At 42.7% G+C, this 57,671-nt stretch carries 56 protein-coding genes, 3 pseudogenes and 2 riboswitches (1 of these 61 running past the window's edge); of the genes and pseudogenes, 21 read left to right on the forward strand and 38 right to left on the reverse strand.

Going from position 1 to position 57,671, the window contains the following annotated elements; translation table 11 throughout:
- The first annotated feature begins 133 nt into the window (after nucleotides 1-133).
- Nucleotides 134-871, forward strand: coding sequence for an N-acetylmuramoyl-L-alanine amidase family protein (locus ACFQ4A_RS00005; protein WP_382396700.1), 738 nt, complete (start codon nucleotides 134-136; stop codon nucleotides 869-871).
- Between the two features lie 110 nt (nucleotides 872-981).
- Here ACFQ4A_RS00005 and ACFQ4A_RS00010 read toward each other — a convergent pair whose 3' ends face one another.
- From ACFQ4A_RS00010 to ACFQ4A_RS00040, 7 genes and pseudogenes are all read right to left on the reverse strand, one after another.
- Entirely contained in the window at nucleotides 982-1,233 is a 252-nt protein-coding gene (locus tag ACFQ4A_RS00010) for a hypothetical protein (RefSeq protein ID WP_382396702.1), read from the reverse strand.
- A gap of 129 nt (nucleotides 1,234-1,362) precedes the next feature.
- Nucleotides 1,363-1,701, reverse strand: a pseudogene (locus ACFQ4A_RS00015) (nuclease-related domain-containing protein); the annotation flags it as partial.
- Between the two features lie 321 nt (nucleotides 1,702-2,022).
- A complete protein-coding gene (gene darG / locus ACFQ4A_RS00020; RefSeq protein WP_382396704.1) occupies nucleotides 2,023-3,039 on the reverse strand; it encodes a type II toxin-antitoxin system antitoxin DNA ADP-ribosyl glycohydrolase DarG in 1,017 nt (338 codons plus the stop codon).
- A 12-nt stretch (nucleotides 3,040-3,051) separates the two neighbouring features.
- Complete coding sequence (locus ACFQ4A_RS00025) at nucleotides 3,052-3,378, reverse strand: DUF4433 domain-containing protein (RefSeq protein ID WP_382396911.1); 327 nt, start codon at nucleotides 3,376-3,378, stop codon at nucleotides 3,052-3,054.
- 136 nt (nucleotides 3,379-3,514) lie between these two features.
- Nucleotides 3,515-4,261, reverse strand: a complete 747-nt coding sequence (locus tag ACFQ4A_RS00030) for a GntR family transcriptional regulator (RefSeq protein ID WP_382396706.1) — start codon at nucleotides 4,259-4,261, stop codon at nucleotides 3,515-3,517.
- Between the two features lie 42 nt (nucleotides 4,262-4,303).
- On the reverse strand, nucleotides 4,304-5,077 hold the full coding sequence (locus tag ACFQ4A_RS00035; RefSeq protein WP_382396708.1) for a sulfite exporter TauE/SafE family protein: 774 nt from the start codon (nucleotides 5,075-5,077) through the stop codon (nucleotides 4,304-4,306).
- A gap of 60 nt (nucleotides 5,078-5,137) precedes the next feature.
- Complete coding sequence (locus ACFQ4A_RS00040; RefSeq protein ID WP_382396710.1) at nucleotides 5,138-6,487, reverse strand: amidohydrolase family protein; 1,350 nt, start codon at nucleotides 6,485-6,487, stop codon at nucleotides 5,138-5,140.
- Between the two features lie 322 nt (nucleotides 6,488-6,809).
- Here ACFQ4A_RS00040 and ACFQ4A_RS00045 point away from each other — a divergent pair, with 322 nt between their 5' ends.
- From ACFQ4A_RS00045 to ACFQ4A_RS00055, 3 genes and pseudogenes are all read left to right on the forward strand, one after another.
- Nucleotides 6,810-7,655 carry a DUF3100 domain-containing protein gene (locus ACFQ4A_RS00045; RefSeq protein ID WP_382396712.1) on the forward strand — a complete coding sequence of 282 codons (846 nt, stop codon included), beginning with the start codon at nucleotides 6,810-6,812 and terminating at the stop codon, nucleotides 7,653-7,655.
- Entirely contained in the window at nucleotides 7,652-8,098 is a 447-nt protein-coding gene (locus tag ACFQ4A_RS00050) for a hypothetical protein (protein ID WP_382396714.1), read from the forward strand. Before ACFQ4A_RS00045 ends, ACFQ4A_RS00050 begins: the two co-directional genes overlap by 4 nt.
- 137 nt (nucleotides 8,099-8,235) lie before the next feature.
- A pseudogene (locus tag ACFQ4A_RS00055) lies at nucleotides 8,236-8,688 on the forward strand (transposase); the annotation flags it as partial.
- Nucleotides 8,689-9,006: 318 nt separating this feature from the next.
- On the opposite strand, the gene ACFQ4A_RS00060 reads toward ACFQ4A_RS00055, so the two are convergent.
- Together ACFQ4A_RS00060 and ACFQ4A_RS00065 are read right to left on the reverse strand one after the other, a co-directional pair.
- Complete coding sequence (locus ACFQ4A_RS00060; RefSeq protein ID WP_382396912.1) at nucleotides 9,007-9,090, reverse strand: putative holin-like toxin; 84 nt, start codon at nucleotides 9,088-9,090, stop codon at nucleotides 9,007-9,009.
- A 151-nt stretch (nucleotides 9,091-9,241) separates the two neighbouring features.
- A complete protein-coding gene (locus tag ACFQ4A_RS00065; RefSeq protein WP_382396716.1) occupies nucleotides 9,242-9,733 on the reverse strand; it encodes a QueT transporter family protein in 492 nt (163 codons plus the stop codon).
- Nucleotides 9,734-9,738: 5 nt separating this feature from the next.
- A riboswitch (PreQ1 riboswitch) is annotated at nucleotides 9,739-9,783 on the reverse strand.
- Nucleotides 9,784-10,401: 618 nt separating this feature from the next.
- On the opposite strand from ACFQ4A_RS00065, the gene ACFQ4A_RS00070 reads away from it, so the two are divergent.
- Entirely contained in the window at nucleotides 10,402-10,608 is a 207-nt protein-coding gene (locus ACFQ4A_RS00070) for a hypothetical protein (protein WP_382396718.1), read from the forward strand.
- On the forward strand, nucleotides 10,608-10,931 hold the full coding sequence (locus ACFQ4A_RS00075) for a type II toxin-antitoxin system PemK/MazF family toxin (RefSeq protein ID WP_382396720.1): 324 nt from the start codon (nucleotides 10,608-10,610) through the stop codon (nucleotides 10,929-10,931). Before ACFQ4A_RS00070 ends, ACFQ4A_RS00075 begins: the two co-directional genes overlap by 1 nt.
- Before the next feature lie 115 nt (nucleotides 10,932-11,046).
- On the opposite strand, the gene ACFQ4A_RS00080 is transcribed toward ACFQ4A_RS00075, so the two are convergent.
- From ACFQ4A_RS00080 to ACFQ4A_RS00155, 16 genes are all read right to left on the reverse strand, one after another.
- Nucleotides 11,047-11,739 carry an OmpA family protein gene (locus ACFQ4A_RS00080; RefSeq protein WP_382396722.1) on the reverse strand — a complete coding sequence of 231 codons (693 nt, stop codon included), beginning with the start codon at nucleotides 11,737-11,739 and terminating at the stop codon, nucleotides 11,047-11,049.
- Complete coding sequence (locus tag ACFQ4A_RS00085) at nucleotides 11,729-13,552, reverse strand: MotA/TolQ/ExbB proton channel family protein (RefSeq protein ID WP_382396724.1); 1,824 nt, start codon at nucleotides 13,550-13,552, stop codon at nucleotides 11,729-11,731. Before ACFQ4A_RS00085 ends, ACFQ4A_RS00080 begins: the two co-directional genes overlap by 11 nt.
- Nucleotides 13,553-13,631: 79 nt before the next feature.
- Nucleotides 13,632-13,799, reverse strand: a complete 168-nt coding sequence (locus ACFQ4A_RS00090) for a hypothetical protein (protein ID WP_382396726.1) — start codon at nucleotides 13,797-13,799, stop codon at nucleotides 13,632-13,634.
- A 707-nt stretch (nucleotides 13,800-14,506) separates the two neighbouring features.
- Complete coding sequence (locus ACFQ4A_RS00095) at nucleotides 14,507-15,700, reverse strand: DUF4317 domain-containing protein (RefSeq protein ID WP_382396728.1); 1,194 nt, start codon at nucleotides 15,698-15,700, stop codon at nucleotides 14,507-14,509.
- 190 nt (nucleotides 15,701-15,890) lie between these two features.
- Entirely contained in the window at nucleotides 15,891-16,562 is a 672-nt protein-coding gene (locus ACFQ4A_RS00100; protein WP_382396730.1) for a uracil-DNA glycosylase, read from the reverse strand.
- 291 nt (nucleotides 16,563-16,853) lie between these two features.
- Nucleotides 16,854-17,105, reverse strand: a complete 252-nt coding sequence (locus ACFQ4A_RS00105; RefSeq protein ID WP_382396732.1) for a hypothetical protein — start codon at nucleotides 17,103-17,105, stop codon at nucleotides 16,854-16,856.
- A 115-nt stretch (nucleotides 17,106-17,220) separates the two neighbouring features.
- A complete protein-coding gene (locus ACFQ4A_RS00110; RefSeq protein ID WP_382396734.1) occupies nucleotides 17,221-17,934 on the reverse strand; it encodes a hypothetical protein in 714 nt (237 codons plus the stop codon).
- A gap of 16 nt (nucleotides 17,935-17,950) precedes the next feature.
- Nucleotides 17,951-18,535 (reverse strand): cob(I)yrinic acid a,c-diamide adenosyltransferase, encoded by a 585-nt coding sequence (locus ACFQ4A_RS00115; protein ID WP_382396736.1) that lies wholly within the window; start codon nucleotides 18,533-18,535, stop codon nucleotides 17,951-17,953.
- A 325-nt stretch (nucleotides 18,536-18,860) separates the two neighbouring features.
- Nucleotides 18,861-19,295: a bifunctional adenosylcobinamide kinase/adenosylcobinamide-phosphate guanylyltransferase gene (locus ACFQ4A_RS00120; protein ID WP_382396738.1), complete on the reverse strand. Its 435-nt coding sequence runs from the start codon at nucleotides 19,293-19,295 to the stop codon at nucleotides 18,861-18,863.
- The gene (locus tag ACFQ4A_RS00125) at nucleotides 19,247-19,873 is read right to left on the reverse strand and encodes a histidine phosphatase family protein (RefSeq protein WP_382396740.1); all 627 of its coding nucleotides are present in this window, start codon (nucleotides 19,871-19,873) and stop codon (nucleotides 19,247-19,249) included. The genes ACFQ4A_RS00120 and ACFQ4A_RS00125 overlap by 49 nt, the downstream gene beginning before the upstream one ends.
- Nucleotides 19,831-20,637, reverse strand: coding sequence for an adenosylcobinamide-GDP ribazoletransferase (cobS, locus tag ACFQ4A_RS00130; protein ID WP_382396742.1), 807 nt, complete (start codon nucleotides 20,635-20,637; stop codon nucleotides 19,831-19,833). Before cobS ends, ACFQ4A_RS00125 begins: the two co-directional genes overlap by 43 nt.
- Complete coding sequence (locus tag ACFQ4A_RS00135) at nucleotides 20,627-21,481, reverse strand: cobyric acid synthase (protein WP_382396744.1); 855 nt, start codon at nucleotides 21,479-21,481, stop codon at nucleotides 20,627-20,629. The genes cobS and ACFQ4A_RS00135 overlap by 11 nt, the downstream gene beginning before the upstream one ends.
- Nucleotides 21,478-22,038, reverse strand: coding sequence for a bifunctional adenosylcobinamide kinase/adenosylcobinamide-phosphate guanylyltransferase (locus tag ACFQ4A_RS00140; RefSeq protein ID WP_382396746.1), 561 nt, complete (start codon nucleotides 22,036-22,038; stop codon nucleotides 21,478-21,480). Before ACFQ4A_RS00140 ends, ACFQ4A_RS00135 begins: the two co-directional genes overlap by 4 nt.
- Nucleotides 22,020-23,096: a threonine-phosphate decarboxylase CobD gene (cobD, locus tag ACFQ4A_RS00145; RefSeq protein WP_382396748.1), complete on the reverse strand. Its 1,077-nt coding sequence runs from the start codon at nucleotides 23,094-23,096 to the stop codon at nucleotides 22,020-22,022. Before cobD ends, ACFQ4A_RS00140 begins: the two co-directional genes overlap by 19 nt.
- On the reverse strand, nucleotides 23,071-24,036 hold the full coding sequence (gene cbiB / locus ACFQ4A_RS00150; RefSeq protein WP_382396750.1) for an adenosylcobinamide-phosphate synthase CbiB: 966 nt from the start codon (nucleotides 24,034-24,036) through the stop codon (nucleotides 23,071-23,073). Before cbiB ends, cobD begins: the two co-directional genes overlap by 26 nt.
- A 250-nt stretch (nucleotides 24,037-24,286) precedes the next feature.
- Nucleotides 24,287-25,753 carry an adenosylcobinamide amidohydrolase gene (locus tag ACFQ4A_RS00155; RefSeq protein WP_382396752.1) on the reverse strand — a complete coding sequence of 489 codons (1,467 nt, stop codon included), beginning with the start codon at nucleotides 25,751-25,753 and terminating at the stop codon, nucleotides 24,287-24,289.
- A gap of 33 nt (nucleotides 25,754-25,786) precedes the next feature.
- Here ACFQ4A_RS00155 and ACFQ4A_RS00160 point away from each other — a divergent pair, with 33 nt between their 5' ends.
- Nucleotides 25,787-26,101 carry a hypothetical protein gene (locus ACFQ4A_RS00160; RefSeq protein WP_382396754.1) on the forward strand — a complete coding sequence of 105 codons (315 nt, stop codon included), beginning with the start codon at nucleotides 25,787-25,789 and terminating at the stop codon, nucleotides 26,099-26,101.
- Here ACFQ4A_RS00160 and ACFQ4A_RS00165 read toward each other — a convergent pair.
- Together ACFQ4A_RS00165 and ACFQ4A_RS00170 are read right to left on the reverse strand one after the other, a co-directional pair.
- Nucleotides 26,078-27,121, reverse strand: a complete 1,044-nt coding sequence (locus ACFQ4A_RS00165) for a FecCD family ABC transporter permease (protein ID WP_382396756.1) — start codon at nucleotides 27,119-27,121, stop codon at nucleotides 26,078-26,080. The two genes, ACFQ4A_RS00160 and ACFQ4A_RS00165, sit on opposite strands and share 24 nt — an antisense overlap.
- Nucleotides 27,093-28,079, reverse strand: a complete 987-nt coding sequence (locus tag ACFQ4A_RS00170; protein ID WP_382396758.1) for an ABC transporter substrate-binding protein — start codon at nucleotides 28,077-28,079, stop codon at nucleotides 27,093-27,095. The genes ACFQ4A_RS00165 and ACFQ4A_RS00170 overlap by 29 nt, the downstream gene beginning before the upstream one ends.
- 126 nt (nucleotides 28,080-28,205) lie before the next feature.
- Nucleotides 28,206-28,397, reverse strand: a riboswitch (cobalamin riboswitch).
- Between the two features lie 292 nt (nucleotides 28,398-28,689).
- Between ACFQ4A_RS00170 and panB the strand changes: the two genes are divergently transcribed.
- Genes panB through panD form a run of 3 tightly spaced genes read left to right on the forward strand, consistent with a single transcriptional unit; the run spans nucleotide 28,690 to nucleotide 30,816 of the window.
- Entirely contained in the window at nucleotides 28,690-29,520 is an 831-nt protein-coding gene (gene panB / locus ACFQ4A_RS00175) for a 3-methyl-2-oxobutanoate hydroxymethyltransferase (RefSeq protein WP_382396760.1), read from the forward strand.
- Between the two features lie 13 nt (nucleotides 29,521-29,533).
- Entirely contained in the window at nucleotides 29,534-30,406 is an 873-nt protein-coding gene (gene panC / locus ACFQ4A_RS00180; RefSeq protein WP_382396762.1) for a pantoate--beta-alanine ligase, read from the forward strand.
- 11 nt (nucleotides 30,407-30,417) lie between these two features.
- Nucleotides 30,418-30,816 carry an aspartate 1-decarboxylase gene (panD, locus tag ACFQ4A_RS00185; RefSeq protein ID WP_382396764.1) on the forward strand — a complete coding sequence of 133 codons (399 nt, stop codon included), beginning with the start codon at nucleotides 30,418-30,420 and terminating at the stop codon, nucleotides 30,814-30,816.
- Between the two features lie 247 nt (nucleotides 30,817-31,063).
- On the opposite strand, the gene ACFQ4A_RS00190 is transcribed toward panD, so the two are convergent.
- Nucleotides 31,064-31,345, reverse strand: a complete 282-nt coding sequence (locus ACFQ4A_RS00190) for a 2TM domain-containing protein (protein ID WP_382396766.1) — start codon at nucleotides 31,343-31,345, stop codon at nucleotides 31,064-31,066.
- 567 nt (nucleotides 31,346-31,912) lie between these two features.
- Here ACFQ4A_RS00190 and ACFQ4A_RS00195 point away from each other — a divergent pair.
- The 4 genes and pseudogenes from ACFQ4A_RS00195 to tatA all read left to right on the forward strand — a co-directional run.
- Nucleotides 31,913-32,176, forward strand: a pseudogene (locus tag ACFQ4A_RS00195) (ABC transporter permease); the annotation flags it as partial.
- Between the two features lie 234 nt (nucleotides 32,177-32,410).
- Nucleotides 32,411-33,253, forward strand: coding sequence for a gluconate 2-dehydrogenase subunit 3 family protein (locus ACFQ4A_RS00200; RefSeq protein ID WP_382396768.1), 843 nt, complete (start codon nucleotides 32,411-32,413; stop codon nucleotides 33,251-33,253).
- A gap of 26 nt (nucleotides 33,254-33,279) precedes the next feature.
- Nucleotides 33,280-35,034, forward strand: coding sequence for a GMC family oxidoreductase (locus ACFQ4A_RS00205; RefSeq protein WP_382396770.1), 1,755 nt, complete (start codon nucleotides 33,280-33,282; stop codon nucleotides 35,032-35,034).
- A 47-nt stretch (nucleotides 35,035-35,081) separates the two neighbouring features.
- Complete coding sequence (gene tatA / locus ACFQ4A_RS00210; RefSeq protein WP_382396772.1) at nucleotides 35,082-35,294, forward strand: twin-arginine translocase TatA/TatE family subunit; 213 nt, start codon at nucleotides 35,082-35,084, stop codon at nucleotides 35,292-35,294.
- Nucleotides 35,295-35,615: 321 nt separating this feature from the next.
- Here tatA and ACFQ4A_RS00215 read toward each other — a convergent pair whose 3' ends face one another.
- The 3 genes from ACFQ4A_RS00215 to ACFQ4A_RS00225 all read right to left on the reverse strand — a co-directional run bounded on the left by ACFQ4A_RS00215 (nucleotide 35,616) and on the right by ACFQ4A_RS00225 (nucleotide 39,591).
- A complete protein-coding gene (locus tag ACFQ4A_RS00215) occupies nucleotides 35,616-36,827 on the reverse strand; it encodes a CynX/NimT family MFS transporter (RefSeq protein ID WP_382396774.1) in 1,212 nt (403 codons plus the stop codon).
- Nucleotides 36,828-36,967: 140 nt separating this feature from the next.
- A complete protein-coding gene (locus ACFQ4A_RS00220; protein WP_382396776.1) occupies nucleotides 36,968-38,692 on the reverse strand; it encodes a sulfate adenylyltransferase in 1,725 nt (574 codons plus the stop codon).
- 473 nt (nucleotides 38,693-39,165) lie between these two features.
- Nucleotides 39,166-39,591 carry a YugN family protein gene (locus ACFQ4A_RS00225; RefSeq protein ID WP_382396778.1) on the reverse strand — a complete coding sequence of 142 codons (426 nt, stop codon included), beginning with the start codon at nucleotides 39,589-39,591 and terminating at the stop codon, nucleotides 39,166-39,168.
- Nucleotides 39,592-39,824: 233 nt separating this feature from the next.
- Here ACFQ4A_RS00225 and ACFQ4A_RS00230 point away from each other — a divergent pair, with 233 nt between their 5' ends.
- The 6 genes from ACFQ4A_RS00230 to ACFQ4A_RS00255 all read left to right on the forward strand — a co-directional run bounded on the left by ACFQ4A_RS00230 (nucleotide 39,825) and on the right by ACFQ4A_RS00255 (nucleotide 46,745).
- Nucleotides 39,825-42,950: a S8 family serine peptidase gene (locus tag ACFQ4A_RS00230; RefSeq protein WP_382396780.1), complete on the forward strand. Its 3,126-nt coding sequence runs from the start codon at nucleotides 39,825-39,827 to the stop codon at nucleotides 42,948-42,950.
- A 291-nt stretch (nucleotides 42,951-43,241) separates the two neighbouring features.
- Entirely contained in the window at nucleotides 43,242-43,565 is a 324-nt protein-coding gene (locus ACFQ4A_RS00235) for a PadR family transcriptional regulator (RefSeq protein WP_382396782.1), read from the forward strand.
- A complete protein-coding gene (locus ACFQ4A_RS00240) occupies nucleotides 43,558-44,118 on the forward strand; it encodes an HAAS signaling domain-containing protein (RefSeq protein WP_382396784.1) in 561 nt (186 codons plus the stop codon). The genes ACFQ4A_RS00235 and ACFQ4A_RS00240 overlap by 8 nt, the downstream gene beginning before the upstream one ends.
- Nucleotides 44,111-44,914 carry a DUF4097 family beta strand repeat-containing protein gene (locus ACFQ4A_RS00245; RefSeq protein ID WP_382396786.1) on the forward strand — a complete coding sequence of 268 codons (804 nt, stop codon included), beginning with the start codon at nucleotides 44,111-44,113 and terminating at the stop codon, nucleotides 44,912-44,914. Before ACFQ4A_RS00240 ends, ACFQ4A_RS00245 begins: the two co-directional genes overlap by 8 nt.
- Nucleotides 44,915-45,186: 272 nt before the next feature.
- Nucleotides 45,187-45,447 carry a hypothetical protein gene (locus tag ACFQ4A_RS00250; protein WP_382396788.1) on the forward strand — a complete coding sequence of 87 codons (261 nt, stop codon included), beginning with the start codon at nucleotides 45,187-45,189 and terminating at the stop codon, nucleotides 45,445-45,447.
- A 551-nt stretch (nucleotides 45,448-45,998) separates the two neighbouring features.
- Nucleotides 45,999-46,745 carry an SDR family NAD(P)-dependent oxidoreductase gene (locus tag ACFQ4A_RS00255; protein WP_382396790.1) on the forward strand — a complete coding sequence of 249 codons (747 nt, stop codon included), beginning with the start codon at nucleotides 45,999-46,001 and terminating at the stop codon, nucleotides 46,743-46,745.
- Nucleotides 46,746-47,128: 383 nt separating this feature from the next.
- Here the strand turns inward: ACFQ4A_RS00255 and ACFQ4A_RS00260 are convergent, their stop codons facing one another.
- Together ACFQ4A_RS00260 and ACFQ4A_RS00265 are read right to left on the reverse strand one after the other, a co-directional pair.
- Nucleotides 47,129-47,287 (reverse strand): hypothetical protein, encoded by a 159-nt coding sequence (locus ACFQ4A_RS00260; protein ID WP_382396792.1) that lies wholly within the window; start codon nucleotides 47,285-47,287, stop codon nucleotides 47,129-47,131.
- A gap of 17 nt (nucleotides 47,288-47,304) precedes the next feature.
- Complete coding sequence (locus tag ACFQ4A_RS00265; protein WP_382396794.1) at nucleotides 47,305-48,066, reverse strand: MBL fold metallo-hydrolase; 762 nt, start codon at nucleotides 48,064-48,066, stop codon at nucleotides 47,305-47,307.
- Between the two features lie 127 nt (nucleotides 48,067-48,193).
- Between ACFQ4A_RS00265 and ACFQ4A_RS00270 the strand changes: the two genes are divergently transcribed.
- Complete coding sequence (locus ACFQ4A_RS00270) at nucleotides 48,194-48,604, forward strand: Lrp/AsnC family transcriptional regulator (protein ID WP_382396796.1); 411 nt, start codon at nucleotides 48,194-48,196, stop codon at nucleotides 48,602-48,604.
- 832 nt (nucleotides 48,605-49,436) lie between these two features.
- Here the strand turns inward: ACFQ4A_RS00270 and ACFQ4A_RS00275 are convergent.
- The 5 genes from ACFQ4A_RS00275 to ACFQ4A_RS00295 all read right to left on the reverse strand — a co-directional run.
- Entirely contained in the window at nucleotides 49,437-51,110 is a 1,674-nt protein-coding gene (locus ACFQ4A_RS00275) for an ABC1 kinase family protein (RefSeq protein ID WP_382396798.1), read from the reverse strand.
- A 419-nt stretch (nucleotides 51,111-51,529) separates the two neighbouring features.
- On the reverse strand, nucleotides 51,530-54,622 hold the full coding sequence (locus ACFQ4A_RS00280; RefSeq protein ID WP_382396800.1) for an AAA family ATPase: 3,093 nt from the start codon (nucleotides 54,620-54,622) through the stop codon (nucleotides 51,530-51,532).
- A gap of 32 nt (nucleotides 54,623-54,654) precedes the next feature.
- Complete coding sequence (locus ACFQ4A_RS00285; RefSeq protein ID WP_382396802.1) at nucleotides 54,655-55,848, reverse strand: exonuclease SbcCD subunit D; 1,194 nt, start codon at nucleotides 55,846-55,848, stop codon at nucleotides 54,655-54,657.
- 857 nt (nucleotides 55,849-56,705) lie between these two features.
- Nucleotides 56,706-57,086 carry an OsmC family protein gene (locus tag ACFQ4A_RS00290; protein WP_382396804.1) on the reverse strand — a complete coding sequence of 127 codons (381 nt, stop codon included), beginning with the start codon at nucleotides 57,084-57,086 and terminating at the stop codon, nucleotides 56,706-56,708.
- A gap of 43 nt (nucleotides 57,087-57,129) precedes the next feature.
- A protein-coding gene (locus ACFQ4A_RS00295; RefSeq protein ID WP_382396806.1) for an ABC transporter ATP-binding protein crosses the window boundary here: on the reverse strand, nucleotides 57,130-57,671 show its 3' portion. Its footprint extends 454 nt past the window's final position; the window shows 542 of its 996 coding nt (coding positions 455-996); the start codon falls outside the window, past its right edge; its stop codon occupies nucleotides 57,130-57,132.

The raw sequence follows: 57,671 nt of genomic DNA on the forward strand, positions 1-57,671 counted from the left end.
CAGGTGGTGAATGCAGAGCGAAGCAATCGAATCCATTCCCTTGTCCGGTTTTTGGTTTTAACCGGTAAATAATAGATTGGATGTAGCTCTATTATACTGTTTTTTCCATATTAAATAGCGGAGAGCCTGAAAGATGGTATTTCAACGGAAAAACGAGAGAAATCACAGGACACGGAATATGTCGGTTGTGACATTGCTCATAATTCCAATCCTGATTTTATCGGCTTGCTCCGGCAATTCCGACAACAACAATAATGCTAAGGACAATAGCAATAATAACAGTAAAAACAAAAACACAGCTTTTAAGGTGGTAATCGATCCGGGGCATGGCGGTAAAGATAACGGGGCAACAGGTGCCAGCGGCCAATATGAAAAGAGTTTTACGTTAAGGTTGTCAAAAGAAGTGAAAAAACTGTTGGAGCAGGAATCGGGGATGGAAGTTTTCATGACGAGAACAGATGACAGCTTTATTTCGCAGGAAAGCCGCTACAGACCTAAATATGCAAATAAACTGAATGCAGATGTATATGTATCTATTCACGGCAACACGTTTTCCAATCCGAGTGTTTCAGGCACCGAAACATTTTACTACCACAATAATTCCCGCCAGTTTGCTCGGATTTTACAGAAACATGTGGTTGAAGCTACCGGATTCAGGGATAGAGGGATAAAGAAGAAAGATCTGTTCGTTGTAAGGGATACGAATATGCCGGCAGCCTTGATAGAAGTAGGTTACCTGACGAATCCCGAGAACGAGTCCGTAATGCGTACGGACGATTTTCAATCACGTGTCGCCGCTTCAATTGTTGAAGGGATTAAAGCGTACAAAGAACGGTCGGATGAACAAGGTTTTTTAAATTGGGGATTTTAAGACCAGACCTAAAAATCAATACAGCAATATTAGAGCGCAGCGGGCCATCCAATTTTTGACGTTATAAGTCACTAAATTGGATGGCTTTTAAGTTGAAAAACTACCGCAGTTCAATAATTAACGACATCAATTTCATAATCTTCACTGCTGTCACCCTCGCCTGTGATACATGTAAAACAACCATTCCATCCAACAATTGCAGAGCCAATTGCCCAAATAGGTGCGTCGCAAGAAGTACAATCCGCTCCACCTTTTTTGTTTTCAACGGCTAATTGGAGTTTTTCCTTCGTATCTTGTAAGTTTTCCTCTTTATTCGTTTTGACAAAGCTTTTTGCAAATTCATTAATTGATATTGGTACCATCTAATACACTTCTCCTTTTTTATTTAAGATAATTACCTCACCGGCAGCTGTCAACCACGTCCCCCATGCATCTCCTGCAGCCTGGCCGTTTCCTTCCGCTTCTTTCTCACCTCATCAAGGTACTGCGTGAAGATTCGAGTCCTTTTTCAGACAATCATATATATGAAACATATAATCTCGTGCTTGCAGCAGCGGATTCTTAATCGTTGCTTGTTCGCCGGATGTCGTATGTAAAGTCCACTCGTCCTGATTAATCCGCATTAGAGAACTTTTTACATAATCTTTTAATTCCAGCACAATCAGCCATAGTTCGGGACCAATGATGACAAAATCGGGACGTTTCCCTTTAATATCAGGTTCATAATAGATGATATAGTCATCCGGTAGATATTCTTTTAACGTTCGAAACAAAAGACGTTCGCCAGCAGTAGCCGTTCTGCGAATTGTCTCTGGAACCGTGGTTGCCATGATGCTCACCTGCATGTCGCTTTTTAGTCCATTTTAGCATATTTACTGTTTGGTTGGGTTAAGAAATGCAAATACACTGCTGGGTAACACCTTTTATCGCCGCTATTCGATTATATATATAGAAGGGGTTCATCATTATAATCGAATGTGGCCGGAAAAAAGTGTCATGGGGATGGGTTACATCTAATCGCTACACACATTTTTGCACATCCAACCACTTGAAAATGGAGGAGATTTTATGATACTTATGAACACAAAACAAAAACATCCCTACTCTTTTGAAAAAAATAAGGATGCTTTCACATTACCTTGCCGTTTTCTTTATACAATACCCTTTAAGTGCTGGTATGCTTTTAAAATATGCTTGGAAGGAAATAGTTTCTTTTTACGTTCATTCCAATTCTGAACTTCTTGGATTAGTTGTTCATCTGATTTTAGGCGAACAGTTTTCATAATCCAATGTACCGTAGCAAGTAATTCCATCGCATAGGGTGTCTCAAAACCGTTAATAATCTCTTTTACTTTTGCTAACCGTTGTTTATTTACTTTGTCTTCTTCCAAGTGTTTGTATGCTTTCTCACCTGCAGAATTAATCAGATAGATTTCCGCATTTCGATTGCGGTCACCATACCCCCGAATGTAATGCCCTTCCAAACGCTGTAAAACAAAGTTTAAGTTTTCGGCATATGGCCCATATTTATACTTCTCAAAATGTAATTGTAAATTTTCCCCTGACTCTTGAAGGAAATAGGCAATTTTTTGTACTTCTAATAATGACAATCGATATCCCGGTTCTTTATAATTATCTAATGAAGCAAGGAGAAGTGCTCTTGAGGTAGTCATATTTGGCTTTTTCGTACGCACTTTCATTTGGTTTGGTTTTGGACTTCCCGCCGGCTCATATACGTGGACGTTTATGGGTTCATCCTGAAATGTTTTTTCAATAAGCGGTCTCACTTCTGACCAATCTAAACCACCATTTCCACAACCAAGTGGGGGAATCGCGATTGATTTAATGCCAAATTCACGAACTACCTTCACAAGGTCTTCTAGTCCTTCAACAACATAATTCAGTTTTGATTTTTGTTTCCAATGTTTCTTGGTTGGGAAGTTAATAATGTATTTGGGGCCTACTAAACAACTGGTTTCAACCACTTGCACCTTTCCCGTTACTACACGGTTGGCTCTACACGCTTTTTCATATTCACGAAACACATCAGGAAATGCTTGCTTAAATTGAAGGGCAATCCCTTTTCCCATAACACCGACTGTATTCACCGTATTAACGAGAGCTTCCGATTGACCCTCTAACAAATTCCCTGTCTTATAATGAATCAAAACCTTCACCCCCTAAAAATAAAAATTCCTTCTTACCAAAACATACATGTCTATATTATGCGTTAATAATATATCTTTTACTTGCCGTTTCATCCATTCATTATAAACACCAATTCCTAAAAATAAATCAAGTTCTACAGATTGATGGACTAAAAATTCAGCTTGCCTTCTTCTTTTCCGATCTGGATCTTCATTCGTATCATTCCAATATTGAGTGTTCATCACATTCCAATCCACTTGATTTAGATCCTTCAAATCATGATAAAAATCAGTTAACGCCATAATAGCATGACCGTCCGTAAACACAAACTTTTTTCCGGCGTCTGAAATTATTGATATTTATGACAGATCCATCATTGATTATCATGTTGGACTTGAATGCACGGCAGAAAAGATTGTGCAAGTCTTTAAACAGAGCATTGTAGAAACGACAACAGCAGGACTATTGTGGGGGGTTGCTCCAGCCTCTCATGATTTAAGAGTGTGATATCGTCCGGCTTGCCGTAAATTTAATTAAGTCATGGACATAATAATCCGTATTATACATGATCGCATCCCCTTGTATCGTATGTTTTGTAATATCAAAACGGAGTAATGGGGTATGATATTCCAGATCCAATACATCACTCAAGTTTTCGTCAGTAATACTTGGCACCACTTCCATGAAGTCATGGCTAAAATTTAAATCACACTGTTCTTCAATAAAGGTAAAAATGTGTTCAGCTAAATCTTGAACTGAAAATTCAACACCCTCTAAATAGCTTCTTGGTATTCGGTTTACACAATACGCGGCTGGCGTTGTGTCTGCGAGGAAACGCTTCTTCACGACTAATAATTCTTCTCCCTCGGAAATGTTCAAGGCTTCTGCCTGTTCTTTGGTAGATGTTTCCCATGACCAGGAAATGTTATCGACCTTTAATTTATGCCCTGTATCCGTGATCAAACTTCCGAGTTCCCCCGCTTTATCTATTTTACCTGTTAACTTCCTGGCAAATGTTGTGACAACCGTACTGCTCCCTTGCCTTCGTGTAATATACCCTTCATTTTCCAGTACAATGAGAGCTTCTCTCACTGTCAATCTGCTCATTCCGAGGTCCTCTGCTAACTTTGATTCGGAAGGAAACTTTTGAATGTCTCGTAATTTCCCTTCCAAAATAAATTCACGGATCGTCTCAATTGCTCTTTTTACCTCCGATTGTTTTTTGGACCTTGTACGAGCCATTTTTTATCCCCCTATTTATTACTTTACGAAATTGTTTTCTTCTCATGTTCCAAAAAATAACGTTACAAGCATATAAACAGCTGAAATAATGGTTATGATTGCAATAAAAATACGTAGATGATAAGTCGGAACTTTTTCAGCGAATTTAGCCCCTGTTATAATACCAATTGTGATTCCAATTAAGCTGCTGATGATCAGTACGCCTAAATGATCCATCGTTGCATAAGCAAAATAACCGAATACAGCTGGAAGTGCAATAATAACTGAATTTAATAGGCTCACTCCTACGACCACTCGTATATTTACCCCCAGGCTTGCAAGTAAAGGAACGAGTAAAATTGGTCCTCCTGCTCCTGTTAAAGAGCTGATTGCGGCTGTGAGTAAACCAATTAATATAAGCATAGAATTATTATGCAATATTTTCAAGCTACTGGCATCTACGTCCGTACGTTCCTTGTTTTGTCTAAATAAAGATAACCCTGCAATGAAAATGAATAAGTAAAGTAACAGCTTTGCTAGCGTATCCGAAATTAACACATTGATCTGAACGCCAAGAAATGCTCCAGGAATACTACCAATGCTTAGAAAGAGTGCTAGGCGTAGATCCATATTTTTTGATCTTAAGTAAGAAAAGGCACCAATGATACCAGAAACTGCAAAAGCTAAAAAACTAAGAGCCAATGAATCTTTCACTGGCATCCCTAAAAATCCAACATAAATTAATGGCAGTAAAAATCCCGAAATTCCAGAGATTCCAAGCAGTATTCCAATGATAAGATTGGAACATATAACAACTAATAATAAAGTTGCACTCATAAAGGAAACCTCGATTCTTTTTGTTTCTTTCACCATGGAACATTTTATTCTGTGTCTTTTTTAGAGGCTGGCTCGTACAGCGATTTCCTTCATCTGTTTTTTACTTTCATATTTTATTCTTTCCTCATCCATCGTTAGAACTTCTCTATTCTTCATCACGATTTTTCCATCGACAATCACGTCTTTCACATCTTGATGATTGCAGGAATCTATCAATGTATGAATGAGATTATGTGTCGGTTCGATGTGTGGCTGATCGATATTAACTAAAATCATATCTGCTTTTTTACCAACCTCTAATGTTCCTAAAATATCATCACGCATTAATGCCTTTGCTCCACCAAGCGTTGCCATTTCTAAAATCTTTGCAGATGGCAAAATTTTCGGATCAAAAATAGATACCCCCCAAAATGCGCGCATAAGTGACTTCAGTACTTTCATTTGGTCAAAAAGATTAAGTCCTGTATGTCCAGCGCCATCTGTACCAAGCGCAACACCCACTCCTTTATGTAGTAAGCTCGGTGTTTTCGTAAAGCCTTTTCCTGAATTACTAGTTGGACAATGAGCTATTTTAATATCATGATCTTTAATAATGTCCATTTCATTTTCGGATAGAAGAATTCCATGTGCGGCTAAAAAATTGACGTCTAAAATGTTTAAAGATGCAAGGAATTCGAATGGTCGCTTTTGATATTTTTCTAAGCAGTAACGAACTTCATTTGGATATTCGTTCATATGTGTCTGTACACCGGTACCAAGTTCATTCGCAACTTCAAAAGTGCTTTGTATCAAACTTGGGGAACAGGAAATGATCGAACGAAGCGAAAACCAGACATCAAGTCTTCCGTCACCAGCACCATGAAAATTTTGATACAATTCTTTATTTATCCGAATATTTTCTTCCGTACTTTTTTTCATACTTTCGGGGATCCCCTCGCCACTATCCATCGTAGAACAAGTTATTGCACCACGGATACCGGACTGGATCGCACTTTGTGCTACTTTATGCATATATGTTCCACCCGCATCTATGAAACCAGTCGTACCTGATTTGATCATTTCGAGAAAACTCAGTTCAGCACTGGTTTTTACGTCTTCTTCACGCAAATTACTCTCATAAGGCACCATGATTCGTGTCCAAATCATTGGATATTCGTCTGTAATTCTGCCTCTTATAAGCTGTTGACATGTATGCATATGAGCATCAATCATACCTGGCATCACCAGTTTACCCTCAGCATTTAGTGTTTCACGTGCTTCATACGATAGGGAGATTAGTTCATCATCACCAATTTCAAGTATATTGCTATGATCAATAACGACACACTGATTCACTTTTACGTTCATTTCCGGTGTTAAAACCGATGCATTTCGAATCATGAGGTCAACTTTCTTCCCATTAGCAACCATTCTATTCCTCCTTATGACAATACATAATTTATCTATATATTTCTTATTTTTCAAAAACCATTGTATCACCAACTTATCTGATAAGTAAATAGCAATATTGCGAATATTTTTAGAAATATTTTATAAAAACATGTTGCTTGTCTGATAAGTTGATGTTATGCTGATTTTGTGATTTCAAGAATTTAGACAATTGTGAATGTAATGTAAATTGGAATCGATTTCATAAAAGTGAGGTGAAGCTTGACGGCGCGGTAAGCAAGCAAAAGTAAATTCCAAAAAGAAGAACCGAAGCAAACCATTATTTTATATTGGAGGGAAGCAGATGGAAACAAGTACTACAATTACGGAACGGTTTAAAAAAAATTGGAAAGTTTATGTGGGTGCTTACGCGATACTGATTGTAGCTGACCTGATTGGTGAATTTCAGTTTTCCGTTGGCCCAGGACTGGTGCTAATATTCCCTATTTTTTACGGAATAATATTTGGCGTTTTACTTGGTCCTGATTTAGCAAAATTTTTCTCAAAACGTGAAGTAGAAGCAGCCTCTCCTCTTATTCTCGTAGCGATTGCTCCTTTTATCGTTAAACTAGGCGTTATTGCTGGTGGTAATGTACCGATGCTGATTGAGGTTGGTCCTGCTTTACTATTACAGGAATTTGGAAATATAGCCACTGTTTTAGTTGCTGTTCCGCTAGCACTGTTCCTTGGATTTAAACGAGAAGCTATTGGCGCAGGACATTCCATTAATAGAGAGACAAATTTGGCTTTGATTAGTGATATATACGGCCCTTCTTCACCGGAAATGAGAGGAACATTATCCGTATATATTATCGGTGGGCTCATTGGTACAATCTATTTTGGATTTTTAGCTACGCTAGTTGCATCCACAGGACTCTTTCATCCCTATGCACTTGGCATGAGTTCAGGTGTCGGGGCAGGTATCATGATGGCTGCAGCAACCTCCAGTTTGGCACATATGTATCCAGCATTTGAACAAGATATTTTAACGCTTGGAGGCGCGAGTGACACACTCACAGGGCTAACCGGTATTTATGCTGCCGTATTTATAGCTATACCGCTTGCAAGTAAAGTTTATAGCATCTTAGAACCGAAAATAAATAAGCGTCATAAAAATAATGAGGATAAGGAGGAGACAAAGATACTATGAAATATAGAGAGTGGATTGTCTTATTAATTTTCGTATCGATTGCTATTATGACGACAAACTTTATTGGCTTTAACATACCGTTTACAGAGTCCATCACTGGAGTGCTCGTCTTAAGTGGCATCACACTTATTGCGGTATTTCTATCCAAAATCATACCGCTAAAGCTTCCAATGATCCTTTTTTGTTCTCTTTTGGGTTTATTATTTGCTGTGCCCCTATCACCTGTTTCTGAATTTGTTACAGAAGCTACAGGTAAAATAGAATTTAAGGCACCGCTATCTATCGTTGGTGCATTAGCTGGGATCTCAATCGAAGCAAGCTTCCAACAATTTATACAACAAGGGTGGAGAATGCTATTAATTGCCTTCGTTGTCATGACATCCACGTTCGTCGGCTCCGTATTCATTGCACAGATTACCTTAATGCTTACAAATGCAATATAATTGATATAATGGTTTCGTAGCTTTGGACACTAAAAATGAAAAAATAAGATAAAACTAATACCATGAGTAAAAAACGAAGAAGGTACAGTTCAACAGAAAAAGCAAAGGTTGTTTTAGAAATATTGAGAGAAGAAAGTACGTATTGTGACACACCAACAGGCTTTATGTATTTGGTGGCTATCATCGATTGGTATTCAAGATTTGTCGTGGGATGGTCTTTAAGCAATATGATGCAGACAGATTTTATCATGCGTACCGTGGAGAAGGCTATTCAAGATCATGGAATGCCTGAAATCGTCAATAGTGATCAGGGAAGTCAATTCACCTCCAAAGTCTATATTGACTGCAACAAGAGCTATGAATCCATCAAGATTAGTATGGACGGGATAGGACGCGCAAAGGACAATGCCAGAACGGAACGTTTTTTCCGAAGCCATAAATGGGAAAGGCTCTACTTACGATACCCGGAAACAGTGTCAGAATTAAAACAAATGACGAAGGACTACATGTATCATTACAACTGGAAAAGACCTCACCAAGCCTTGGGAGAAAAGACACCGGCCAGTATATATTTGGGAAGGAGCACCTAACGACGGCGAAGCTCTTGCCCTTGACTGCCGTGCCACTCCTAAGTTCCACTGGCGGGGCCCCGCCAGCGGAACTTAGGAGTGATTGTCCATGGTACGCTGGGTGTGCGGATGGATCCCCATAGAACCTCTTGCCCTTTCATCAAAGCACCTCTAAATGCGCATAATAAATTTATGCTAATATAATATACAATTTAAACTATAAAAACAAGATATGGTTTATGAATTAAATATGTAACAAAAAAGAGGATATTAGTTCTTATATTGAACTAACTATCCTCTATGAATTATAGTATATTTAACGCTAGGCCTTCAGGGTGGTTACTTTTTTTCTGACAGAATTGCAACGACAAGCGTTGCGAACGCAATCATTACGATTAATGACTCGTAAACTGTCATAGGCATCACCCCCTTTCTATAAAAGGGAGTGAGCCACCACCCATGAAAGCCTTATTACACTCGGTCTATTATAACATAATTACGCTTAGGACAACGCCCCACTTTTATTTTTCTCATACAAACGTTTTAAAACACCTTATCATACTGTATAACACAATCAATTTCTTTCCATAAGATCATTGAAATTCAGTTTCTTGTTCAGCATATACATAATCGGAATCCCGACAGCCATGATGCCGAATTCACCTGCAGCTGTCGTCAGCCATGTCAACAAAAATGGCAAATCGAGGGCCAGATAAAGCTCGAACGCTATGATACACATCGTGAATGTAAATACGATTGTGTTGATGACGAGCAAGGTCAATTTGTGTTTAATAAACGTTGCTAGGAATATGACAATTCCAAGCGAAAGTGCCGTGTGGGCCACACCGAATGTCATGTCAAAAACGCCTGTTGGTGAAAATAAATTGGTCAAAAGGACGCCCAGTACAATCCCGAAAAAATATTTTTTGTTGAAGACAACAAGATGGTTAAAAATTTCCGGGATGCGAAACTGAATGTTCGAGAATGCAATCGGTGCGGCAACCAATGACACGGCGACATAAGCAGCCGCCACAAGCGCATTGGCGACAAGTATTTTGGTATTCATCATATCACTCCTTAGTTTTTTAACGTGGGATGGTTTCGAACCACGGTTTGGGTATAAGTCCCAAACGACCCTATTATATCCTGAAACCAGGAATTCGCAAAGCGATATTAGCAGATTTTTAAAAAACATTCAGGCATGATGGTCACTCATATTGGCTAATTTTGTCAGGGAACGGAGAATAAATACAGCACACGGCAGTTATCGGTATACAAAGGAAGGGATTTACTCCCTGAGCCAACCGTCATGAAAGCTGAATGAACCAAAGACCAAATCGATGAATGGATTGTGCAGGTCAAAGCGAAAAGAGGACGTAAAAAATATGAGGTAAGAATCTATTCCGCCCAAGGATTCTTACTACTTTTTGTCTTTATCTCATCTCAAAAAAGGACAAACATTTTTGTTTTATTATTCCAACGAATATTGTATAATTTGATTAGGTAGAATCGCAACGACAAGAGCTGCAGACGAGATTATGACGGTTAATGACCCGTAAACAGTGCTAATATTATATTAAATTGACACCTCATTTGTTTTTCGTTAATACGACAATATGAGGTAAATAATTTTAAGCTAACTTATCTTTTGTTAACTTTCAGCATATACTAATACCATAATCTTAGATGGAGGTGGTATGTGGTATGTGTCATAATAGTAAGGAGGATAAAAAGGTGCCTGTTACCCGAAATCATCAGCGTGAAAGTCATTCAAGTAAAACAAATGAAGAACGACAGCAACGTCAACTAAATGCCATTTCCTCATCTATTAATTCCCATAAATTAAAAAAACAGGATTCACTACACGTCGATCATAAAGGTCATGTCAATATAGATTCCAAACACCAAGATTATCAATATTGGGTGGAGGATGACGACTAATGAAGGCCGGCCATTTGTATGAATTGTCATTCCCTTATGAGGAAGGACAGGGCTCGAAAAGACGTCCTGTCCTTATTATTGTCGTCAATACGGATTATGATAAAGCTTTAGGATTAAAAGTGACTAAAACAGGACCAACCGATAGACATCCAAATCGAATAGAAATCCTGAATAGCCCTGAAGCTAATTTACAGCAGCGCTCTTTTGTTCAAATCGATCACTATAATTTTTTTGATAATGTTGACTTAAAATCCAGGGGTAGATTAAGTGTAGAGGACCTAAGTGAGATTGTTCAAGAATTCAGTCAATATCATGGGCTATAAACTTAATATGTTCTACCATATAGAAATCAAATCGTTATCATGAAATTTGTCGCGTTCGAAATAGCCATATATGACTTTTTCTCTACCGAACACAAATCCAGTAATAATCTTACACTCACTCATCCAAAATCTCCCGCGTTTTCTCCAAAATCTCTTCGTCCTTCAACCGGAATTTAAATTCCACTCGTCTGGAGTCCTCTGCACTGTAATTCCCTGAATCGTCGGTTCGGAAATCAGTATAAGACTTGCCGTTGACGGTTAATTTATCTTTCAGGTGCTGCCGGATATTTTTATATGGAAAGTCGTCGCTCAAAACGTATTCGGCGACACTGTAGGCTCGTTCTTGTGAGAGCTGCATGTTGTACAGATATCCACCGTCACGATCGGTATGGCCTTCGATGATGATTTCGGCGATATAGTCTTCGTAGCCGCTCTCCAGCAATATGTCCAGATATTTCGGCACAAATTCATCCAGAAACTGAAAGGATTCCGGCTTCAATTCGGACTCATCATATGGAAATAATATTTCTGTATTAAAAATAATCGCACCTGTCTCCTCATCCACTTCAATCCCCATTGGCGAATCGCTGAATTCCGTCTGTAAATCATTGACCAGCTGGGAACGTACGCCCATGATCTGATCGATCGTCTTTTTCATCTCTTCAATCTGCAGTGATTTAATAATCATCATCGCGATGAACATTAAAATGAAACATAATAGAATAATGGTCAAGAGATCCGTAAAAGATGGCCAAAAATGCCCGTCATCCTGCTCTTTTTTGAAAAGCCGCTGGTATTTAGTATTCATCGTATCTCAGCCTGTTCCCGTTAGGTTCTGCTTGCTGGCCCATACGATTCAACTGCCGGTTCAATCCTTGGATCTCACGGCTCAAGTCCTGGAGCATTTGCTGGATATGGCGGGAATTGCTTACTTGAATGTCTTCTGACAGACGCCGGATCTCCTGGAATTCTTTCTTGATACCATCATTCGTCATGTCTACCGAGTCATTGATGTTCCGGGCGACTTTATCAAGCTTGTCGCCCAGTATCCCTTCCAGATTGGCCACATAATTGGAAAGGGTATTTTTTAAGACGTCGACACTTACGTCGACTTGGTTTTCACGCTGATTGAACGATTGGTTTATCTGGGATATCGTCTTATTTATCTCTTGAATCAGCTGATTATTCTGCATGCCAAGTTTTTCATACGTTTGGGTTGCTTCCTGGATTTGCCGTTCAAATGCCTTTGATTCCTCAGAATGAGCTTTCAGATGACTGTTGAATGTCCGGTTAAATTCCTTCAGCTCCTCAAAGCGGTCGGATAGCAAATACTTGTGTTCCGCTTGTGTCTGATTGATTACCTCAAGCGCTTGCGGCAATTGACTAATCGAATCGCCCATTTTATCGAAGTCCTTGGATAGCTCACCGATATTTGTCATGATGCCGGTCAATTTCACGCTCAGATCGTTTCCAAATATGTGCTTAAATTCCTGATTATGTTCGTCCATTTTTTTCACTAGATCATGGCTTTTCTGTGTGAATTTCTCAAATTGATGGTGAATGGCTTCCTGTTCTTCCATGATAGACGACGTAAAGGTTTTCAATTCCCCAACAGATTCCTCAAAACGGTTCAAGGTGTCCATCTGGGCTTCCGATGTGTCTTTGACACGCTCGTACGTATTTTCGAATGCTTTGGCCATACGCTCATGTTTACTGTCCATCTTTTTAAAGTAGGAAAACAGCGAATCAAAGTTATTGTTCAGCTTTTTAGTCGATTCGCCAAATCCATCCGTCACGTCTTTCATATGGTCAAACAATTCCTGGAATTTTTCAAGATTGCTGGAAAGGCCGTCATTAAATGCTGCCAGATCTTTTGCCGATTGCTGCAGGCCGCTTGTATATTCCTGAAATCCCGCGAAGGCATTTTCAATCCCTGACAGTGACTGCTGATTCGTTTCCTGTAGATGCTGAATCGATTGATTAATCGCCTCTGACACGTCGATTAACCGGTTGAGTCCGTCCTGTTCATTTCCTTCTAAATGGGATTCAACTTTTAACATGATAGCCGTCAGCATATGTTCCGTATTAAACACTTTAATCAGGACGGACATAATCAAGGATAGCCCCATCCCAGCAATACTGGTATAAAACGCCACATCAATTCCCGAGAGTACAGCGGCCACATTTTCTACTAATTGACTACCTGTCGCATTGATACTTCCCAAAGATATCGTCAGACCAATAAATGTCCCTAGCACCCCGATCAATATAAACACGGAGACAGTCATCTGCACCATTTTAATCAGATTGACAACGGGCACGTTAAAGACACGCCATCCGGAAAATTTCTCTTGGACAAACGTTTCCGGCTTCACCGGTTCCTTTTGCTCGCGCGTGACAAATTGCTCTTTAAAATCATGCAGCGGCTGAATATCCATCCGGTTGGTTTCATTCAGATAATTTCTGATGCGTTTAAGCTTCATAAATAAAGTAAAATGAACCAGAATGGTAAGGAAAAAGCCGATGAACAAAATCATAAAAATCAATTCGATGGTTGGATTTGATAAAAGCGCCTCTGCTTTCTGCTCGCTTGCAAACAGTTCCAGAATGAATTGCAGCATTCCTGCTCCCCCTGTTAAGACCTATTTCTTTATAGGTATTCAGGGCTTGGACCAATCATGTGTGTTTAACCATAAGATTTTAATGCATCGCTAAACAGTTCCCAGAAGCCGTCACGATTAAGTGATGGATAAATTCCCCATTTGCTTTCTTTTCCGGGACTCCTGAAATATCTACAGAAGTCATACCATAGGTGAATTCGCCCTGTGTTTCAATATCAACAAAATTTTTCTTAGCAAGAAGATCCATGCTGATCAGTGCTAATCATACCCCTGGACCCCGGACCCAAGCAAATTCCTTCAGCCTTCATAACCCCCAACTCTATCAAAATCTACCGAAAACTTCCTCCGCACTGTTTTTTAGGGTCAACACCAAAATCAATGGTTGAAATATATGGATAAATAGGTTATTGACAACTAGCTAGCGGAGGGAAAACACGGAGACTGTGGGAAAGCGCAGAGTAGACCTGAGCAGAAAAAAGCGAACTTCTTTTTTCGAGGAGGCTGAGCTCGGGGCCCACGGAAAGCGTAGTGTTTTTCCGTAGCGGTTGCCTCTATCAATTTAAATCCAGTTTGTCAAACATAGATTTTGATGAAGAGCCGCCCCAATCAGGGCCATGGAAAATAGGCGTGAACCGGCGCATTTCTATTACACTCCTTACAAATTATATTTACAGCATACTACTTAATGGCCTATTGAATTGTTTCAAATATCAGTAATCAGATTCTGCTTTTTTTAATAAGAATTTTCCCTCTCCATGCCCCTTTTTGCCAAAAAGTTTCGATTGTAGTCATAGGAAGGGGGTCACGCCTATAATCGAATCCGGTAAGCGAAAAAGGGGCATCAAAACGAAAAAATTTCATATAGCTTCACCTTGTTCCCCTGGGAAGCTGTTATACCGACGTTCGCCCTTGTCACTGTTTTCAATCCACAATTTTCCAGACTGTTTTACCGTATCATGCTTCATCCTCCGGCGCTTTTTGAAACAGAGCTTCCGGGATCATTTCAAAGCCTTCGATCACCGTATTTTCTTCCACTTCCATCATTAAGAAACGCTTCCCGTTGAAATGGACTTGACGTACATGTCTTAAGTCTTGTGGACTGATGGCGATATTCGCGATTTTTGTCTCGATTTTAATCGACTTTGAATTATATTTCGGTACAATGTTGTTCGCTTTAAATTCATACGTTTCGTCATCAACGACCGTTTTAAAAGCGGATTCCACCTTTTCCGTATTGACATCTTCTATTCCACTGCTTGTTAAAACGTTTTCGACATCTTTGTAGTCCAATTTCGGTCTATCTTCCGCTTCATTTTCTTCCACGACCCGGTGAATCTCGTCATATACGTTCGAAAGTGTGGATGTATTGATTGCTTGATCACCCGCTACGTTTTTCACAATTTCTTCAAAAACTAATTTATCCTGTGCAGCCGTCATGATTTCTTCCGCGTTTAAAACATTTTCAATAAAATGGTAATCCGGTTCATTCTTCTTCCCTGCTGCATAAAGCACATGGTTGACGTCCGATGCATTATCCGTGATCGAAGGAAATAAAAATCCTGACATCGGTGCTTTCAGATTGATAATGGGATCGACGACAATATTATACTTAAATTCCTTTTCAACATAGTCAAACAGCAGTTCTTTTTTCGGGTCCTGCGTTTTATTCATACTGCATAAAATAAAAGGATGGGAATAAACGGTGTCGCGTTCACTTTCTTCTGCCTCTTCACTCATGTTCTTCATCGGTTTCATATACTCTCCGCGAATGAAGGTGACGACAATATCCATTTCATATTGTTTATTCGTCAGCATTTTTTCGACGAGCCCGAGCATATGCCCTTTCCATTCTTCGGTATCAGGACTCAATAGGCTTTGATGGAGAATGAGCTGACTACTATTTTCCACATCACGCTGAAACTTTAATTCAAAAAGCTTTTCATCCAATTGGCCGGATAGTACTTTTTTAAAATTCTCCATAAACAGTTCTTGCTGTTCCTGTTCCAGCATTTCAAATGGGACACTCTGGTGATGGTAAATATCACTTGATTCTTTCATGATGTACACGTTAAAAATGTCATGTATGGTCAATAAATCATTATCGACTTTGAATTGTTTACGGATGTTCGCGATGTCATTTTTGTCCAAAGTTATTCCACTCCTATGTTGATAGTCAGCGTGCATGTTTCGTACACACATTCTCTTATTCTATCATAGAGGGCGGCTGTTTTTCCTGTACTTTAGTGTAAATACTAGGTTTCCAATGAAGCTGAAGGAGGAGATCCGGGGAGTGAACGGTTTCCCGATATTCAAGAACTTTTCCAAAGACCGAATGCTTTCACGTCTGTAGACGCCAGTTGATTGGCGTGCGTCCTGCCGCTTCCAGAAACGCGTTGGCACGTGAAAACGGCCGGCTGCCAAAAAATCCTTTATGCGCAGAAAATGGGCTTGGGTGCGGTGATTTAATAATCAGGTGCTGCGGTTCCGTGATAAATGACTCTTTTGCCTGGGCATGTCGTCCCCAGAGTATGAACACGACCGGATCCTGTTTGGCATTCACATGCCGGATCACTTCATTTGTAAAATGCTCCCAGCCCTTGCCCCTGTGGGAAGCCGGCTTGCCTGCTCTGACGGTCAGAACCGTATTTAACAGAAGGACGCCTTGTTCAGCCCAGTCTGTCAAGCAGCCATGATTGGGGCTTTCAATACCGAGGTCATCATGCAGCTCTTTATAAATGTTTTTTAATGAAGGTGGTATCGTAACTTCCGGTTGAACGGAGAAGCTAAGTCCATGCGCCTGATTTGGGCCATGGTAAGGGTCCTGCCCGAGAATCACCACTTTGGTATTTTCATAACTTGTATAATGAAGGGCATTAAAAATATGATACATACCAGGATAAACCGTTGTGCTGCCATACTCCTGCTTCAGAAACGTTCGCAGCTCGCGATAATAGTCTTTTTCAAACTCATCCGCCATGACTGGCGCCCAATCATTCGTTAATATAGTCACACTCTCAGCTCCTAAAACGTTGATAGATTCATAAAGCGAAACTTCATTCAGCGGGACGTTCTTCCCCACTGAATGTTAGTTGAGCCGAATCGGACATTTACGGGCAGTTGGCTGCCGTTTTTTGGCAGGTTACTGACCGTTATATGCGGGATATAGATTATCATATCACGTAACGGAAAAACTGAAAAACTGTCAAATACACTATAACCACCTTGGAAACACTGGCGACTGTCTGTTGAGCAGCGGCATGATCCCTTATAAAAAAAGCAGCCGCTTAGACTGCAACTGGATTTACTCCAGACCCATTCTTCTTTTCATAATGTGGATGTCCTTTTCATTGTTCCATGTTCTCTTGGCAAGCAGGTCTACACCATCCTGCACACCATCAATTTTTGTATCCATTTGGTCAAGCCGTTTTTCGATCGCTTCAAACCGCTTGTCTACCTGTTCAAAACGGTTATTGACTTTTTCAAATCCAGCATTCATCTGATCTTGCAATTCTTTGATGGCCTGCAGTACTTGATTATTTGCCACATCACGCATAGCATCCTCCCCCCTTTCCTTCATTTTTAGTTAACGACATAAGGTGTGACTACTATTATAAAAGATTTATATGAAAACATCTATGGGAGATTTCTCGACTGTTTCTTAAAAACACTTATGATTCAACCACGTCTAAAGGCACCAGTCTATGAAAAAAAGAACCTGCTATATCCCTTATTTTCTCTTCATGTCTTCTATCAAAAGCAATCAGGAAACAGGTAGCTGGGCCGGCGGATTTTTCCAAATCGAGCGTACAATCCAGCTTATTCACCCGATTCGTCCAGGCCCTCCATGCCGCAGCGACTCCCTTTGAACCAACCGGGTGCAATGCTTTCACTGATTCCAGCCGACACAGACGTTGAAATAACCAAAGTGGTGCGACTTCATCAGGTTGTTCAAGTACTTCATTACCGACCAAAGGCTTCCCGATAACCGCAAATTCCCCCTCGCCCAAGAAGTCACTTGTTTTCGCGATTGATTTCGTTCCAATAACCGTTAGTCCAAGCCCCGACTGCAGACTGGCAAAATTACTCTCAGTACTGCCGGTTATGGGAAGCTCACCCAAGCCCAATTCGTCTAATATCTGTTCCACACCATGTTTATAATCCTGCCAGGCCTCATCACTGGTAAAGTTTTGCATGGTGACTGCTTGCACGTCACCTCTTGCAGCAAGGCATTCCATGACAGCAACACGGCAGGCAAAGCGGCCCACAACGGTATTCGATGTACTGACTGCATCATGCGGTTTTTCACCAATGGATCCACTATTATCTGATGCAATCACGAGCTCCTGTTCAGCCGTCAACGGCAGTATGACAACATTGTTCATCACAGACGGCTCCTTTTTAATCCCGTTTCTTCTTGTTGGATCCACGGAAAACCTTTGCGCTGCGGGCGTACTCGACATCCGGAACATTTAATCTGGCATTGATGACGCGTGCAGCTGCGAAAAAGTAATCCGATAAACGATTCACATATTTTAACGGGATAGGCGAAATCTCATCTTCTGCTTTCATGAGCGATACAATCATTCTTTCTGCCCTACGTGTAACCGTCCTGGCAATATGAATCGACGCTGAGGCATCTGAGCCGCCCGGCAATATAAATCGCTCCAGTTCCGGTGCCTCATCGATCAATTCATCCATTTTGCCTTCAAGGTAAGTGATCGGTTCTTCAGACAATTTATGTTCGCGTTTCTCTTTGATATTCGATAGTTCTGAGCCACAGTCAAACAACTCATGCTGAATCTTCTCAAGGTCTGCCACAATATCCGGGAAAATGGCTTTATCCAATTCCGAAATCGCCTTTCCGACAAACGAATTCACTTCATCGATCGTTCCGTATGCTTCAACGCGAATGTCGTCTTTGTCCAATCTACCACCAATGACACTTGTCTGCCCTTTGTCACCCGATTTTGTATAAAGTCTCATTGAAAATCCTCCTATGAATTTAATCGTACCTTATCTCGTATCTAATGGACAGTAACCCGCCAAAGGACGCCGTTGAACTGTCCCTAAATGCCCGATTCTGTTCGGGCCTGCAGGATGTAGGTCACAAAGGCGTTGCAACAGGACAAGGAAAGCTGCGACAGCGATACATCGCACGAAGAAAAAGTGCTTTTCTTTTTCGAGGACGTTGCGAACTTAGCCTTTGTTCGGGCCTGCAGGATGTAGGTCACAAAGGCGTTGCAACAGGACGTTGCGAACTTAGCCTTTGTTCCTTAATGCCAGCGGGAACCCCCCATTGAATGAAGCTTCACTTTAGCGTTTGTTCCATGCCATACCAGATTATATCAACCCGTTCGGCTCGTGCCACCAAATCTTGATAGACCCATCCGGTTATATCCCGCCATAGCCGCTCCCATTTTTCTGTCGGTACAATCCCTTTGGAAATGTCTGTACCGATCATAACAAGTTTTCGGTGGCTTTCTACTTTTTCCCACTCTAACCAAGGTTCGGTTTGGCTCATAACGTTTTGACGCTGTGTATCAGGTGAAAGCGTCGGATCTATTGTTGTATAGATCCATTTTTCAAGCCCTTCCAACACCACAACAGCCGGGAAATCCCTATGGGAAGGTTTCGTTAGCGTATCTGCTCCATAGGCGCTCAACCAGAGGGGATAATCCGCAGCATAGTGGTTTTTTACCCATTTTCGTTTCCCGTTGAAGGCACCACCCGTAATGAAGTGCATCGACTTCCCTCCTTCCAGTCACGATAAGTCCAGCAAAGTCTCATCCCGCTCCCATGCGGAATTTGCCATTGCCAGAAATTTTTCTCCTCATCAGCCAGCTTTGTTAATAGTAAACGGATGACCCCGCCATGTGTCACCAGTAACATTTCCTGATGAGCCTGATCATTGATTGTCTTCTTGAGTGACGTCCAACCGTTCATCACCCTATTTTCCATATCGGCAAACCATTCACCATCAGGTGGCCGATTGGAAAAAGGATCTGAAAGCCAGTTTTGGTATGCTTCGTCCTGACAAAGATCCGTATATGTTTTCAATTCCCACTGGCCAAAATTCATTTCGCGAAACGCTTCAGTTTCCATGTGCCGCACCCCCCGACCAAGGATAGCAGCTGTTTGCCTGCAGCGAGTTAAGTCACTTGATACGCAGAAATCAAAGCTAGGTATGTCGCTTTGCAGCACTTTTAATGTCCGCCTGGCCTCATAAGTAATCGGTGGATCGCTCCACCCCACATATTTCCTCTCCAGATTTGCCTTTGTTACACCATGGCGAAAGAGTGTAACAGCCACATGACGATCCATAACAGCAGCTCCATCCCTTCTGAACTCGCTCCTAATGTATCACCCGATATACCGCCGAAATGCTTCGTTATTCTCCCGGCGATCATATACCCTATAACAATCATACAGCTTACGAGAATAAAATAACATGCCAATAAATCCGTATTTAAAAATGCTATCAATATACTAATGATGATTAAATAAAAACCATAAACCATCCGGAAAGATCGGCTCGCACCTTGTTTAAAAAAGTGGGCCATCCCATTATTTCGCGCTGTCGGCAAAACCTGCAAATAAGCGCCCATCAGCATTTTCCCAAGAAACGGGACCAACAGGATCAATAAATATGTCCAGGCGCCGGCCATGGTGATCAATTCATATAAAATAACAAAACGAACGCCAAGAAATACGACGATAGACAGGACACCAAAAGCACCGACACGGGGGTCCTGCATAATCTCCAACCGCTTCTCAGGATTCTGGTACGAAAAATAGGCATCACCTGTATCAATAAGCCCATCCAGATGAATACCACCTGACAGTAAAATCAATACAAGCCAAAAACAAAGCGCGATTATAACTTCAGAAAAAGGCGTGTACGACATAAGCACAAACAAAATGGATGCATAAATAGCACCCTGAACCAGTCCGAGCAACGGAAATGTCCGTAACGCATATGACAGATCGTAACGGTCCATCCGGAAGTCACTTTTTATGGGAATGCTTGTGAAAAACTGCAGGTTAATACCCATCCCAGTAAAAATGCCTCGTATACTAGTGAACATGCTTTTCACCCAATATGATTTTTAATAGTTTCCGCCAATCCAGATGTTTTTCCAAATGCTTTGCCAGTTTTTCATAGGTCGCATTTTTTAATAAAAAATTGGACGTATGCGCTTCCGGTGTACTGATTCCCTCCACACTGTCTTCTTCGGCGAGGCCATGTTCGATGTACGGTACAACACCTAAAACAGGGATCCCGGTATAGGCTTCAAGCCACTCATTGCCCGATGCAAACGAGGTGACGTCGCCGTGAAATTTGTTAATGATCAGCCCCTTCACCCGATTTCTTTCTTCCTCTGTCAGTAATGCCAATGTACCGGCAATACTTGCAAAAGCACCACCCCTGTCAATGTCTGCCGTCAGAATAACAGGAACGTTCGCCATTTCGGCAACGGCCATATTGGCAAGATCACGCTCCTTTAAGTTCATCTCCACAGGACTGCCCGCACCTTCGAGAAAAATGAGATCACACTGCTGCTCTAACTGCTTAAGTGCCGATTGAATCGTTTGTTTTGCTTCATTGAAATAAACCTTTTGATAGTCACCGCCATTGATTGTGCTGATGGTTTCGCCCATAAAAATCACCTCTGTCCGATGATCTTCAGAAGGTTTTAAGACAATCGGATTCATGCGTACGGACGGCGTAAGACCGGCTGCTTCAGCTTGCTGAGCCTGTGCAACACTCATTTCTTTTCCATCTTCCGTTTGAATTGTACGATTGGACATGTTCTGTGCTTTGAATGGTGCAGCAGCATATCCCTTTTCAGCAAACAAGCGGCACAGAGCGGTTGTGAGAAGGCTTTTCCCGACATTTGAAGCTGTTCCTTGAATCATAACCCCTTTCATTGCGCTACTCCTTTCTTGCAAATCGGGAGCCCATTTTCGACCAAATAGGCCGTATCCGCTTGATCAACGATTCCTTGATGAACGTTACCGAGTATGTATTGATACATTCGTGTGAATGGCTCCTCAGTTGTGAGCCCTTGTGCCACTTCATTGGAAACAACGATCAATCCGGCGGAATTTTCCTGAAGACAAGCGACATCCATTAAAATACAACTGATCACCTGTTCAGGTTCATCCAAGGCGCGGTCAAATAAATAATTGTTTAAAAGTGTTGTCACACAATCCAAGACAAGTATATCCTGTTTCGTAAAATGCTTGGCAATACGCTGTAAATGGTACGGGCATTCCCATGTTTTCCAGGGGGCGGACGCGTTTTGTCGATCTTCCCGGTGGCGGGCGATCCGTGCAACCATCTCCTCATCAGACGGAACACCACATGCCATATAGTGCAGGTTAGACCCCAGCTTCTTGCCTAAATCAACAGCCATCTTCTCTGCATAGGCGCTTTTCCCGCTCCGAACTCCGCCTGTAACAAAAATCAGTTTCCCTGTTTCCATTCGGATAAGGCCCCCATCAATAAATTGTTTTCCGCTTCCGTTTTAATGGCTGCACGAAGCCACGTTCCTTCAAGTCCGGGAAAGTTGTAGGTATGCCGCATTACAAGTCCTTTGCGCAATAAATACATGAATAATTCCTGCTGGTCGTCCAGTGAAGGGTCTCTGATTAGGTAAAAATTGACCGCTGATGGGCTATGCAAGAAATCATTTTTCCTGAAGAACGAGAATAACCGCTTCCTTTCTCCCGTCATATAAGCTCGGGTATCCTCGCTATGCTGGTGATCTTTCAGGCACAGGCTTCCTGCTTTTAATGCGATGGCATTGATACTCCAATGCGGCTGACTGATTTGAATTCGGGCAAGAAGTTCAGCCCGTCCTGCCAGATATCCCAGGCGCAATCCTGCAATACTGTACATTTTTGTGAGTGATCGCAGAACCAGTAAATATCTAGACCGGCCTGCTTGGTGAATGAACGTGACAGGATTCGATGCAAAATCATAAAACGCTTCATCGATGACGAGCAGCGTTTTGGACTGCTTACACGCATCAATCAGCCAATCGATGGTCAACCGGTCATATTGCACACCTGCCGGGTTATTGGGATGGCAAAAGAAAACAGCATCAACTGCATCTATTTTCTGTTGCAATGCTCCCTTCTCCAACTGCCAATTTGGCGGATGAACAATATGATAAGAAATGGTACAATTTTCGTTCCTGCAGGCAGATTCATATTCGGAAAAAGCCGGATGAATGATCAGCACCTGTTTTCCGTGGAGATAACGGGCGATTAATGTAATGAGTTCAGATGCGCCATTCCCAGGCAGCAAATGCGATTCTGCCACACCTTCATGAGCGGCAATCGTCTTTTTCAGTTCCAAAGCGGATGGATCCGGGTAATCCTCAATCTCCTCCAGCCAGCCTTGCCAGTGGTCTTTGATGGCACGGGGTGCACCCAACGGATTAGTATTCACACTGAAATCCACCATTTTAGTCGGTGGTTCCATCCCCAAAGCCTTAAACAAATGATCCGGATTAGAGCCATGTGCTGGCAATTGCATAACATCCTCCCCCTAGCCATAAGAGTATTAAAAAAAAGCCATTTGTGCGTTCCATGATCGAGATGGCTGCTTTAATATGCCTCTTGTGCAAGTCTTTCTGCGGCAACCCCATAACGGCCCGTTCCGATTTTATGCCTTGGTAATAATTGGTGCCTCCGAGCTGAACCCCCAGAAGGAGCGCTACGGCCGCTTCCCCCCAGCCGCTGTTCGGACTTGGATGCTTACCGGCCTCTATTTTCAACGCGTGAAAAGTCTGTCTTTTCGTCATGAAAGGTGACGGACAGACAGCAATCATGCAAACACCGGTGACGCGGCTTGGGACCCAGTTAACCAGATCGTCAAATCGGGCGGATGCCCAGCCAAATTGACGATACCTTTCATTTTTATAGCCAACCATCGAATCACACGTATTAACAGCACGATAAACCATCGCCAGAGGAGCGCCACCGAAAAATGCCCAAAATAACGTTGCTGTAATGCCATCACTCACGTTTTCAGCAACGGTTTCAACAGTTGCTCGGGTAATACCGCTTGCATCTAGGATTTGCGTATCTCTGCCGACAATCATTGAAACCCGCTGTCTGGCTGTTGGCATATCACCATCTTTTAATGGCTGATAGACGTTCAGCGCAGCTTTTTTCAAATCGTTTTGGGCGATTGTTGTCGCGATAATCACCGACTCGGCTGCAATTCCAATTATAGCATGAATTTGATAAGCGCCCCACACAACGAGACATGTTATGGAAAATACTGCCATCATCACAATAATTAATAAAATAACGCCTTTAGCCTTTCTTAAGACGCCTTTATTCAGGCGACGTTCAAGCCAGGAAATGAGAGCTCCAATCCAACGTACCGGGTGCGGCCATGAAGGCGGATCACCAATCATCCGGTCGATTATAAGGGCCAATGTTATACTGAATAAATGATAAATGAGCATACGCTACCTCGCTTGATAAAGTGAAACTTATCAGGCATTTATGGTCAGTTAAGCCCCGTTTTTCGGGGATTTACTGACCGTTACATGCGGGGAAAAGTGAAACTTCATTCAGTGAAGTGCTTTTCTTCACTGACATTAAGGAACAAAGGCTAAAAGCGCCACGCCTTGTGACAACACCTTTGTGACCAACATCGTGTTGGCCCGAACAGAATCGACATTTACGGACAGTTAGTCGCCATAATTTGGCGGGTTACTGTCCGTTATATGCGGGATAACGCTGGATGGCTTTTTTTGTTTCGGCATAGACACTTTTTCCAATCAATTGACCGAGCGCTGTTGCTGTCCCTGCATAAGGTAACATTTCACCTTGTTGCGTGGCAGCCACCAGAACACTGTCAGTTGAGGTGCCGGTTGCGATTGTATCCGTATGCTTATCCCTGATGTCCAACTCTCTTAATGCTTGCGCTTTTGCCTCTGTCGCCGTCATAATCACCTGAATAAACGCTTCTTCAGTTAAGTGTCCATTGACAAACAACCATATATTGATCGTTCCCTGAGTCATGGGATGCGCTGCCCCGACTGATCGTGCACTGTCTGTTGCATTTCCAACCCCGGCTGTTACAACGGTGAAGATGGAAAAGTGTTCATGTTTCCAACGGCTGTAAGCAACATGTGCTAGCTCAACTGCTGTCATCATCCCGACTGTACGTGACGTATCGAATCCGTTCTTTTCAAGATAATCCTGCATCTCCCCTTCAGGATTCGAACAATCATAGCCAGCTGGCACATGGCGATTGACAAATTCGGTGTTCCAGCCGATGCCAGCACCACACACCCCGGAAGATAATGTTCTTAGTGTGATTGGTGAAGTTAGGGTAATATGCTCCTGTTTAATGGTTAACATCGATGGACCGATCATGACTTCTGCTGACGTTTGAGCCGCATCAGGCAACAAGTGCATTTGCGGTTTGGCGACTGCCGGGTGTGGATGCTTGGTCACGTTCGTCTTGTATACTTCTTTGATCAAGCCCTCTGTCAGCACGCCATCAGGTGTATGGATCACCCGCTCCCGGCCCTCGTGCAGCAACAGCAATCGGTCACAGTACAGACTGGCAAGATTCAAATCATGAAAAATAGAAACAACGGTTAACCCTTCTTGTTCCGCTCCTTTTTTCAACAGGTCAAGCAAATCCTTTTGATAAGCCAAATCCAGATGGTTGGTCGGCTCATCAAGAAGCAGCAAATCGGGCTGCTGCGCTAATGCCTGGGCCAGGAAGACCCGCTGCTGCTCCCCGCCTGACAGTTCCTGCACTGCCTCATGCTGAAATCCCGTCATATTCGTCTGCTCCATGACAGTCTGAAGCACCCGTTCATCCTCGGCTGTCCACGTTTGGAAAAAACCCTGACGATGCGCATACCTTCCAAGCGTCACCGTCTCTCTAACCGTATATGAAAACGCATGTCCCGTAAGTTGGGGAAGAACAGCCATTTTCTTCGCTAATGCTTTCCGGGAAAAAAGGGTTATATTTCGGTTATTCAACTGAATAGAACCGGACGTGCAAGGGATTAAACCACTGATCATTTTCAGCAGTGTTGTTTTACCACTCCCATTGGGGCCTAATATGCCAAAAAATTCACCTGGCGAAACGGAAAAACTAATATCTTGAATGACCGGCTGCCCGTCATAGCCTCCTGACACATGCTCCAGGTTCAACATGACACCCCTCCTCTCCATATTATGCGCGACTTTTTGATAGTGTCGCGCGATTTTCCGGTGATGCTGCGCGAATTCGGCCGGGTGCCGCGCGATATCGCGGGGATGACGCGCGAATTCCTGGTGGTGCTGCGCGTTATTGTGAGGATGTCGCGCTATTTTCCGGCGGTGCCGCGCGAATTCGCGGGGATGACGCGCGAATTCGGCCGGGTGCTGCGCGAACTCGCGGGGGTGTCGCACGAATTCGACCGGGTGCCGCGCGATATCGCGGATGTTCTCGCTCGAGTTTTCGATGTTCTCGCTCGAGTTTTCGATGTTCTCGCTCGTTCATCCTTTACGTTGTTTCATTAAAATAACTGCGAATACCGGTGCCCCAATTAATGCTGTGATCACCCCAATCGGTAGGATCGTTGGGGATATAATCGTTCGGGATATAAGATCCGTCAGCATTAAAAAGCCGGCACCGGTTAGGGTTGACAGAGGAAGCATATGAACATGATCCGGTCCCCATAGGCGCCTTGTTAAATGAGGGATCACCAATCCGACAAAACCGATTGCTCCGGAAACAGCCACTGCCGCGCCAGTTAGGATCGATCCGGCAACAAGGACCGCCAATTTCCGTTTTTCGACATCAACACCAAGATGCTGTGCCCGTTCTTCCCCAAATGACATCGCATTTAACTCGCTGGTGTTCATTAAAAGCAGCAAAGATCCCAGGATGAAAAACGGCACAATAATACCGATATGGCTCCATCCCCTTGCAGATACACTGCCAAGCAGCCATCCCATAATTTGCTGTAGTTGGTCATCCGTCAACGCAATAATTAAGGATATAAAGGAGCCCAGAAATGAACTGAATATAATGCCTGTTAAAATAATCGTCTCCACCCGCATCGTTCGGTCCACTCTTCTGGCGAAAAACAGCACAAGTAAAATGGTTGCTAAAGCAGTCGCTATACTTAAAACCGGCAACGTATAAAGTCCGAGAAAAGGAATCGAAATGCTAAAAAACAACGTCGCAACTGCGCCCACGGAAGCACCGGATGAGACACCTAAAATATACGGATCTGCCAATGGATTTCGAAGCAGACCCTGGAATGCCGCTCCTGCAATCGCCAGAGAGGCCCCAACCAAACCGGCAAGGAGCACTCTCGGCAATCGAATTTGCGAAACAATATTCATGTACATTGGATCGACCTGATCAGCTATCGGTAAGCGAAAAACATGTGCACCAATAATTTTGACGATATCTGAAACAGGAACAGATACGCTGCCAACGGATATGGCCGTCAGCATCGATACAAGTAAGAAGGCAAATGCCAGCACATATGCAAATAGATGATTATTCGTCAAAAAGTTCCGGATAGACAACTTCAGCGATCTCCTTTGCACCTTCCACTAAACGGGGCCCCGGACGGCTTACAAGGTCGGAATGAACATCAAAAACCTCCTCATTCGCTACCGCGTTCACGTCACCCCAACCATCACGATTCAAGACTTGTTCGACTGGATCATCTTCATAATCGCCATACGTCGTTATCATGACATCCGGGTTTAATTCCACAATAGCTTCGGGATCGATCTGAACCCAGCCGTCCAGCTCTTGTGCTGCATTATCTGCATTGACGATCTGCAGGAGATCATCAAAAAATGTGTTTTGACCTGCCGTGAAAATTTCCGGTGCAGGTGCTACTTCAAAAAAGACAGACTGACGTTCATCATCACTGATAGCCGCTGTCTTTTCATGCAGTGACGCAAATTCCTCTTTCATATTGCCGACAATTTCTTCTGCCGCTTCTTCTGTACCCGTCATTTGTCCGATCTGTTCAATCGATTCATACGTCTCATCAATTTGCTGTGCATCGTGAACCACAAACACATTGATGCCGGCATCGCGAATCTGTTGTAATGCTTCTTCAGAGTTATGTGCACCGGAAGCATGTGCCAGCACAAGGTCCGGTTCCAAACTGATAATCACTTCCACATTCAGTTCCATACCGCCTACCTTTTCTTTTTCCTCTACCTCTTGCGGATAATTATCATGATCAGAAACACCGACGATTTCATCTTCCAATCCTAGTGCAAAAGCAATTTCGGTATTGCTCGGAATTAAGGAGACGATCCGCTCCGGTTTCTCATCAATGGTCATGTCATGATCAAGCGCATCGGTTACCGTCAGCGGAAAAGCTGATTCCTCCGTCGCTGTTTGCTCCGTGTTCTCATCTGTGCTCTCAGCCCCATTTTCAGAATCGGGACTTTCAGAACTGCAACCAATCAAAAGACCAAACGTCAGCATCACTAATAGAAAAAACGATAAAAACTTTTTCACTTCGATACCCCCTCATGTATTTTGCGCAAATAAAAAAACATCTTCACGAGAAATGAAGATGGCTATGTAAAAGAGCAGTCAAGATAAACCTGTCCCTTTACACCTTCCTATTCCTCGTAGGCATTGGTGCACGAAAGGCAGCAGGCAGGTCTCCTGGCTCATGGTCATCACTTGCTGCATCTTCCCTTCCCATACATACTTATGTACAGTGGTCATGACAGCTCGCTCGCAAATACAGTGGCGGGACCGCGTTGGACTTTCACCAACTTCCCTATTAAGATTTCACACATTGAAATCACCTGTACCCAAAACGATTTAGTTATTCGCTGATTCCGATTATACATAAAGTTACAAAATCTGTCACGTTTCTATGTAACCTATTCCCTCTCTATGAGCGACCGAGCATGGCTGCTTCACGGAGAAAAAGGCGTTCATCTGGTGATGAGCGGCCCTCCACAGTTTTTCATCAATTCCTATTTTTAAGCTTAACAGCAGTTTTTAGACCCTTGCTGATTTTGAAATTGTATGTACATTTTTGTCTCTTATCCTGTATAATAATATCAATATACTCGAACGGCGAGAATTCTATTAAAAAAGAAAGGGTGTTATCATGCTTCGTATTTTAGATTTAAAAAATATGAAAGAAAATCATGAAAAGATTACCATGGTCACGGCATATGATTACCCGTCTGCCAAGCAGGCGGAACAAGCCGGAATAGATATGATCCTCGTTGGTGACTCATTAGGGATGGTTGTACTCGGTTATGAGTCAACCGTTGAGGTAAAGATTGAAGACATGATCCACCACGGAAAGGCAGTCAAACGCGGCGCACCGAATACATTCATAGCTGTTGACATGCCATTTATGTCCTATCACATTTCACTGGAAGAATCACTAAGAAATGCGAAAAAGATTTTTCAGGAAACGAATGCCCAAAGCTTGAAAGTCGAAGGTGCATCCGGGGACATACTTATTTTCATAGAGCGTTTAACAGAAGCGGGGATACCGGTTATTGCGCATTTAGGATTAACACCTCAGTCGGTTAATGTGCTCGGCGGATTCAAAGTTCAGGGGAAAGATAAAACCACTGCGAAAAAACTTCTGGATGATGCTAAGAAAGTGGCGGACCATGGCGCTGCTGCACTCGTTTTAGAGTGTGTTCCGACAGAACTGGCTAAGATGGTAACAAATTCTATCAATATTCCAACGATCGGAATTGGTGCGGGTGTCAATTGTGATGGACAGGTCCTAGTCTATCACGATATCCTGAAATACGGCGTTGACCGTCTGCCAAAATTTGTGAAACCGTATACCGATTTTAATGATAGCGGTACAGAAGCGCTAGAAGCTTACATTTCAGATGTGAAGCAAGAAAACTTTCCTTCTGATGACCATTCTTTCTTTATGAAAAATAAAGATGCCTTACCTGAACGTGAATAAGGAGAGAAATAAAGTGAAAGTTATACGTTCGATTCAAGACATGAAACAATTAATGAGAGATTACCGTACTCAAAACAAACAGATTGGTTTCGTTCCTACAATGGGGTTTCTTCATGAAGGCCATCTAAACCTGATGCGGGAAGCGAAAAAAGAAAATGATGTCGTCGCAGCGAGTATTTTTATTAATCCATTACAGTTTGGCCCAAATGAAGATTATGAAAATTACCCAAGAGATGAGCAAGCTGATGTACTTCAGGCTGAAAAGGCAGGCGTTGATGTATTATTCATTCCAACCGTTGCTGATATGTATCCAAATCCAATGCTGATTCAACTGGGGATAAAAGGACGGACCGATGTTTTGTGCGGTCGTTCGCGTCCCGGACATTTTGATGGCGTCCTGACAGTATTAACGAAACTATTTCATATTATCAGTCCGGATAAAGTGTATTTCGGTTTGAAAGATGCCCAACAAACAGCGGTGGTGGACGCATTAATCGATGATTTGAATTTTCCGATCGAATTAGTTGGATTGCCAACGGTCAGAGAAACGGATGGACTGGCGAAAAGCAGTCGTAATGTGAACCTGACTGAACAAGAGCGAGGTGAGGCCGTTTGGCTATATAAAGGATTACAACATGGACGACAGCTCATTCGCCGCGGTGAACAAAACCCGGATAAGATTATTCATGACGTCACAGAAACAATGAACCATCACATATCGGGAAACATTGATTATGTTGAATTACTAAGTTATCCGGCATTAGAACCTGTGTCATCGATTAATCAGCGGATCATCCTTGCTGCTGCTGTTTACTTTGAAAGAGCCAGATTAATAGACAATCTGCTTCTCGACAAAAGCGGAGAAATCATCACTCGGTATAGCTAGGAGGCAATGGTATGTTTCGTACTATGATGAAAAGTAAGATTCATCGTGCGCGTGTAACGGAAGCAAATTTAAATTATGTCGGTAGTGTTACAATTGACCAGGATATTCTGGATCAAGTCGATATCTTGCCACATGAAAAGGTACAAATTGTCAATAACAATAACGGTGCCCGCCTAGAAACGTATGTCATCCCCGGCAAAAGAGGATCGGGTGTTGTTTGTTTGAATGGAGCGGCAGCAAGGCTCGTACAAAAAGACGATGTCATTATTATCGTTTCCTATGCATTCGTTTCAAGTGAAGCGTTAGCATCCCATAAGCCACTTATTGCCATTATGAATAACAAAAATGAGGTAACAGAATTATTGGAGCAGGAGTCGCCCTTAACAATTGCAGAGGAGAAAACAGTCTGATTTGTTTATGAATCAGACTGTTTTTAAAAAGCGGTAATCGGAAACCTGGTGTGGAAAGAGGGATTTATAACTACTATTTATCTTAAGAATAACCCTTCTGCTATTACATAACTTGCCCCGATTAACTGGAAAAGGACGTAATTTTTATTCAAGATTTGTGCCCACTTGTGTTATAAAAATACTATCCTTTATGAGGCTGAGTTGATTAAGATATTTTTTATATACTAATACTTTTCATGAAAGTCGTTTAATGTTTATTATCTCTATCCTTTTCCAAGTACTTTTTTATCTTTTTCTCTTCCCAATCCCGACCTAAAATACCATCTGCAAATGTTGTTAAACCGTGAATTATCACACCTATTCCCCAACCTCCTAGCGGATATAGAAACCACCAATAGCCATCAAACGTTATCATATTGATTATCAAGAGTAGAATACTGACTAATATATAAACAGTTACATGAATGTAAAATGCTTTGAGTCGTTCTACCTTTTCTTTCGCTTTTCGATATCTGTGATCCTCTTCCATTTTTACAACGCCCTTCTATAAATTTCAACATTTTTTCCAGAATTTCGTGTTTTTCTTTCGGCAACTTTTGCACAGGCGACTTTAACCCATTCCTGAAACTGTTCCTGGCAACCCCCAATCTTTAGGCTAGTGACCCAATCGTCTTTTCCCTTCCATTAGATATTTCAGTTACACCAGCACAGAAAAAGTTATCAGAGAAATAAATCGTTGATTCCACTATACAATCGTCCCTTCGCAGTTCTTATTTAGTTGTACGAATTATTGGGAAAATTTGTTTCAAAAAGTCAGATAAATAATCTGAATATAGTAAAGGTTTACAAATCACGTCCCTTCAAAAAAAATACATGGGCTTTCACACCGAAATCTACCGTGCGTGACTTATCACAAAACAAGCCATTTATGAAAAAATATTCAAAATACGCTTGAACATCACGTTACGTTATCTTTTATACTGACATAGCGTTATGAATATCCCCCGTTTTAGCGCCGACTCCTACATTACATTTCTTGTTGGCTTTGGAGGGTTATCCACAGCCATCGCTTTACTGGTAAAAAAATGAACAAGGATTAATGTCAATTGTAAGTTTCGCTACCATGCCGCTTATGTTCATATCCGGATTATTTATGCCCCTTGATCTTGTTCCAGATTGGATTCGTCATACAGCGCGCTTCAATTCAGTTAATTGGGCAGGTAAAGCAGGGCAGGAAACAATCACCGATCATATGGATTGGGGATTAATTCTTTTACATTCAGCTTATCTATTGATTTTCGTAATTATTTCCGTATGGCTGGCAACAATGGCATTTCGTAAATATCAGAAATCGATCTAAAAAATGAGCAGGCGAGCATTCATGTTGTCTGACCGCTTTCTTTTCTGCCTTGATGCAACGTCTTGATTAAATGCTGGCCAAAAAGCTTCCTTCCCATCCGTTAGCGAAACTTGCTCGAAACATTTGATTGCAATCAGAATGCCACCATAATCGTTATGTATAATCCCGTCCCCATGTCCCGTGCATATTTTTGGAAACACAGGAAAGGATATCAACGTGAAGGAGGGTATTGTGATGACGGATGATCGTTCTGATGATAAGAAAAAGCAGGAGGAAGACGGGCTGAGCCGGCGCCGGTTTATTAAGAATACGGGCATGCTTGCCGGTGGTGTTGTCGGCGGGTCATTGCTTGGCGGGCTACTGACGAACCAATTCCAGCAGGACCCGGAAACACAGACTGATAAAAAAGAAACGAGTTCTGAACTGCAGGATGCGCGGATGTTTTTCAGCCGTGATGACTTTAACGTGCTTCAGGCGGCCACGGAGCGGATTTTTCCGGAAGACGATAATGGTCCCGGTGCCATCGGGCTCGGTGTTCCTTACTTTATAGACAAGCAATTGGCCAGCAGCTGGGGCGTCAATGGTAAAGACTACAGACAGGGGCCTTTCATTCAATTCAACCGGGTTGAAAGCATGGAAGGAAAAGAAACAGAAGAGCAGCCAACAAACCCGCCTTTTCTAAAACGCCAACCGGAGACTGACCTGCAGCGCCACCAGTCCCGGCTGACCAGAGGTGACATTTTCCTTACAGGCCTGCGCAAGATGAACGATATCAGCCGAAACCGCCACAATCAAACGTTTGACAAACTTGATGAGGACAAGCAAATCGCTATTTTAGAGGAATTTGAAAACGGTAATGTGAAGCTGAACGGTGTCGCTGCCGAAAACTTCTTCGTCCTTCTCCGCCAGACGACATTGGAAGGCGCCTATTCCGATCCGCTGTACGGCGGTAATAAAAATATGGCGGGATGGAGAATGAAGGAATTTCCTGGTCCACAGGCTTCCTATGCCAACATGATTGAAAAAGAAGAATTCGTCAAAATGGACCCGATCAGTTTGAATGATTATCAGGGCTAACATCCTGGTTTCGAAGGAGGACTACCATGGCAATAAAAATGGACAAAGTTGATGCAGTTGTGGTTGGTTCAGGTTGGGCCGGCGGAATCGTGGCCGCTGAACTTGCTAAAAAGAATTATAAAGTTATCGGGCTTGAACGCGGCGAGGACAAAAAACACGAAGACTACATAGGCACCAAGGACGAACTGCGGTATTCCCTGAGATACGAAATGATGCAGGATTTGACTAAGGAAACCATTACATCCAGAAATAGCTCGGATAAGACCGCCCTGCCCGTCCGCTCCAATGAAAATGCCTACCTTGGAACCAACACTGGAGGGGCAGGTGTGCATTGGAACGGACATAACTTCCGGTGGCTTCCATACGATTTTGAAATTTACTCGAAAACAGTAGAGCGCTACGGCAAAGACAAAATTCCTGAAGACATGACCATTCAGGACTGGGGTGTCACCTATGACGAAATGGAAAAGTACTACGACAAGTATGAAAAAATGGCCGGTATCTCCGGTGAAGAAGATCCGCTCGGGCCAGAGCGTTCCAACCCATACCCAAATCCGCCCATGAAGGATACACCGTCCACCAAACTGTTTAAAAAGGCTGCAAAGGAACTTGGCTACCACCCATACCAGATCCCGTCAGCCAACGTTACCGAACAATACACCAATCCGGACGGGGAAACGATTAATGCCTGCATGTACTGTGCATTTTGCGAAACATATGGGTGTGACTTTGGTGCAAAATCGGACCCGATTATCACGGTATTGGCAACTGCAAGAAAGACAGGAAACTATGAACTCCGGAATCAGGCTTATGCAACTCAGGTCATTCATGACGGCAATAAGGCAACCGGTGTGCGCTACGTCGATACCAAGACAGGACAGGAATATGAACAGCCGGCGGACATCGTCGTGCTGGCCGGGTTTGTCTTTACCAACACCCGTTTACTGCTGCTTTCCGATATCGGAGAGCCATATGATCCGAAAACAGGCAAAGGCATCATCGGCAAAAATTTTACCGGGCATTTCAACAATGTGACTTACCTCGGTGCCAGAGGATTTTTTGATAGCAAGAAGTTCAACAACTTTGCCGGAGCCGGAGCGTTGGCTTCAACATTATCTGACTTTAGTGGCGATAACATAGATCACAGCGACCTTGACTTCCTGCACGGGTTCGAACCGCATATTCGGGTGATGGGTAACAGACCGATCGAGTACAACTATGTCCCAAAAGGTACCCCAAATTGGGGAAAAGAATTCAAGGAAAAATCGTTGTACTACACGAACCGGAATTTATTCGTGGATGCGCAGGCGGCAGCATTGCCGAGGGCGCATAATTATTTGGACCTTGATCCGAACTACACGGATTTTCAAGGAAATCCGCTCATTCGTGTGACATATGAGTATACCGACCAGGACCGCAAATTGGGTCAGTATGCCATCAAAACGTGTACCGAAATTATGGAAAAAATGGGTGCTGACATTGTCGACGATGATGCGTTACCAGACGATGTGGCATTCAATAACTCTTACACAAACTCCCATAATGGCGGAGGGGTCATCATGGGTGACGATCCGGACATATCCGCTGTCAATACGTATTCGCAAATGTGGGATATGGAAAATTTATTCGTCGTCGGTTCATCATCCTTCCCGCATTTCAGCAATTACAACCCGACGGAAACGATTGGTGCCTTCGCCTATCGTGCCGCTGAAGGAATGGAGAAGTACCTTAAAAATGGCGGCGGACTCGTCGAACGAAAACGTGCTAAAAACCATGCATAAGAAGGAATGCAGACACGTAACGAATCAGTTTAAAAGAGGTGACCCCCATGGGAATAGCTAGCATCGGTATCCCCGGTCTGATTCTGATTGTCATTCTTGCACTGATCATTTTTGGCCCGAAAAAACTACCGGAAATCGGCAAAGCATCCGGACAGACACTCCGGGAGTTCAAACAATCAGCTGGAGAACTGATTTCAGATGACGACAGCAGTACCAAAAACAATCAGGACGAAAAAACAGATAAGAGAGACAGGCAGTAGCTCGCACAGCACGCAGCACGTTAGAAGACTTAACTTATCGCCATACTTTTGCAGCGAAAAGCTTTAGTTGCACTTATGCAGATAGGAGAATTTCATGCTTTCCTATCTGCCAAAAAAGACTGTTTCCGAAAATAAATCCAGGGACCAGTCCTTTTTCTTCAAACCGTCTATTTAGTTACCGTTTTCTATTAGATGTTCTACTTTAACTCACCTGTACGGTTAAAGACTTGGAGATGAATGGCTCCTCCCTTTACATTCGATTCGTCACCACCATTTGATAAATCTCATAGAATTGGCGCCTTAAGCAATTTCCCCCCATCATTAAAATGCACTCACTATCTTCCTGTCTTCTCCTGATTTCATTCCTGTTACAATCAAAATAACACCGATCATTCCCACTATTGTCATCGGGAGAATCCAATTGGCTGTCACATCATGTATAAAACCTAATAATATTGGCCCAACCGCTGCGATTAAATAGCCAAACGACTGAGCCATCCCGGACACTTTAGATGCTTCCTGTCCATCATTTGACCGCAAGCTGAAAAACATCATCGATAAACTGAACGCCGCACCACAGGCACCGCCGATACATATCACAGCTATGGTAATCATAATAGCATTCCCGGTTAAAAGCCCGCCTGCACCGACAATAACCAATATGCCGGTAATAGCGGTTAACCACTTCTGATCCGCCATTTTTTCTGCGATAACCGGGGTAACAAATGTAAATGGGATGAAGGCCAATTGCATCAGAGAAAGCATCCAGCCTGCCGCATCGGACGTATACCCGCTATTTTTCAGGATATCCGGCAGCCATGAAATCATTGTGAAAAAGACCATTGATTGCGTCCCCATATACACAGTTATATTCCACGCCAAAGGAGATTTCCATATATTATTTTTTGCAGTTTGTTTCGATTCTGCACGTTTCAGTGGGTCTGCGTTTTTCTTAAGCTGCGGAACCCAAACGACTAACGCGACAATCGACAATACCGCCCAGGAGGCCAATGCTCCTTCCCATCCCCATCCGGAAATCCGTGACAGTGGTAAACTTAGCCCCGATGCCAAAGCGCCGAAAATATTCATAAAAACCGCATAAAGGCCTGTGAGCAACCCAATTTTTAACGGAAATTTCATTTTTATTAAAGCCGGCAATAACACATTTCCAAATGCGATTGCCACCCCCACAACGACCGTACCAGCAAGCAATAACGTTGTGCCGAATAACGTACGAACCACTAGCCCGATGGTTAATATAATGAACGAATAAAAAATCGTCCTTTCCATGCTGACGCGATTGGCAACGACGGATGCAAACGGAGATACCACGGCAAAAGCCAGCAAAGGTAAGGTTGTCAGGCTCCCGGCTACGGTGTTGCTGATACCTAGATCATCACGGATATAAGGAAGCACAGATCCCACTGAGGTTAAAGGTGCCCGCAAATTAGCGGCGATTAGCAGGATCCCAATCAACAAACCCCAGCGCGTTATGTTATTATGTTTTTTCTTTGCTAGTGTATCTTGTGCCAAAATCATTTCCCCCGATATTTATCAACCTGTTTAACTAAGTCTAAGTATTATATCAAAACGAAATTTTAACTTGTCCGCCAGAGCTTGCCGTAAAAAACAAAAACAAGGAGATAGCATTCCGCTATCCCCTTTTCCGTCTATTACGACTCATCACTTCCTCGATAACGTTGATATGGTAACGGGTTCCATGTTCTATATTGCAGTTCTTCAGCTCGCAGTGCCGATGGGATGTCGTCGAACATTCTTTGCGCTACTTTTAGTTCATGCTCCGCTTCTCCTTTATCCTGGTACATAAATTCATCGGATGCTTTGTCTGGTGCCTTGTTCACTTTTTCCTCTAAATAGTCAACAACCATCTCTTGTTGCTTGTGAAGGGATTCACGTGCGTCAGCTATCCAACCTGCTTGAGTTGAGCGCAGTGTATCCGAAACATAACTGAATTCATCAGAGATTTCTTTATAAACGCGGTCAGCATTGGAACGCACATCCATGATGGCTGTCTCCAAATCCTCAATCGTTAATTCTTCTGCCACAAGCGGCTTATTTCGTTCCGGCCCGCCTAGCCTGGATCGATTTAAATAATATGGGAAGATACTTTTGATTGTCTTACCGACTGGTGAAACGGCCTGGTTGTTTTCATCGACACCTTTTGGTTGAATACCTTGCATCGCAATACGGGCTGATTCCGGCCGGACAATTTCTTTTGGCGGCAGAACACCGTAGCGCAGCAATTCCCGAATCCCCGTACCCGATATATTAATCCGATACCGCTCATCATGTGGACATGTCTGGTCTGTTGCCGGATGATCACATCGGGTGCAATAAAACACTTCATGGAACAATCGTATATCAATTCCCAATTCATCAGATGTAAATTCATCAAAAATGGTATGAGCTGCATATTTATCATAAAAATCACCAATGCCTGCATGATCCCTGCCGATTAACGCATGGGTACATCCGTAGTTTTTCATAATAATCGCATGCAGCACAGCTTCCCGCGGTCCGGCAAAAATGTACGTCACCCTTAATGGCGCGAGCACCGTTCTTTCTTTTGGATAATAATTATCCAGAACACTGCGATAAGATAACATCCGAAACTCATGCCTTGTGTATTCACGTTTGGCCATCTCTACCAGCGGTTGGACAAACAAACCATCCAACTCTTCCAACGCATTCCGATGAATATACTCATGTCCGCGGTGCATAGGATTAGCCCCTGTTATAAATCCGCCTACCGAATTAAATTTCTTATCCTGATAAAATAGCTTCCATGTGTCTTTCGGCTCCATTCGGATGTTTTCAAATGGTCCCCAGTGTACTCGGCGCAGCAATTGAATCGGACCGCCCAGTGCCGTATCGCCCATTCGCCGGTAAATCGAATCCACGCCAGGATGATTGCGGTCAGTGGTACCAAACAAGTGGGAAGCACGAAAATCCCGGTCATAATGAAAGATATCAGCTAATTTAAGAATGGCAACTGGTTCTTTTGTTTCATCTGCAAGTGCTACGTCATCGCCAACGGATAAAGTTTGAATGATCTGCTCATTCCGATCACCAATGGGGGCAAAACTCAATGGAACCGGCCAAACAACGCCATTTGTTAATCGGCCATTTGTAAGAACCGACTTGTAATCATCTTCTACCATAAACCCTTCATTTGGAGACAGTACACCAGTGGCTATCATCTCAAGTGTAATGACAGCTTCCAAATCTATCATAATGGTTGGCAGCTGCTTCGCTTTTTCCATTGCTTCATCTCGCTCTTTTCCCGTAAGAACACGATTGACTAACTTCCCACCATGCGGCTGTTGTGGGTAACTTGCTAATGTTTCCTCATCCAATACAATTGAATCTTTATCCATTTGCCTTCCTCCTCATTCCCCTTATTATTGAACGGGACCGGGAATCTGTTATTCCGTTGTCCTTGTTCCTTTGTTCATATATATGGAAAATTTGACATGACTATAACAATGAATATGCTGCCTCATTTCACCCATTAAGCCACCCAGTTGGAAAACGCTTACATCCATATTAATAGTTATCAAGGTGCTAATTACCTAAGAACGCTAATGTTGATGTATGAAAAATAGATAAAGTCTGTCAATTATGTATATTTTTATGATAACGAAGTCCGAACCGTTTGTAAAGGTATTCAGTACAGACAACAGTGGATAAAATCGGGCTTCTGTCGGCTATCGTATCACTTGTTCCAACATTGGTTGGTTTTGTTACATTAAGTAATGACATATCGGATTTACGCAGCCAAAAAGAAAAGAATCCAACTCCGAACCAACCGAAGAAGGATTCAAATAACACACTAAGATAGAACCGTTTGTTACGATATTTTCAATTTATCCATCGAAGTGACAACCCTCTCGACCTCCTGCTCACCAGCCGCTTCCCACCTGCTTTTATCAGTAATATTTCCATCTCTGTCCAAAGGCTCTTGGAATTGATTGAAACCTGTCGTTGTCAGCAATGAATTTTCATCCCAGTCCAAACCGGTATTGACGACATGTTTGATGACATACGGTGTCCGGAATTCCAGATAGGCACTTGCTTTGTCCAGCTCCCCTTCAATGACGTTGAACGGAACTCTGACATATATCGTCTCACCGCCTTCCCGGCATAGCACCATATCAAATTTCCCACGGTCATACTCCCAATTCCCGCAAAGGGCGTAACCATTAGACCGGAACATTTTGTACACATCACCGAAATAGGCTCTTTTCCCTTCAATAGTTGTTTCCAGTTTTAACATTAAGCTTCACTCCTCAACCAGAATGTATTTTTTAGTTTTAACCAAAAATGGAAGACAATACCCCCTAAAATACTTCCCATGAATTGGTTCGTTAGACCTAATACTTTTCACCCTTGTGTCAATTTTTGTAACTATCTATCATAAGTGACAGTTGTCATAATATTTTAATAGAATTGTAGGAAGGGAGTGCGAGAACTTATTTTTTCATAAATCAAACTGGGAGGGGGACGCATATGCTGAAACGTGCAGCCATATTACTTATTTTATTGTTAATGACATTTGCTCAGGTTGCTTTTGCGTCAACTGATTTAATAGCACCGCAAAAAAACCTACAGAAAGAAAAACTGTCAACGGAAAATCTGGAGCCCACCATCGATCCGGATGATGAGGTGCGTGCGATCGTTGAAATTGACGGGGATGCGCCTATTGAAAAAGCAACGAAAAAAGGTGTTAAGTTTGGCAAGCTAAGTGTTGCTGAAAAGAAACAATACCTAAATAAAGCGAAGAAACAGAAAAAAGCTGTTAAAAACGCGATGAAAGGCAAAAATGTGAATTCAAAAGCATTACAGGAATTTGACGCTGTCGTGAACGGATTCAGTGTCGAGGTAAACTATGAAGACTTCGAAACGATCAAGGAAATTCCTGATGTCAAAGACGTTTATGTGGCCAATGAATATGAACGGCCGATTGCTGAACCTGACATGGTGAGCAGTAAAGAGCTCGTTGAAGCACAGCATGCATGGCGAGACTATGGTTTCAAAGGGGAAGGTATGGTTGTCGGGGTTATCGATACAGGAATTGACCATGAACACCAGGACATGGTGCTGTCAGATGATACGGATGTGGCATTAACAGAAGATCATGTCAATGAAACGATTGAAGATGAAGAGCTGCCGGGGCGCTATTACACAGAAAAAGTGCCATATGGCTATAACTACATGGATGAAAACCATGAATATACCGATGATTTTCCTGGAGCCTCTTCGCATGGCACGCACGTAGCCGGTTCAGTTGGTGCGAACGGTGATGAAGATAACGAGGGTATCTTAGGTGTCGCACCGGAAGCTCAACTATTGAATTTAAAAGTGTTCGGTAATGATCCCGCGTTTCAATCAACATATGGCGACGTTTACATAAAAGCGATTGACGATGCGATTAAACTGAACGCCGATGTGTTGAATATGAGTTTGGGATCTCCCGCAGGTTTTGTTAATGATGAATCACCGGAACAACAAGCCGTTACCAGAGCTGTTGATAACGGCGTCTTAATGTCCATTTCTTCGGGTAATTCCAACAAGTTTGGCGAAGGGTATTTTTATCCGTACGCTACCAATCCGGATTACGGTGTGAACGGCTCACCGGGCACAGCCGATGATTCCCTGCAAGTGGCATCGTTTGAAAATGACCTCATGACCGTTGATGCTCTGGAATACACGATTAATGGCGAAAAACAGACGGCCGGGTTTCTGTCAGCCAGTGAAACTGATCCGCCGACTGATGGCAGTGCTTTTGACTTAGTCGATGCGGGACTTGGCTACCCGGAAGATTATGCCGGGAAAGATGTTGAAGGAAAGTATGCCCTTGTACAGCGCGGTGAGCTGGACTTTGTAACGAAAGCATTGAACGCGCAAAGTGCCGGGGCGGCCGGGGTCTTTGTTTATAATAATGAAGATGGCATGATCAACATGGCATCCGATCCAGAAGTTGCCATTCCGCAACTGGCCTTGTCAAAGTCAGATGGGGATGTCCTTGCTAAGGCAGTGGCCGATGGACAAGATGTCAGCATATCTTTCCATGGTGAATCAACAGCCATTGCGAACCCAGAAGCCGGCCAAATGAGCGCTTTCTCCTCTTGGGGGTTAACACCAAACCTCGATTTCAAGCCGGAGATCACGGCACCAGGCGGGCAAATTTATTCCACTCTGAATAATGGCGAGTACGGCATCAAGAGCGGTACATCAATGGCGGCACCGCACATTTCGGGTGGTAGTGCGTTAGTGCTGGAACGGGTTGACCAGGAATTCGGCTACGAAGACGCAAATCGTGTCAAACTGGCCAGGAATATCATGATGAACACTGGTAAAAGCGTTGATTTTGAAGGGGCACCGGTATCGCCAAGACGCCAAGGTGCCGGTATGATGCAGCTGCATGCCGCCCTGTCAACACCAGCGATCGTCACAGCATCGGAAACCGGCGAAGCTAAAGTGGCTTTGAAAGAAGTGACCGACAGTGTCGTCCGTTTCGAATTGACCGCCGAAAACTTTACGGATGAAGCGCTAACATATGATGTTGAAGCCAACGCCCAGACAGATTCACCTGTCGATGGTGGCGACGTACTGGTGACTGTACCAAATCAGTTCCCGGCAACTGAACTGGACGGGGCTGCGGCAGTCGATAATCAAATTAAAATTCCAGCAAATGGTAAAACATCATTTGCAGTAACGATTGATGTCAGTAATATGGATGCCAGTCTGAATGCCATATTTACCAATGGTTACTGGTTGGAAGGGTTTGTGACATTGACCGATCCAAACGATGTCAACCCAACGCTGACTGTTCCATATGCTGGTTTCAAAGGTGAGTGGGATGATGCCCCAATCTTTGATACAGCAGATGAGTCGTCCTATTATGGTATGACCGGCATTGCGACCCCAATTGATGATGAAGACTTTGCATTCCTGGATGAAGATGCCATTATTTCACCTAATGGAGATGGCGAGCTGGATGAGGCTTTGCTGGTTGTCTCGTTCCTGAGAAATGCTAAAGACGTCACGTTTAATGTGTTGGACGCTGACGGCAATCAAGTCGACACACTGACAGAAGAAAGCTATGTCCGGAAAAATTACTATGATGGTGGTTTGGCACCGGCTTATTCCCTGGACCCGGAACGGACATGGGATGGCACCATTGATGGCAAGCCTACTCCGGACGGCCAATATTTCTTACAAGCGGAGGCAACCATCGACTTTGCCAATGCAGAGCCGCAATCTATAAAACTGCCAATTACGGTTGATGCGGCCGGTCCGGAAGTAGAAGCCGATATTAACCGCGGTGATCGTGAGGTTGCTCTCGCAGTGGCTGACGCAAACGGCATTGCCGAATGGGAGGTTCAGGTTGACAAGCAGGATCCTATCGTCATGACGGATGAAACCGAACTTGACCTGACCGGCATCCACCCAAGTCAAGTTGTCACCGTTAAGGCTGTCGACAACGCTGGTAATGTAACCGAAGATGTTGTCATGGGGCCACAAGGCAAAGCGAAAGGAAAATTCGAGGGTAATAAGGGCAATGGCAACAACGGAAATAATGGCAAAGGTAACAACAGCAATAACGACAATGGCAAAGGACCAAATAACTAGATGACAACACACATAACCGGTGTCCCACATCATGGGGCACCGGTTTTTTCTCAGTTTGATATGGTAATTGCCCCCCCCCCCACTCAATCNCACTCAATCGTATTCCGCACGTGATCAAAATAAAGCATTGGTACATGATCCCGCGGTTAAACGTTCTTTTTTACATTATCAAAAAATAATTTATACAGTACCTTGCCATAAACAGTAGTATGTGATACATTAATTTTGCAAGGTACTTTTATATTACAGTACTGTTTATTACACAGTAGTGAAATTGAGGTGTACATCCTAATGAACATACAGTTTAAAAAAGGCGCTTTAGAACTATGTGTCCTTGCATTGCTGAATAAGCAAGATCGTTATGGCTATGAGGTCGTTCAAAAAATCTCGGATCAGATTGTCATTTCTGAAGGCTCCGTATATCCACTGTTAAGGAGACTGAAAAAAGAGACGTACTTAACAACCTATTTACAAGAGTCAAAAGAAGGGCCTTCCCGAAAATATTATCGGCTCACTGATAAAGGCAGAGATTACCTCAAAGCCCTTAACGATGAGTGGAAGAAGTTTTCAGATGGTGTTAATCAAATCGTAAAGGAAGGTGTCTACGATGAATAAAGAACAATTTCTGAAGAGCCTGGAGAATGGATTGAAAAAGCTTTCTCCAGAGGAACGTGACGATATTATACACGATTTCAAGGAGCATTTTTCCATTGGCTTAGCAGATGGCAAAACGGAAGAGCAAATTTCTGACTCACTAGGGTCACCTAAACAGATTGCAAAAGAGCTGGTTGCAACGTCCCAAATCGAAAAAGTGGAGGACACAGCAACGACGGGCAATATTTTCCGTGCCGTCTGGGCTGTTATCGGGTTAGGGTTTTTTAATTTTGTCATCGTGCTTGGACCATTTGTTGCGCTACTAGCCTTGATAGTGGCAGGATGGATCTCCGGGGGTGCGTTTATTGTTTCTCCATTAATGGTTCTATTAAATGCAATAATATACCCGGCAGTTTTCAAATGGTTTGATTTATTCTTTTCACTCATGCTTTGCGGTATTGGACTATTTATTGCAATTGGTATGTTGTTCGCAACAAAAGTATTGATAAAACAATTTGTACGCTATTTAAAATATAACGTTTCACTTGTGAAGGGAGGTTTAAAACGTGAGTAGTATCAAGAAAATATCCATTGTTGCATCAGTTCTTTTATTAGTTGGTGTGATCGGGAGTTTAATCACATTCAATACCATTAATAACTCTGTCCCCGTTTCGGAAGAGGCCATCATTGATGACAATCTGACAGATATTGAAATTCGAGCAGATAATGAACAAGTAAGGCTTAATTCAACAGATGACGATAAAGCAAAAGTAGCATTATCAGGCAGAATTACCGAGGGAATAAAAAAGCAATTGAATGTTGATGTGGAAGGCAGTACTTTATCCATCGAATTAGAGGATGAGGATAGGAAGTTTTTCAAGTTTTTTGATTTCATTGGAACATCCTTAACATTAAACGTATATTTGCCTGAAAAAGCATACGAATCATTGCAGGTTGACATAGACAATGGCAGTTTTCAGGCAGAACAGTTCAGCATAAAAAATGTTGAAGCTGAAGTGGATAATGGTTATTTAGAAATGAAAAATATCGCTGCAACGATGATAACGACCGAGGTAGATAACGGTAAGGTCTTCCTTGAAAATACAGAAGGTAACATTAACGGGAAAGTAAACAATGGGAAAATTTATCTTAAAACAAAAAATCTGGATCGCCCCATAACATTAGAATCCAATAATGGAAACATCAGAATTGAAACAGATAAAGAGCCGACAAATACAATTTTTGATATAAAAACGGATAATGGCAACGCGACTGTTTTTGGAAGTTCTAACTGGGACACTGTCACCGGGGATGGGGATAATCTCATCAAATTAACAACCAACAATGGGAATATTAACGTTGTGAAGTAGAATGAAACGTCATTCAGCAGAGTGCTTTTCTCTGCTGAATGATTGTTGATGTACATTTAAAATAAAATTGCGACGTTTGTAAAAAAGATGCGAAATTTTACCCCTTCGGATATACATTGTCCAAAGGGTGATTTCATGATAAAAATAACATAACGATATTCCATTAACGGCCAGTTTGTGGAATAAGGTTATTGAACTAATGAGCAGGTTAATAAGAAACATTAAACGTTATGATAATAAAAGTGTTAAAATGAAGTAAGGAGGCGATATGTATGAAAAAAGTTGATGGTCAAGCTGCAAAAATTTTAGAAGATATTATTCAAGACAAAGATCAGTCATTTGAATTTAATGGGCGACAATATAAAATTGTTGCAATTGATAACAAAAGTGACTTAGAAACAACGGTAAAAGAAGATGTCGAAAAAGATCCAGAATTAAAGCAGAAGTTGTTACAGTCTAAAAAGGATATTGAAGAAGGAAATTATTTCAGTTCTGAAGAAATGCGAGAAATGATTCGGAGCGGTCAAATATAAGATGGAATTTATTTGGACGAAAAACACGAAGGAGTCATTTAAGAATATTAAAAGTAAACATTTTTCTCATAGAGGTTGTTCAAAAAGTCCGGTAAAAATGACACGTCGAATTTCTTCGTTGGCTTGTTTTTCCGCTGCTCATGTATCTAAAGGCATACACTCCGCTGCTCGAAACGGCACCGCCTCGAACTTCTCGGTCCTTTTTATCCTCCTTTTTGAACACGCACTCATAGTGAACCATCGAATATAAATTAAGCTTGTTAGAACGTATTGAAGATAAGATTCAAACACTTGGCACGAGTACGAGAGCAGATAAACCAGAGTGGAAAGCCAGTCATAAAATCCTCGTCGACAGGTTCATTATTTACTACTCCTTTTCTGAGGATAAACAAACTTGTTATATTGAATATTTTAAACACTCTAGCCAACATTATTAACATATTCTCAACTATCATGAGGATAGGTTTTTCTTACTTGCTACAGAAACGGGCGCTTTCGCGGAATAACGTATTCATTTCTCGGGCCATTATATTGAATAAGGGGGTACATAAATGACAAAGCAATTAAAGCGTTTTGAAAACAAAGTGGCACTGGTGACAGGTGGACGTTCGGGGATTGGCCAGGCCATCGCCCGCCGCCTGCGCGACGAAGGAGCGACTGTAATCACCGCACAGCGCGGCAAGGATGAAGAGTTTGACTGGATCGAGGCAGATTTCTCGGATTCGGATTCATCGGAACGAATCGTTAAAGAAGTCATCGCTCGGACAGGCCAGCTCGATGTAGTGATCAATAATGCCGGCATGATGCAAGAAGCATCGATTGAAGAGATGAGTGTTGAGGATTGGCAGCGAAATCTCAGCGTTAATCTGACAGCTCCTTTCCTGTTGATTCAAGCAGCCTTGCCTTACCTGCGCCAGACGAAAGGTAGTATCGTCAATACTGGATCGACGGAAGGACTTGCTGCCAATCCCCAGCACGCGGCCTATTGTGCGTCAAAAGCTGGTCTTCATGGGCTGACCCGTTCGGTGGCAGTAGACCATGGCCATGAAGGCATTCGTTGTAACGCAGTGGCACCCGGCTGGATCGACACGGAGTTAAACATTGACATGATTGCAAACAACTCTGATGCGGAGGCTTTCCGACGCGATATCGCAAGCATCCATCCTGTGGGCCGTACAGGTTCACCCGAAGAAGTGGCAGCGCTCGTGGCATTTCTGGCAGCTGATGAGGCTGGATTTATCACAGGACAGGTATATACTGTGGATGGCGGCAGAATGACTAAGCTGAGTCATCCTTGAGCAAGGAGTTCATATCGTTTGCTTGTCTGCCCATTGCTCTATAAACTTTAAAGTAAACATAAAATAACAGTTGGGCGCACTTTCTTGAATTGAAGGAAAGCGTCCAATTTACTATTGTAGGGCCGTATTGCGGAAGATGGTCCTTAAGAGGTAGTAATGATAAAATAAATGGATATTGTGAAAAGGTATACTTAAACTAAAGTGCAGAAGAGCTGAATAGGATTTAATTATGTGGTGTACCAACAAGATAGTTTATTAAGAATAAAAAAAGAGACCCATGTAGAGTCTCTTACCTTACAAATAAATTTATTTTTAAATTAAGCCTTTATTTGACAAATGATGTCATGAACATCTACAAAAGATCTTTGCTCAATATTTTTTCTTCAGAAATACGTAAAAGTATCATAAGAGAAAATCTGGCTTCTTAACTGTGGATAAAATACAAAGTCCGGATGGCAGAAAACTTTAAGATCTTGATATTTTTCTTGTTCAATCGTTTCAAAAAAACGACGAACTAATACTTTATTGGCTTCAACTGACATATCAACATTTCCTTCCATTAAAACTTGTAAGATTCTCCGTCATCCGGCACCAATACGTGAGACGTAATTCCTTTTTCATTAAGGAATCCTTTTAATTCCTCTCTGGACAGTCCCCAATGATTGACTGCTTCCATATGGACAGCAATAATTTTTGCATCAGGGGTAGCCTTGTACACCTCATAGACATCATCTTTCCCCATCACAAGAGAACCACCTTCATTGAAATGATTATCTCCGGCATTAACAACGATAACTTCCGGATTATGAGTATCAATTACTTCTTGCACAGCGTTATACCATACTGTATCTCCTGCTACATATAATGTTTTCTCACTATCATGTTTAAAGACAACCCCACACACTAGACCAGCAAGTTTTAGAACTTCGCCTCTTCCATGCTCTCCTTTTGTTTTCACTAATTGAATACCTTCAAAAATAGTGTCCTCTTGTAAAACCTCTACATTTTGGAACCCAGCATTTCGAATTTCTGTCGCATCTTCTTCACTTTGAGAAAATAACTTGATATCCTTTGGTAATACTTCTTTTGCAACTTCATCCCAATGATCATAGTGAAGATGCGTTACAATGACTGCATCAATATCTTTAATAATATTGTCAATGGAAGTTGGCAACTCAACTAACGGATTATATTGATCATCTCTTGGTGCATTTGGGAAAGGTGGGTAAGTACCTTTTTCCGCTAGCATTGGATCAACTAAAAACTTTTTACCTGCATATTCTACAACGATTGTTGCATTACGAATTTGATGTATATTCATATATATTAACTCCTTTTTTTGTGATTTTCTTTGAACAATGTATAGTTTATACTAAGAACTGTTGGAGATACATGGCTTAAATAAAGTATTTGGGTACTTTGGCTTTATAAATGAAGGAGTTAGACAAATGTTAGATAACACAGATATGCAGATTTTAGATGAACTCTCTAAGAACAGCCGAATTACAATGAAAGAATTAGGTGAAAAAATTCATTTAACTGGGCCAGCAGCTTCAGATAGAGTGGCAAAGCTAGAGGAAAGTGGAATTATTGAAGGTTATACCATTAATGTTAACCAGGTTAAATTGGGCTATACTATACATGCTTTTATTACTATTATTATAGAAAGCATTTCTCATCAACCCTATCTGTCATTCATAAAAACACAAGGAAAATACCTAATAAATAACTATAAAATCAGTGGAGATGGGTGTTACATACTCGAATGTAAATTTCCTTCCAATGAACTAATGAATCAATTTCTTGAAGAATTAAACGAGTATGCGAACTATAAATTATCTATTGTTATTGATAAATAGTGAATCAATACAACGGAATGTTTGTGAAAAGATGTACTTAAACTATATGGTGCGTTAGCAATTAGCTGATTTGCAATAATCATTACCTTGATTATTCCATAAAAGGGCGCGTTTATGGAGTTAAAAATAATTGTAAAACAGAGATTAGGATGTGTACATTCATATCTTTCGTGGTATAATATATGTAGAAAGTTCATAAATTAATAAAGACCGTCCCATGCTGATACATGGAACGGTCGCAATAGACCGAACCCCGTCAAGAGGGGTGGGTAGCTCGAGAAATAATCCCTCGCTTACCTGCTAAAGTGCATGAGGGATTATTTTTTATGGTTATTATCAGAAACAATGAACGCCACTAACATCCCGAAAGATATCATGAGCGTCAAAGCGCTAACAATGTCCATAGGCAAACACCTCCCTCCCAGGAAGTCTCCAAAAAGACTAACGGCAGATCGACAGTGCTACCTAACCCCTTATGCGAAGCCAGCCTATTGTGATTATTGTATCATAAATTGGTAGTATAAAGTTAAGCTTTTACAAATTAATGCATCTTCCTCAATCGGGCACTTTTGTTATATAAAATGATCAATTTTTTTCAAAACGGGATTCTTTTTATTTGTCCTAAAATGAGGTTCTACGGGATACTTTTTGATCAAACTTTATTTAGCCACAGTTGAGCCAAATCGGACATTTAGGGACAGTTGGCCCGCCGTTTTTTTGGCAGGTTACTGTCCATTACATGCGGGAAAAAAATAAAATCCCCGAGCCCATTAGCGACCCGGGGGGATGTTTTATTTGAGCATAACGGAACGCAATAGCTATACTGCCACAGCTACATTCGGCCGGACCGGATAATGATAACGATCATCAGGATAAACATGAGGAGAGCTATAATAGCACCTATTTCAATGATTGGCAGCTCCCAAATGATGGTATTCTGCCCAACCACCGCTAATCCGATAATCAAACCGGACATGATAATACTGAAAGCCAGCATCAGAATACTGAACGCTATCCGGTTACTAATTCTATCCAGCCGCCGCATAACGTCGTTTATATGCCTGACATTAATATCAAGACCGACTCTGCCTTTTTTAACGACGGACATGATTTGTTTCATATCCTTTGGTAAGTCCGTCAGAATGTCGAGATTTTCACCAATCTCCTGCCATGAATTTCGGATAATTTCCTTTGGATGGTACCGCTTCAGCACTAATTTCCGCGCAAATGGTTCGGCCGCACGCAGTAAGCTGAATTCCGGATCAAGTCTTCCAAGCACACCTTCAAGCGCCAGGATTGTCTTGCTGATGATGACCATTTCAGTCGGAACCTTGATGTGGTGGTGATACACAACGCTGAATATCCCGATGATGATCCGTCCCAGACTGAGATCTTTCACCTTAACATTTTGATATTGCTGGTGTAGTTTATCAAGATCTCGCTCCAGTCGCTCAATATCCGTCTCTTCTACAATCAAATCCATCCTGGAAAATGTTTTAATCATGCCCATGCTGTCACCTTGATGCAGGTTCGCGATAATCGAAGCAAAATGGCGTTTCAGATTTTCACTAACATGGCCTGTTTCGCCAAAATCCAAAAATGCCACCGTATTTTTAGGTAAAATAAAAATATTTCCGGCATGTGGATCCGCATGAAAAAATCCATTTACAAGAATCTGCCGCAGCATCGCATCAGCCAGACGTTTGGCAATGATTTCCCGGTCATAACCTGCTTGATCAAGAAATTCGATTTCCGATACCTTGATGCCGCTGATTTTTTCCATTGTCATGACTTTTTCGGTGGTGAAATCCCAGTATATGTTCGGAAACTTAATAAAGGCCTGATTGTCAAATTGTCCCGCAATTTGCTCTCCGTTTCGGCCTTCCACTATGTAATCCAGCTCATTTCTTAATGTCTCGGACAGTTCATCGATGATATCGCAAACCCGATAACGCCGCGCCCAAGCTGCCCGTTCTTCCAGCATATGTCCGATACCTTCCAGAATTTCAAGATCAGTTTCCATCCTGGGCTTAAGGCCCGGACGCTGCACCTTGACAACAACCTCTTCCCCGCTCAAAAGCCGGGCTGCATGCACTTGTCCGATCGAAGCTGTCGCTAGTGGTTCGGATCTTACATGATCAAACAAGTTTTCAAGGTTATCATCAAATTCCATCTCAATGGTGTTCTGAACCTGTTCAAACGCAAAAACAGGTGCATGATCTTGCAGCTTTTCCAATTCGGCTGTGATTTCCGGCGGCAATGTATCATAACGCGTACTTGCGATCTGTCCCAGCTTAATCGCAGTCGGCCCCAGTTCCTGCAAAGCGAGACGCAGGCGCTTCCCCATACTTTTCATGCTTGTATTGACTTCAGCGGATTCCTTGCTTTTTGCCATGGCCCGGTCTATTAAACCGACCCGAAACAGGATGTGACTGAAACCATTTTTTATGAGTGTATTCACAATTTCGCGGTATCGCTTTGTATGTCTGATACCTTTACCGAGCATTCCATCACCTCCTACCTTATACTATAGTTATTATGCAACATAGATAATTATTTCTTTCCTTTTCCAGTCCAAAGTTAAACACAGGGAACCACTTACATTTGAAAGCTAAAACCTGTATTACCTATCATAAGTAAAATACGCTGTCATGACAAATTTACATAAGTATTTACTGCTATACTAAACGAAAAGCCCCTTTATGCTTAAATGCACAAGGGGCTTTTCGTGCGGTTTAGCCAATCGGCTGAAGTTCACATGATATCGGCTGATGTTGTCACAATGTCCGCCGAAGTTCACAATTTTTTCGCTAAAGTTGTCACATGTCATTCTAAAAATGGACCCACGCTCAATGGCATCGTCGAGTCCTCATGTCACCACAAATTGGGACAGAGAGCCTAATTGGGCCTAGTCCTTTGGTCCCGTCACGTCACCACAAACTCAGTCCGACTGTAACCTTCCTTCGTCTTAATCACATCCAGACGTGCCGGAAACATGGCTTTCAAATCCTGAACATGGGAAATGACGCCGATCATCCGGCCAGACTGTTGTAAGTCGATCAAAGTCTCGACCGATTTGTTCAAGGATTCCTCATCGAGCGACCCGAATCCTTCATCAATGAACATCGTGTCAATCGAAATGTTGCCCTGAAAACTTTGGATGACATCAGACATGCCGAGTGCGAGACACAAGGACGCATTAAACTTCTCACCGCCTGATAATGTTTTGACGTCGCGTGTCTGCCCGGTGTAAGCGTCATAGATATCAAGTGCCAGGCCGCTCTGTTTGCCGCGGGCTTCCTGCCGGTCACTCCGCATCAAGTAAAATTGCCCGTTGGATATGCCTTTCAACCGGCCGTTAGCTGCCTCAATGATCCGTTCCAAATATTCGATTTGCAAATAGCGTTCAAATGATATTTTCTGATCATTTTGCCCTCTAAGAACATCATACAAATCAGTGATGGTTGCCAGCTCTTTCTCGCGCGCGGCTACTTGCTCATTCGTTTCCATAATATTTGCCCGTATATCGGATGCGTCCTCATAATACGCCTTTGACAAGTTCAACTGCTTCAATGCTTTTTCGTAGGCTTCTTTCAGTTGATCCAGTTGTGTTTGAATAGCTGTTAAGTCCGCTTTCTGCCTGTCTTTCAATGATTCATGCAAATCACTGACAACTTGGTTTAATGCTGAAAGTTTCTCGCTAAACTGTTGAATCGATTCTTTCAGTTTCTTCTGATCGGCTGCCGGGATTTTGGCTTCATGGTAAACTTCCTCCGATGAAAAACCGGCGTCTTCAAATGCCGCTTTAAATGCTGTCTCCGCTTTTTCACGTTTGCTGTTCGTTTCAGAGCGTTGTGTTTCGGCATTGGTCAGATTGGCTGCCGCTTTTGTCTGTTCCTCTTTTGCCTGCTGGAGCCTGGTCTGTGCGTTTTCCCACATCTTTTCCAGCCGTGATTTATGATTCGATGTTTCGTTGATTTGCTTTTCCAGTTCTGATAAAACGCGGACTTCTTCCGGAATGTGGCTGACTCTTTCGTCGTAGACAGCCTTGGCTGTTTCATATGATGTCTTTTGCTCCTGATAGTGTTTCTCGAGCTGCTCTTTCTTTGTTTCCTGCTGTTTCAACGCGTCCGTTTCCTGCGTATACGTTTCCATGTCCTGCTTGCGTTTTTCCTGCTGTTTCATTAACGCATCGACTTCTTCCTTCAACTGTTTGCCTTTTAATTCCAGCGCTTCTTTGGCAGACGGGGCTTCTTCCGGTTGAATTTGATAGTGTTTAAGCTCCTCTTGCTTTTCGTCAAGCTGGATCGTATTTGACTTCTGGGTTGTAACAGCATCACGGTAATGACGGTCGTTTTCATCCAGCTCTTTCTTTAATGCCGTTAGCTGTTCTTTTGTCACCGATCGTTCTTGGGCACCTGCTTTATTCGGATGATCGTGACTTCCGCACACCGGGCAAGCTTCACCGTCATACAGATGGGCAGCCAAAAAGCTTGCCTGATTGTGCATCCAATCCTGCTCAAATGTTTCATATTTCTGCTTTGTGTCCTGATAAGCCTTTTCTTTCGTCTGCATATCCTGATCCAGCCGTGATTGTTCTTGCTTCAGCTCGAGAAAACGCATCAATACCTTTATCTGGTCACGCATGGCGTTCAGTTTTTGCTGTTTTTCCGGTAACTGACTGACCTTCTTATCCATTTCGTTGATGTTTTTAGTTCGTTTTTCTACTGCGTCACGTTTTGCCTTCAGTTGTTTCGTCACGTTTTCCAGGTTTTGATAAGCCGCGTTCGTCTGTTTCTTTAATGTTTCCAGCTGCCGTTTGCGTTCATCGATTTCGTTTACAATCGGCAGAAATTCCTGGAGCCGGTCCAGTTGTTTGCTGACATTCTCCCGTTCAGTTTGCTTGTTTTCTTCCTGGGTGTAGGTAGCCTTGGCCTGTTCCAGCTTGGCTGTTTTCTTGTTGCTGATTGTTTTGGCGTTCTCAAGGGCGTGCGCTTTTTCTTGTTCTTCTTTCCGCCAGTCGGCTGCTTGTTTCTCATATAGTTCAATCCGGCTGGCGCGTTCAGCCGCTTCCAGCTGCCGTTCTTTCGCAGTCACGGCCGGTATTTGCGCCTGCATTTCTTTCAACTCGGCCTCCTTCTGCTCCAATTCCTGAAAGCGGTCGTTCAATGCTTTAGCTGCGTGAAATTCTGTTTGTTTTTTACCGTGGGCCGTATAGGCTTGCTCGTATGTTTGCTGGTCGATGACAATCTGATCTTGATAGAACTGAATCTCTTCATCCAGTCCGGTAATGACCTGGTTGACGTTATAATAGTCTTCAGCAAGCACCTGGAACAACGGCGAATTTTCCCGTTTCGGCAGCGTTGCTGAGATCGTTTGGATATAGTGATCACGCATTTGTTTTTCCTGCATGAAATTCCGCTGGATGCGGTCTTTCTTCTGTTTCAGCAGCTCGTTTAGTTGTTTATAGGACTCTGTCTTGAAAATTCGCCGTAAAATTGCTTCTTTATTTTCTGTTTCCGAGGTTAATAGTTTGCGAAACTCGCCTTGGGGCAGCATAACAATTTGCTTGAACTGGTCCTGTGTCAGCCCGATGATCGCCTCCAGCTTTTTATTAATTTCGGAAACCATTTGCCGGTCAACACAAGGGATTTCTTTTCCGTCCACATGTTCATAAAACTCATAGCGCTCGCCGGTGCTGGTTTTATTCCCCTGCTTAATATGCGGCAATTGACGGAAAATGCGGTAATGGCGGTCATTCAATTCAAATTCCAATTCAACAGATGTATGCGTATGATCATCGGCAAAATCACTGCGCAGCATCCGCTGGTCTTCCCTGTCCGAACCGCTGGCACTCCCGTATAAAGCAAAACAGATCCCGTCAAAAATGGTTGTTTTGCCTGCACCGGTGTTTCCGGAAATGACAAACAGATTGTTCTGCTCAAGTTTTGTAAAGTCGATCGTTTCCGTTGTTTTATATGGACCGAATGCCGTCATCGTTAATGTCAATGGTTTCAACGTGCCTTCTCCCCTTCCATGCCTTTCAGAGGTTACCTTGATACCGGTTCCTTATCCTGTCCGGACGCAACCGTTTCCCGCTCATCTTTTAACAGGTCATTTAGAACTTCCTGGAAAATCGATGCTGTTTCCTCAGTCGCATCTATTCCTTTCACTTCCTTATAAAAGGCTTTAAAAAGTTCCATGTCACTCATTTTGCTGCGGTCCACTGTTTGCTTATTATGTGATGTCGTAGCGGCGAAGCCATCGTTTTGACGTTCAACGTGCATCGCGTTTGGATAAACCGATCTGATGCGTTCCATTGGTGACAAAACCGGTGTCTCATCCAGCAACCGGACAAACACATAATCATCATTGACCGGATGCGTCAATAAGTCATCCAGCATCGCTTCGACCGTGCGAATATCCCGTTTTGGCGTAAGCGAACGCTTTTCGATCGACACATTCCCGCTGGCATCCATTTCAACAATCGAAAAACCTTTTTGATGATGTTCTTCAGATATGGAATATTTTAGGACGGACCCGGAATACCGGACAGTTTCATTATCAACGTGATGACTCTGGTGCAAGTGGCCGAGTGCTGTATAATGGAAAGGTGAAAAGTGACGGGCATCCACATACTCCGCGCCGCCGATAGAAAGCGGGCGCTCCGAATCACTTGTATTTTCTTTCTCCTTACCAAACGGTGTAACAAACGCATGGCCTATGTAAACATGGCGTGCCTCCGGATCCATTTGCCCGCGGAGATGTTCCACAACCCCGGCAGCCGCGTCATTATGCGTCCGGATCGTGTCATCTTCCAATGTGGTCCGAACAACACTCGGGTCGCAGTATGGCATCAGGTGAAAATGCACCGGTCCATGTGCGTCATTTAAAATAACCGGCTCCTGGACCCCGGTAAACGTTCCAGCAATATGGAGGCCATTCTTCTTCATGATAGTGGTGCCAAAGTTGAGACGGCTCGGACTGTCATGGTTCCCCGCCACAGCCAAAACAGGCGTTTTTAACTCAAGCACGATTTTGCTCAAAACCTCATCTAGCAAATGCACTGCTTCAGTCGGCGGCACCGCCCGGTCATAAAGATCACCGGCAATTATCACGGCATCGGGTCGTTCGTCTTCGATGGCTTTTGTGAATTGCTCCAACACGTAACGTTGATCCTCCGTCATGTAAACGCCCTGGACGAGTTTTCCCAAATGCCAATCCGCTGTATGGAATAATTTCATAGGCTTGTCTCCTTTCCGATCGATTCTCTCAATCTATTATAGTATAAAATGATCTCGTAGTGTGAATCCTTTTCAGGAGAGAGTTTACAAATGAACCATACAATATTTTTTTGGAACATACACATATGATTGATTGAGACACTTCGCGGATATGACAGAAAACTTGTTGCCTTAGAAAACAGCTAAAGAGGATATCAGCCCAGGGAGGATTTGAATCCCCAATTTCATTTCAGTGAGCTAATTAATCTACATGATCAGGAAAAGGCAACTCTTAATTTAAACATTTTAGATGGACATAAAGTTAAAGTTGTAATCTTTCATGGTCTAGAGCAATCCGCGATTTATAACGGGGAGTAAAATAATATCTGGTGGTACGCTTTATGTGGAGAATATAGCCCACATAAACGAGTCATTCTGTCGAACAGGACTTCTGGAAACTGAAATCTACACCATCTCTTTGTCTTATGAACCAGTTGTTTGGAAGAACGCATTCAAGCACATATACTGCTATACTGGCCGCGTATTATTACTGATTCAAATTGCCAGCATGACAATCATGGTCGAATCTTCGACAGAATATTGGATTAAATCCATTTTAAAAAACTTTCCTCTAAAAAAGGAGACATTCATCAACGGACCGGATTGACGCATACCAGCACCTAATTATGAGGTTGATAATCATCCAAATACTTCAAATGCTTCAAAATCCTAGTTATACACCCCCTTTTGTGTCCAGAAACAACGCAAAACACTTTTCTTGTATCCTTTTGCAGTCTTTTCGTTTGCCTAGTGACTGAAAAAACAGGGTCAAATCCCCCTTGTCACCACGTTAATTATTGCGTAGCGGAGATCAGACCCTAATGAATCGAAAGTCCTTTTCGTAGGCTGTTGCCAATTGTGCAAGCTTTTTCGGCAGATTTGATTAGTTTGTTTTTATATTCATCTGAAAAATACTCAGGAAGTGTTACATCTCCATCTTCCATACATTTTTCAAACCTCGAGGGGCTATCACTCGCTTTGATCGCCTGAACATCAACGGAAACTTCATCATCTTTCACTTCCATTCCGTCTCTTTGCACCATTTTATGAAGGGTAATGGTGATACACAAAGCTAGAGATGCTTCTAACAGTTCCTTTGGATTAAGACCAGTTAAATTAGGCTTGAAACTACCCTCTACTTGAAATCCTTTTTCATTATAAACCCCAACTCTTCCTTGCTCTTTTTTTATTATCGTCATGTTATCCCCTTCTTATTTTCTAAACACCGTTAATGCAATGTTTTCATTCGTACAAATGACAAGTTACAAAATGATCGGGCTCGATTTTCTTTCGTTTTGGGACTTCACGCTTACATATATCCATAGCAAACGGGCACCTCGTATGAAATTTACACCCAGTAGGCGGGTTTAACGGAGACGGGATTTCACCTTTTAATACGATACGTTCTCGATTACGCTCATTTTTCGTACGTGGTACTGCCGAAAATAACGCTTGTGTATAAGGGTGAAGTGGGGACGAAAACAAGTCGTCAGTCGGAGCTTCCTCCACGATTTCTCCTAAATACATCACCCCAATTCGATCAGAAATATGACGTACCACGCTAATATCATGCGTAATAAAGAGATACGCTAAATCCATTTCCGTCTGCAACTGTTTTAGGAGGTTTACCACTTGGGATTGAATGGATACATCAAGTGCTGACACGGGTTCATCACAGATCACTACTTTTGGTTCCATTACCAAAGCCCGAGCCAAACCTAGACGTTGTCTTTGTCCGCCCGAAAACTCATGCGGAAAGCGGTAATAGTGCTCAGGTCCCATTC

Origin of the sequence: Lentibacillus salinarum (assembly GCF_042679865.1) — a bacterium.
GTDB classification, from domain to species: domain Bacteria; phylum Bacillota; class Bacilli; order Bacillales; family Amphibacillaceae; genus Lentibacillus; species Lentibacillus salinarum.

Coding starts and splice junctions, on each gene's coding strand:
- ACFQ4A_RS00005 (WP_382396700.1), top strand. CDS start 134: ATGGTATTTCAACGGAAAAACGAGAGAAATCACAGGACACGGAATATG.
- ACFQ4A_RS00010 (WP_382396702.1), bottom strand. CDS start 1,233: ATGGTACCAATATCAATTAATGAATTTGCAAAAAGCTTTGTCAAAACG.
- ACFQ4A_RS00030 (WP_382396706.1), bottom strand. CDS start 4,261: ATGGCTCGTACAAGGTCCAAAAAACAATCGGAGGTAAAAAGAGCAATT.
- ACFQ4A_RS00035 (WP_382396708.1), bottom strand. CDS start 5,077: ATGAGTGCAACTTTATTATTAGTTGTTATATGTTCCAATCTTATCATT.
- ACFQ4A_RS00040 (WP_382396710.1), bottom strand. CDS start 6,487: ATGGTTGCTAATGGGAAGAAAGTTGACCTCATGATTCGAAATGCATCG.
- ACFQ4A_RS00045 (WP_382396712.1), top strand. CDS start 6,810: ATGGAAACAAGTACTACAATTACGGAACGGTTTAAAAAAAATTGGAAA.
- ACFQ4A_RS00050 (WP_382396714.1), top strand. CDS start 7,652: ATGAAATATAGAGAGTGGATTGTCTTATTAATTTTCGTATCGATTGCT.
- ACFQ4A_RS00060 (WP_382396912.1), bottom strand. CDS start 9,090: ATGCCTATGACAGTTTACGAGTCATTAATCGTAATGATTGCGTTCGCA.
- ACFQ4A_RS00065 (WP_382396716.1), bottom strand. CDS start 9,733: ATGAATACCAAAATACTTGTCGCCAATGCGCTTGTGGCGGCTGCTTAT.
- ACFQ4A_RS00075 (WP_382396720.1), top strand. CDS start 10,608: ATGAAGGCCGGCCATTTGTATGAATTGTCATTCCCTTATGAGGAAGGA.
- ACFQ4A_RS00080 (WP_382396722.1), bottom strand. CDS start 11,739: ATGAATACTAAATACCAGCGGCTTTTCAAAAAAGAGCAGGATGACGGG.
- ACFQ4A_RS00085 (WP_382396724.1), bottom strand. CDS start 13,552: ATGCTGCAATTCATTCTGGAACTGTTTGCAAGCGAGCAGAAAGCAGAG.
- ACFQ4A_RS00090 (WP_382396726.1), bottom strand. CDS start 13,799: ATGGATCTTCTTGCTAAGAAAAATTTTGTTGATATTGAAACACAGGGC.
- ACFQ4A_RS00105 (WP_382396732.1), bottom strand. CDS start 17,105: ATGCGTGATGTGGCAAATAATCAAGTACTGCAGGCCATCAAAGAATTG.
- ACFQ4A_RS00110 (WP_382396734.1), bottom strand. CDS start 17,934: ATGAACAATGTTGTCATACTGCCGTTGACGGCTGAACAGGAGCTCGTG.
- ACFQ4A_RS00115 (WP_382396736.1), bottom strand. CDS start 18,535: ATGAGACTTTATACAAAATCGGGTGACAAAGGGCAGACAAGTGTCATT.
- ACFQ4A_RS00120 (WP_382396738.1), bottom strand. CDS start 19,295: ATGCACTTCATTACGGGTGGTGCCTTCAACGGGAAACGAAAATGGGTA.
- ACFQ4A_RS00125 (WP_382396740.1), bottom strand. CDS start 19,873: ATGGATCGTCATGTGGCTGTTACACTCTTTCGCCATGGTGTAACAAAG.
- cobS (WP_382396742.1), bottom strand. CDS start 20,637: ATGTTCACTAGTATACGAGGCATTTTTACTGGGATGGGTATTAACCTG.
- ACFQ4A_RS00135 (WP_382396744.1), bottom strand. CDS start 21,481: ATGAAAGGGGTTATGATTCAAGGAACAGCTTCAAATGTCGGGAAAAGC.
- ACFQ4A_RS00140 (WP_382396746.1), bottom strand. CDS start 22,038: ATGGAAACAGGGAAACTGATTTTTGTTACAGGCGGAGTTCGGAGCGGG.
- cobD (WP_382396748.1), bottom strand. CDS start 23,096: ATGCAATTGCCAGCACATGGCTCTAATCCGGATCATTTGTTTAAGGCT.
- cbiB (WP_382396750.1), bottom strand. CDS start 24,036: ATGCTCATTTATCATTTATTCAGTATAACATTGGCCCTTATAATCGAC.
- ACFQ4A_RS00155 (WP_382396752.1), bottom strand. CDS start 25,753: ATGTTGAACCTGGAGCATGTGTCAGGAGGCTATGACGGGCAGCCGGTC.
- panB (WP_382396760.1), top strand. CDS start 28,690: ATGCTTCGTATTTTAGATTTAAAAAATATGAAAGAAAATCATGAAAAG.
- panD (WP_382396764.1), top strand. CDS start 30,418: ATGTTTCGTACTATGATGAAAAGTAAGATTCATCGTGCGCGTGTAACG.
- ACFQ4A_RS00190 (WP_382396766.1), bottom strand. CDS start 31,345: ATGGAAGAGGATCACAGATATCGAAAAGCGAAAGAAAAGGTAGAACGA.
- ACFQ4A_RS00200 (WP_382396768.1), top strand. CDS start 32,411: ATGACGGATGATCGTTCTGATGATAAGAAAAAGCAGGAGGAAGACGGG.
- ACFQ4A_RS00205 (WP_382396770.1), top strand. CDS start 33,280: ATGGCAATAAAAATGGACAAAGTTGATGCAGTTGTGGTTGGTTCAGGT.
- tatA (WP_382396772.1), top strand. CDS start 35,082: ATGGGAATAGCTAGCATCGGTATCCCCGGTCTGATTCTGATTGTCATT.
- ACFQ4A_RS00220 (WP_382396776.1), bottom strand. CDS start 38,692: ATGGATAAAGATTCAATTGTATTGGATGAGGAAACATTAGCAAGTTAC.
- ACFQ4A_RS00225 (WP_382396778.1), bottom strand. CDS start 39,591: ATGTTAAAACTGGAAACAACTATTGAAGGGAAAAGAGCCTATTTCGGT.
- ACFQ4A_RS00230 (WP_382396780.1), top strand. CDS start 39,825: ATGCTGAAACGTGCAGCCATATTACTTATTTTATTGTTAATGACATTT.
- ACFQ4A_RS00235 (WP_382396782.1), top strand. CDS start 43,242: ATGAACATACAGTTTAAAAAAGGCGCTTTAGAACTATGTGTCCTTGCA.
- ACFQ4A_RS00240 (WP_382396784.1), top strand. CDS start 43,558: ATGAATAAAGAACAATTTCTGAAGAGCCTGGAGAATGGATTGAAAAAG.
- ACFQ4A_RS00250 (WP_382396788.1), top strand. CDS start 45,187: ATGAAAAAAGTTGATGGTCAAGCTGCAAAAATTTTAGAAGATATTATT.
- ACFQ4A_RS00255 (WP_382396790.1), top strand. CDS start 45,999: ATGACAAAGCAATTAAAGCGTTTTGAAAACAAAGTGGCACTGGTGACA.
- ACFQ4A_RS00260 (WP_382396792.1), bottom strand. CDS start 47,287: ATGTCAGTTGAAGCCAATAAAGTATTAGTTCGTCGTTTTTTTGAAACG.
- ACFQ4A_RS00265 (WP_382396794.1), bottom strand. CDS start 48,066: ATGAATATACATCAAATTCGTAATGCAACAATCGTTGTAGAATATGCA.
- ACFQ4A_RS00270 (WP_382396796.1), top strand. CDS start 48,194: ATGTTAGATAACACAGATATGCAGATTTTAGATGAACTCTCTAAGAAC.
- ACFQ4A_RS00275 (WP_382396798.1), bottom strand. CDS start 51,110: ATGCTCGGTAAAGGTATCAGACATACAAAGCGATACCGCGAAATTGTG.
- ACFQ4A_RS00285 (WP_382396802.1), bottom strand. CDS start 55,848: ATGAAATTATTCCATACAGCGGATTGGCATTTGGGAAAACTCGTCCAG.
- ACFQ4A_RS00290 (WP_382396804.1), bottom strand. CDS start 57,086: ATGACGATAATAAAAAAAGAGCAAGGAAGAGTTGGGGTTTATAATGAA.